The following is a 53,622-nucleotide window of genomic DNA, read 5'->3' on the forward strand; positions in this document are numbered from 1 at the left end:
GATCTCGAGCGGCTCCACCACGAGACCGGTTTGCCCGTTATAGTCGTCGTCAGGAAGAGGCCCGATCTGGCGGCGATGGAGACGGCGCTCAGAAAGCATTTTCCAGACTGGAGGGAGCGGCTGGAAATACTCCGGCGGGCACCACCGCTCTTTGAGCTCATTCCGGAAAAGCTCTACGTTCAGGCCCTGGGGATACCACCTGAGACGGCGGCCGAGGTCGTGAAAACGACGACGAGAACCGGCCTGATACCCGAACCCCTGAGGCTGGCCCACATGATAGCGTCGGCCGTCATGACGGGGGAGAGCACGAAGGAGTAGGTTTATAAGGCCGTAAAAAGAGGAAACAACGACCGATGATGGCAACAGGGTAGCTACCGAGCGATGAGGAAGCCGTTCCAGTCTGAGGTCAATCGCACGGAACGAGGAGGACAGGGATCTTTGAATCCCTCATGACCCTCTCGGCGGTACTTCCAAGGATCAGGTCCTTGAGGAAGCTCCTGCCCTTCTTGCCTATCACGATGACGCTTGCGTTTTTGGCGAGGGCGGTTCCTATTATGGCCTGGCTTGCGGTTCCCACCATCACCTCAAGCTCAAACCCGGCTTTTATCCCCCTTGCCGTCTTCTCAAGGTTCTTCTTGGCTATCTCGATGTTGTGCTCGAGTTCCTCTATTCTCCCGTAGTCCACTGAGTGGAGGAGTATCCCGGACTCTATCAGCTCCTCGAACTTTTTCACTGTCTCCACGATCCGGATTGAACATTTCGAGAAGTCCAGGGCAACGAGGGGCCTTTTGAATATTCCCGAGCACGATGGGAACGCTGGCAGGATCTCATCATCCTTCTTCTCGTATTTCAGGAGCAGAACGGGCTTCTTTGAGGCCCTGGCCAGGTTTGAGGCCGTGCTTCCAAGGAACATCCTCCTCCAGATGTTTTCTCCGGTGGTCGGGGTCACTATGAGGTCTATTTCCTTACCGCTGGCATATTCGGCTATCTCAAGAGAGGGTATTCCAATCGAGACGTACGTCACCACCTTCGTTTCCGGGAACCTGTCCCTGATCTCTTCCTTCAGCTTCTCCAGCTTTTCCTCGTAGATCTCCTGCAGTGAAAACGCCTCAACGTCGAGGATCGTGATGTCAAGAACGTGGATTACGTGGAGCTCTTTAACTCCGGGCTTCACTATCTCCGGCAGGCACTCCCTGAGGGCTTTGAGAGAAACATCCGAAAAGTCCGTTGGATAGAGGACTTTCTCGAACATAACCTCACCCGGTATTATGTTGTACCTCAATGCTTATTACCGTTGCCCGATGACAGGAAAGCGTTATAACGTTCAGGTTCAAGTTTGAACGGTGATGGCCGTGGTCAAGAAGGTTCACCTTTTCGACTGGCATAAGGAGCACGCCAAGAAGGTTGAAGAGTTCGCCGGCTGGGAGATGCCAATCTGGTACTCCAGCATAAAGGAGGAGCATTTAGCCGTTAGAAACGGCGTCGGCATCTTCGACGTCTCCCACATGGGCGAGTTCATCTTCCGCGGTAAGGACGCGCTGGAGTTCCTCCAGTACGTAACGACGAACGACATAAGCAAGCCCCCCGCGATAAGCGGAACCTATACTCTGGTTCTCAACGAGCGTGGAGCTGTTAAGGACGAGACCCTCGTCTTCAACATGGGGAACGACACCTACATGATGGTCTGCGATTCAGATGCCTTCGAGAAGCTCGAGGCGTGGTTCAACGCCATAAAGCGCGGAATCGAGAAGTTCGGTGAGCTCGACCTCGAGATTGAGAACAAGACCTACGACATGGCCATGTTCTCCGTTCAGGGCCCGAAGGCGAGGGACCTCGCGAAGGACCTCTTCGGGATAGACATCAACGACCTCTGGTGGTTCCAGGCCAAGGAGGTCGAGCTCGACGGAATCAAGATGCTCCTCTCGAGGAGCGGCTACACCGGCGAGAACGGCTGGGAGGTCTACTTCGAGGACGCCAATCCATACCACCCGAACCCGGAGAAGAGGGGCAAGCCCGAAAAAGCTTTGCACGTCTGGGAGAGAATCCTCGAGGCCGGCGAGAAGTACGGCATAAAGCCAGCAGGACTCGGAGCCCGCGACACCCTCCGTCTCGAGGCCGGCTACACGCTCTACGGCAACGAGACGAAGGAGTTACAGCTCCTCAGCACCGATATAGACGAGGTAACACCCCTCCAGGCCAACCTCGACTTCGCGATATTCTGGGACAAGGAGTTCATAGGCAAAGAGGCACTCCTCAAGCAGAAGGAGAGGGGTCTCGGCAGGAAGCTCGTCCACTTCAAGATGGTCGACAAGGGAATCCCGAGGGAAGGTTACAAGGTCCTAGCCAACGGAGAGGTCATCGGGGAGGTCACCAGCGGAACGCTCTCACCGCTCCTCGGCATAGGCATAGGCATCGCCTTCGTCAAGGAAGAATACGCCAAGCCGGGCGTTGAGCTGGAGATAGAGATAAGGGGCAAGCCCAAGAAGGCCGTGACGGTCACTCCACCCTTCTACGACCCCAAGAAGTACGGCGCCTTCAGGGAGGAGTGAGGTTCTCTTCCCTCTTCCCTTTTCCCCAAAACCCTTTTAGGTAATGGTACCGTTACCTGGTCCTGGGGGCATTACCTATGCTGTTTGACCCGAGGCCCAAGAAGAGGAGGGAAGAGCTCTTTGACAGGGAGAAAGAGATTGAGGAGCTTTTGAACACGAGGGAACCCCTAACGCTCCTTCTCGGCATACGAAGAGTCGGGAAGAGCTCTCTGCTTAGGGTAACACTGAACGAAGTCGAAAACGGCGTTTACATCGACGCGAGGAAGATGTACTTTGACTCCGGCGGCTGGATAACATCAGAATCTCTCATCAGGGAGTTTGAGAGGGCTCTGAACTCTCTCAGGGGTTCGGTGAGGGGGAAGGTTTTTGAGACCCTCGGGCACGTTAGGGGTGTCTCCATCTCCGGCCTCAAGCTTGAGCTGAGCAGGGATGCCCGCCTCTCGGAGGTTTTGGAGGCCCTGAACGACGTCGGGGCGGTAATCGGGGTGGACGAGGCCCAGTACCTGCGCTTCTACGGCTCCCGTGGTGGGCGTGAGTTCCTGGCGCTCTTGGCCTACGCTTACGACAACCTCGACAACCTGCGCTTCGTTCTTAGCGGTTCTGAAGTAGGCCTGCTCCACGACTTCGTGGGGATAGACGATTACGAAAGTCCCCTCTACGGCAGGTCCCACGGTGAGGTTGTTCTCAGACCGTTTCCGAGGGAGCTCTCCGTAGAGTTCCTCCGGAGGGGGTTCACTGAGGTTGGAGTAGACGCCTCAGATGAACTCATTGAACGGGCCGTTGAGTTCCTCGATGGAGTTCCCGGCTGGCTTGTGGAGTTTGGAAGAAAATACTCCGAGACAAAGGACTTTGAGGGCTCGCTGGAGTACGTGTTCCGCCAGGCGAGAGGGTTCCTTAAAGGAGAGCTCAGGGAGCTTGAGCGGAGGAGTCCCCGCTACATTTTGATTCTTGAGGCCATAGCCAGGGGACAGGACCGGTGGGAGCTCATAAGGGACTACCTGGCCCTCAGGGGACACAACGTCCCGAAGTCCCGCTTGGCCGAACTCATAAGGAACCTTGAAAAGATGAGCTGGATTGAGGCGGACTTCAGCTCCGGCAGAAAAAGGTACAGAATAATCGACCCGGTAATCGAGCGCGTTTTAGCTGAGCGATAATCTTTTTATCCTTCCCTTACTTTTTGATCTCATGTCCAAAAAACACGCCATCGGTGCCGTTCTCCTCTGGTCAACGGTTGCAAGTGCTTTCAAGCTCTCACTCCTCTACATGAGCCCGCTCCAGCTCCTCTTCTGGGCCTTTCTGACGTCGCTCGTTCTCTACGGTGCCCTCTACTTCCGGAGCTTCAGGCCCTCCAGAGAAAACCTACGCTCCGCTTACCTTGGCCTCGTACTCTTCCTCTACTACACCGTCCTCTTCTCTGCCTACGACCTCCTTCCTGCCCAGGAGGCGCAGGCGCTCAACTACACCTGGCCCCTGGCGCTCGTTTTGCTTTCCGTCCCCCTGCTTAAGAGAAAACTCGCCCTGAAAACATTATTTGGCCTCTTTCTTGGCTTTCTCGGTGCCCTCATTGTTGCAACCCGGGGCAGGCTTTTATCCCTCGGCTTCTCGAATCCAGTCGGGGACGCCCTCGGCCTCGGAAGCGCCCTAATCTGGGCCGCCTACTGGCTCCTGAACGTTCGGGACGGCAGGAGGCTTGAGGAGAAGATGTTCTGGAACTTCCTCTTCGGCTTCACCTACGTTTCAATCGCCGTCGTCGCCACAGGTAACTTCGCCGTTCCTCCCGTAGAAGGCCTCGCGGGGGCAATCTACGTCGGCCTGTTCGAGATGGGCGTTACCTACCTTCTCTGGTACCGCGCGGTTGAGAGCGACGTTGCCTTCGCCTCGAACCTGGCTTACTTAGTGCCGTTTCTGAGCCTGCTCTTCATCGCCCTCATCCTCGGTGAGAGAATAGAACCGACAACCGTTCTTGGCTTGGTTCTAATAGTGGGGGGAATCCTCCTTGGAAGGGAGCAGTAGGCGCTTAACTGGCTTTATCTTTCCCTATCAGTCGGGACGTTTGAACGAGGTGAGAACGGTCTGGATCTTTCAACGGCCTTTGAGAAAGCTTGGCCAGGGAAACTTTTTGCCAAAAGTTTCATCAAAGTTTGTGATTCTTTCATCAGGGGCTTCTTTTTGGATGTTTGCACTTTTAATGGACTCTTGTAAGTTGTGAATTCCTATCTTTTGTGAAGCTTTCTCACTTGGGTTTACCTTTTCTCGCGCTCCGGAGGAGCGCCTCTTAGAGAAAACCCCTCTCAATAGCTCTCTTAAAGAGAATTCTGCAGAGAAGATGGCCGTTTGAAAATGCAAACTCCTTAGAATTGCCCCTTAGTAGAATCACGAACCTTGGTCAAACTCTGCGGGACTGTCGTCCCTCGCGTCGAGCAAAGCCCGACGTCGCACAGGCGAACAAACTTTAAGAAAGCCTGACCAAAGAAAGCTTTTCTCCTCCAAAGGAGCAAAAAGCAGTCGTGCACTAACTAAAGAGCGGACTCAGTGAGGGTTTAACCTCAAACTAAGCCCTCTCATATCGGCGCCCGAAGGACGCCTTCTCAAGTGAAACACTCGCAAGCAAGCTTTTGGGAAAAAGCTTGACCAAAAGTGTCAAACCTTCACAAGGGGCAAGGATAGAGTGCATGCCTTTCCAAGTGATCCGTTGGTTTTTGGGTTTGTTTTAATAAGGGCTCTTGGGAAAGGGGTTTAAACTTGAAACGCGCCCGAAGGGCGCTAATGGGAAAACACGCTCGAAAACGGCGAGTTTGAGAGCAAACCCACCGAAAATGAACCCGTCTAAAAGCATGCTTCCCTTTGATGAAACTTTTCACCAGAAAAGTTTCTCCGCCAGCGCTTTCGTCAGAAAGGGCTGTTGTGGTGCGGTGGCCGGGATTTGAACCCGGGTTACCGGCTTGGGAGGCCGGTGTCCTAGACCAGGCTAGACTACCACCGCACTGAGAGAAGTGGTGGGGCGAGGGGGATTTGAACCCCCGACACCCGGATCTTCAGTCCGGCGCTCTCCCAGGCTGAGCTACCGCCCCACGCTCAAAGATAAGGGCAAAAAAGAGATTTATAAATCTTGCGGTGTTTCTCTCATCGTATTCACGGGTTGTATCCATAAACCTTTTAAGTACCTAACATCGTAAGTTCCACAAAACTAGAGAGAATGCAAGGCCAACTGTTTATATGCGTGGTAGTAGGTGAGGCCCATGGCGGCAAGCTGGAAAAATGGTGCTGTTCTTGTCATTTTGATGTTGATTTTCATGTCTATCACATTATCTTGGGTAGGAAGCGTCTCTGCTCAGTATAGTACCCCAAGACGTTCGGGAGTGTCCCCACTGTATAACGTTAGTGTCACTCTCCTCCACTGGAATGGAACCGGGTATTTGCCAGTTATAAAACCCGGCACTGGGGATTTAATCATTGCGAGCGTTGGTTATAAAGCCGTGGTGACGAATGTAACCTTTCTTAAAGATTCCCCCTTTTCCTGCACAATAAACGTCACCTACCGGGTAACGACAGCTTTCGGTATTGACGTTCCCATCAATAAGACTCTCTCCCGGGTCTTTGAAGTGGATAAGAAGACTAACTCAATAATCCTCAACGGGACCGCGGTATTCTTTCCTTTTTACGTGTGCAATAAGACTCTCAAGTATACGTATCATTTCAACGAGAGCATTACTGCCAAAAAATTTGCTGACGAGATAGTATGGCGGAACGTCAGCGTTGATGAGTCCATTATGAACCTAACGTTCGGACCGATCTACTCACTGAAAGGAAAAGACGTTCCAGGTTACCTCTGCTCAAAGGTTGACGTTGAGGCCAGAAAGTGCGTCGGCTTCGAGCCCTATCCGTCTCCGGTTTTGGACGTCAACTTTGTGGGCAACTATCCCATCGGCGTTTATGGAACGTACCCGAGTGACCCTTTGGGTATCATTCATGGGCCCGTCGAGATCACCGTGGGCCTTATAAAATCCGGAAGCAACGCTAGGCTTCTCAATGCAAAGCCGGTGAATACCTCAGGTAAAGAGGATTCGAGTGCACTTCCTTACATTGGCGGTATCCTCATCGCTGCCGTCGTGGGGATGGGCCTTTGGAGGGGCAGGCGATGAAATGGCTGGGAAGGAGGTTGACTTCAGACCTGGGGGTCATTCTTCTCATGATTCTCTCACCCGCCCTCGTCTACTACGGGATGTGGAGAACGATCAGCTCTTCTTGGCCCCTGGACATTAGCTCAAATGAGAGACTCGTTCCCTGTGGCAACACAAACATTCCGGAAAACGTCATTTCCAGCGCTAATGCATTCTTCACCAAGCTCTCCAGCCTGCAGGAGGGAGCTTTTTCCAGTGCTCTTCACTGGGGGCTCTTCGCAGTGTTCTTCCTTTCCGGAGCTTTCGTTGTGTACTCCTTTGGTAGGGCGATCTCCACCGGTGATATTATCAATATAATTCCACTCCTTGGGTCCAAGGGAGGGCCTTTATTGAGTATTTCAAGATTTTCTTGCTCTACGCCCTTTTCCTCTCCAGCACTTTGGCCTTCTCTTCTGCGTTATTATTTGATACGTATGCCCTTCCTGCTGAGCCTAAAGTTGTGATCTCAGTGTTCGTTGCATTTTTTGGATCCTCCTTGTGGGGGATTTCTTTCTCTATGCTGACTCTTTCTGCACTTAGGGAGCATGCGTCAGCGCTCCTTTCCCTAATCGGGGTAGTTTTACTAGCGTCTTCAGGTGGCAATATCGAAACTGTGCTGATGCCTTATGACCAGGTGTTTCTCTGGATTTTCTCGGGCTTCAGGGCAACTCCCAGTAAGTACGCCGTTTTGGGAGTCCTTCTCTCTGCGTTGGGTCTTTTAGCTGCTTACCTAGTATTTGAAAGGAGGGATATTGGATGAAAATTACGATTTTCAGAATCATCATGTTTTCGTACCTGCTTCTTTCCCTAGTCGTGTTGGTTACATACAGTCAGGCTATGAAACCGTATAAGGTGACATGGGAGGGCCAGCACATCAGTATTAGAGGCGCGTGTAGGGCAATAAAGAAGCCTGTGCCTCTGCACACTCTGGGGACTTACAAAGTGGATGCACCAAATGGTTCAGTAATAATAACCCGTGAAGGGATCTCAACAAATCCTGAGGAACTTAACCTCAAGCTTAGGGGGATCTACTTTTACTACATCGGTCCCTTGAACCAGAGCGTAGTGCTTAGGCTCACCCCACAGCCGAGAACTGATCGGTTGGCTTTGTACCTAGGTTTGACCCTTGTGGGGGGTGTAAGCGTTGCACTCGCTTTTAGAATGCTCGGGTTTGAGTAAAACATACGGACGTGGAAGAAGTGCCGTGAAGGCCCTTGATAACGTTAGCTTTACACTTACAGAGGGCATCTCCTACATTCTTGGGCCCAACGGGAGCGGAAAGAGCACGCTGATAAAGATACTCGCCGGACTGATACGGCAGGATTCAGGGGATGTAAAAATCAAAGGTGTGCCCCTCGGGGAATACCCCTCTAAACAGGTGGGTTTTGCGTTTGAAAGACCGGTGATCCATCCGCGACTTGTTGTTGGCGAGCACATAAGGGACGTTGCAACATATCGCGGAGAGGACAACAGTGATGATCTAATTCAAATCTTTGGGCTTGATGAAGTTAAAAATAAGAGATTCGGGGAACTGTCTATGGGGTACAAACGGCGTTTCCTCGTTGCCTTGGCCTTTGCAGGATTTCCGGACGTTGTTTTTCTTGATGAACCCTTCAGCAACGTTGACATTGTGGCAAAGATGGAGATAATGGACGGGATAAAAACCCTGAGGAAGAAACACAATATCAGCGTGGTCATAGTCTCCCACGTCTTCGATAACATTCCTGAGATAGACTCCTTGGTGGTTCTCTACGGGGGCAGGGTGATTGCGAATCCAATTGGAAAAGAGATACGGCTTCTCAGGAAGATCAGGTTTGTCTTTTCAGATGAAGTCGTTGAAAACAATATTAAAAGGGCCGTTGAGCTTATACGTGCTGGAAAAGATCCTAAGGTGGTTGAGTGCATAGGGGTGGAGGAGGGAATAATGGAACTCCTGAAGAAGAAATCTAACGAGACCTAAATCTTCGGCTCCACCGCGTAAACGGTCCTGTCCTCTCCTATGCCCTCAATGAGACCGCGGTGTCTTCTGACACAGCTCTCGCACTGGCCGCAGTGTATCGGTTTGCCGTCCTCGGTGAAGCCCTTCGGCATGTAGCAGGAGTTGGAGTACTCGTACTTGGCGTTCAGCTCCTTAAGGAGCCTCGCTATGCCCCTCTTGTCGAGGTCTATGAGTGGAGCGACGACCTTCACCTCGGCCATTGTTCCGTACTTCAGCATCTCGTTCATCTTCTCGACGAACTCGGGCGTGTTGTCCGGGAAGGTTGCTCCTTCTTCCGCGTTGAAGCCGACTATTATATCCCCACCTCCGAGTGCATCGAGGAGAGAAGCGGCAACCGCTATCAAAACCACGTTACGAGCGGGAACCCAGACGCTTTTGGCCGTCTCCTTCGCCCTCTCGAAGTCCTCAAGCTCCTGAGCGGTTACCTTCGGCGTCTCTCCACCGACGAGCGTCGTTCCGCGAAGCTTTGAGAACTCCTCAAGGAAGTCAAGGCGAACTATCTTCAGCGGAACGTTCAGCTCCTTCGAGAAGAACTCCGCAACTCTGTTCGTAACGCGCTCCTCGTTGCTCCCGTAGTTGATGACGAGCATTATGACCTCGTCGTAGTTCTTCTTCGCCCAGTAGAGGCAGGCCGTTGAGTCGAGTCCACCGGAAAACAGCACCACCGCGCGCTTCATTCCAACACCTCCGGGATGGTTTTAATCCCAACTTTCCGTGCACGGTTTCTAAGCTTTTTGTCGTAGCTCGCGAGGGTTCCGACTTCCTTGGCTATCGCGAGGATTACGGAGTCGTTGTAGTGCTTGAGACCGAGGTTTCCGAAGAGCTCGAAGGCCGAGAGTAGATACCCCCTGTCGTCCGCGAGGGCAACCCTTTCGTTAAGGAGGATTTTGGAGAGCGTTCTTTCGGCTTCCTGTGGAGAGGCCCCTGCAACGGCGAGATTCCAAACGAATTCGTACACCACGATTGTCGGCAAGACGATTCTGTCCAGAGAATTTATAATGTCCCTCGCCTCTTCGTATCTCTCGGAGCTCCTGTTAACGGAGTAAAGGAGCACGTTCGTGTCAACTACCGCTACCCCTCCCATCTGGACGCCTCCTTGAGCATCTTTTCGGTGTTCTCCTCAATTTCCTCGGGCGTGAAATCTCTGCCGAGGTCAATGCTCGGCCACTCCACCTCGGCTTTTCTTATGACTATCTCGTCTCCCCTCAGCTCGACGGTGAGGTATTCGCCCTGCTTTATGCCCAAAGCTTTTCTAATCTCTGCCGGAATCGTTATCTGGTAGTTCCGGGTTACCTTCGTTACAGGCATAGTAGTTCACCGTAGTATAGTAGGTTTTTCTCCTATAAAGCTCTTCTGGCCAGAAGGAGTATGGGACAAAACAGGATAAAACCTCACTCAAGGGCGAGGCCAACTATCTCATCCACGCTCGAAAAGCCCTCGCCCTCGAGGTAGGCTTCGATGCCCTCTTTGATTTCCCTGAAGACCTTCCAGCCCCTGAGCGAGACCGCCGTTCCAATCTGAAGCGCTGAGGCCCCGGCCAGGAGAAACTCAACGGCGTCCTGCCACGTTGTTATTCCGCCGATGCCTATCACCGGAACCTCAAGGGCTTTCGCGAGGTCGTAAACCGCTCTGAGCGCGACGGGCTTAACACCGGGTCCGGAGTAACCGCCGACGCGGTTGCTGAGGATTGGTTTCCTTGCGTAGATGTCAATGGCAACGGCCTTGAGGGTGTTTATCGCCGAGACGGCATCTGCACCGGCCTTCTCAGCCGCCAAGCCGAGCTTCGTGATGTCATCTATGTTCGGCGTCAGCTTCGCAATAACCGGCTTATCGGTGGCGTCCTTGACGGCTTTCACAACCTCGTAGACGTTCTCCGGCTTCTGGCCGATTTCCATGCCGTAGCCTTTGGCGTGGGGACAGCTGAGGTTCAGCTCGAAGGCATCAGCAACGTCACTCAGCTTTTGGGCTAAGAAGGCGAACTCCTCAGGCGTTCCCCCGAAAATCGAGACTATCAGCGGGAAGTCAAAGGTGTAGCCCTCAACCATCTCAAGGAAGCCCTTCCATCCGGGGTTCGGCAGGCCCATCGCGTTTATCAAGCCGCAGGGAAGCTCGACGATTGTGGGGTTGTCGTAGCCCTTCCTCGGCTCGATTCCGATTGATTTTGTAACGACTCCTCCAGCACCTTCCTCGTGCGCTCGAATCCACTGCTCCGGAACCTTGTCGTTGATTCCCGATGCGAGAATGAGCGGGTTCTCGAACCTCAGTCCAAAAAGCTCGACCTCAAGGCTCGCCATCTTGACACCTCAAAGTCAAAAAGAGGGAGGAACTTTAAGCCTTTTGGATTAGTTTGAGCATCTCCTCGCCGTAGTGGAAGACCCCCGGGAAGCCGCCGGTGTGGATGAAGAGCACGGTTTCGCTGAGTTCTCCCCTCTCGGCCAGCTTCATGAGGCCGTAGAAGGCCTTTCCGGTGTAGACCGGGTCGAGGATTATCCCCTCGCTCGTGCCGACGAACCTTATGAGCTCCGCAACTTCCTTCACTATCTTTCCATATGCTCCGAAGCCGTAGTCGTGGATTTCCGGCTCAGGGACTTCAACGGTAACTCCGATTAGCTCCGACGCCTCAAGGGCGAGTTTCTTCACGCGCTCTCCCAGGCCTTCAACGAAGCCGCCGACGTCCATGCCGACGACCTTCCATGGAGCTCTCACGAGGGCCGAGCCGAGGAGCAGGCCTGCCAGGGTTCCCCCACTGCCGACGGCGTCAACGACCGAGTCGAACTCAACGCCAAGCCTTTTCATCTGTGTGTGGATTTCTCCAACGGCCCTCACGTAGCCGAGCGTTCCAACGGGAGAGGCCCCGCCTGCGGGAATGAGGTAGGGTTTCTTTCCCTCTTTCTTCAGCTCTTCGGCAACCTCCTTGGCAATCGGCCACAGCTCGCTCGTCTTCTCGACGCTGTAAACTCTCGTCTCGATTCCCATGAGCTTGTCGAGGAGGTAATTGCCCTTGAGCTCTTTCTTTCCCCTTAGAACGAGAACGGCATCTAATCCGAGGCTCTTGGCAGCGAGAGCGGTAACGAACGCGTGGTTGGAGTGGACGGCACCGGTTGTTATGACCGTGTCGCAACCTTTGGCTATCGCGTCGCCGAGCAGGAACTCGAGCTTTCTGACCTTGTTTCCGCCGATTCCGAAGCCGGTCAAGTCGTCGCGCTTGACGTAGACGTCAACGCCGAGCCTTTCGCTGACCTTCGGGAGGTACTGAATCGGGGTCTCCCACTTTATCAGCTCAACCCTCGGGAACCTCGCGAGAAGCGAACCTATCTTTGGGTGCATCGGAACCACCGTTGAGATTTGGGTAGAAACGTTCAAAAGTTTAGCGGCGGCGGGCGCGCCCGGGGGTGGGAACCCTCCACCGCGCCCCTCCACCGGGGCTCCCTCACCCCCGCTACCCCGGGAGCGCCGAACGTCCCGCCTACCGCTGCTCCCTTCCGGGCCTGGCGGGGTTCGGCGGGCAAAGGGCGTTAGCCCGGCCCTCCAGCCGGACCTCGCCCACCGCCGGCCCCCCGGGACGAGGGCTCATCGTTACACCCCGGCTTCGGGGCGCGGTTTTGGGAACCGCCCCCCGGGCTTCGGCCCCGGCATATCGGCGGTTTCCGGTTACAGGGGACGCCGAACCCCCCGGCCTAGCCCGCCGCCAACGTTAGTTTCAAGGCTGGATATATAAAGGTTTGGTAGGCGTGGATACCGAAAACCTCTTATTTTGAGAGGTTGTGGTAATGGGGGTGGTATTATGAAAAGGATGTTGCCCTTCATAATTGCACTTATTCTCTCATCGCTGGCTGTTCCGGTGGTTAATGCCGAGAGCAACCCCTGGTGGGCGAAGAGCTACGGCGGTAAGTACGGGGATTTTGCCAGTGCAGCTGCCGTTGCTCCAAACGGAGACATTATCATTGCTGGGGGCACTGACAGCTTCGGTGCTGGCTCTGCTGATGTTTGGGTTCTTAGACTTGATCGTGAGGGCGATGTGAAGTGGAGTAAGACCTATGGTGGATTGGGTAATGATTATGCCACCGCCCTCGTCGTTGCCCCAAACGGAGACATCGTTATCGCCGGGAATACCAAAAGCTTTGGTGCTGGAAGTTATGACGTTTGGGTTCTTCGGCTTGATGCCAATGGTAATGTGAAGTGGAGTAAGACTTACGGTGCCTCTGGGTGGGATGAGGCCAAAGCCGTTGCCATTGCACCAAACGGAGACATAATCGTGGCTGGTTACATGGACGGCGACGTATGGGTTCTTCGTTTGGACGAGAATGGAAACGTAAAATGGCAAAAAACCTATGGGGGGAGTGATGAGGAAGAGGCCTACGCGATCGCTCCGACTCGAGACGGAGGTATCGTTGTAGTGGGCTATACCTACAGCTTTGGCGCGGGTGCTCCCTTTTATTCTAACGTCTGGGTCCTCCGCTTGGATGAAAACGGTGATGTAAAGTGGCAGAAAACCTATGGCGGGTTTAAAGACGATAGGGCTTCTACAGTTGCGGTAACTAAGAACGGAGACATCGTTGTGGCGGGATACACCGAAAGTTTTGGTTCCGGAGGGGAGGATGTTTGGGTCCTTCTGCTCGATAGAGATGGGAACGTTAAGTGGCAGAAGACTTACGGTGGGAATGGCAATGAGGAGGCTCACGGGGCTGTGATTGAGGGGAGTGGGGATATCATCATTGTAGGTGGTACTGAAAGCTTTGGTTCTGGCAGTTATGACGTTTGGGTTCTCCGGCTTGGTACCGACGGTAATGTAGAATGGCAGAAGACTTACGGGGGGTCCAGCAGTGATTGGGCCCATGCAGTTGCTATCGCACCCGAGGGAGACGTTGCGGTCGTGGGCTGGACTATGAGCTTTGGCGCCGGTCGTGGGGACGCTTGGGTTCTCAGTCTTACTCCCGGAGGGGCCGGCTTTTCGTGGTTTAAGTCGAGTTTCTGGTTCTCCAGTGAAAGTTCAAACGCTCGAGTAATGGACACCGATGCTCAAATCGAAACTTCTAGTGCTCTGGAAAGTATCCCAAGCATTGAGGTCAAACAATCCAAAGCTGAAGTTTTAAGCGAAGGGCCAGTGGTGGAAACACAGTATCCCTCCAATGAAAGGGTTCTGGCAATTTTAGTATTCGGCATTGGCGGTGTAATGGTGGTGACTCTTTACAGGGCTCGCAAGAGAAAGAGACCCCACCCAGAGGACTAAAACATCTTGAGTTTACAGAGAGGATCGATAAAGCTCCCCAGCTGAGCTGCTCCATACTAGCGGGGGAAAAGTATGAAATTTTGGTTTTTTGTTTTTACCCAACTCACCTCAAGGTGGTTGGCAATCTCTGATATGTAGGGTTGCTAAACCCGAATGGGAACCGTCAGAGTTCCGGAACTGTGAGAAGTGAGTCACGTGCATTCCCGAATAAGACCCGAACTTTCTCTCTGTACCTCTCGTCTTGAAAACCAAAGGTTGCCCACCATCGGATTGAAAAATTTTCATAAGCCTGAGAGAGCATTCGCTCACAGGTGACGCTTAATGCGCCTCAATGAACATCCTGTTCTCAGGTTTGAACGTGGTAGGGAGGTTACAATATACTTCGAAGGAAAACCAATCAAAGCCTACGAGGGCGAGACGATAGCGACAGCTTTGCACGCCGCGGGAATCAGGGTCCTCAACTACTCACCGAACGAAAAGCGCCCGAGGGGCCTCTTCTGCGCCATCGGCAAGTGTTCCTCCTGTCTGATGGTCGTCAACGGGATTCCAAACGTCAGGACGTGCATAACCCTCGTCGAGGACGGCATGAGGATAGAGCGCCAGCACGGAAGGTCCAAGCTCCCCACGAAGGCCAAGCCACCGGAATTCAAAGATGCGAAGGTCGTTAGGGCGGACATCATAGTAATAGGCGGCGGCCCCGCTGGGCTGATGGCGGCAATCCACGCATCGAGAGCCGGGGCCAAGGTCGTTCTCATAGACGAGAACCACATGCTCGGCGGCCAGCTCGTCAAGCAGACACACAAGTTCTTCGGAAAGCGCGAGCAGTTCGCGGGAGTCAGGGGAGTGGAAATCGCGAGAATCCTCGAGGAGGAGCTGAGGAAGAGCGAGAACGTCGAAGTCTTCATCGAAACCTCTGCCGTCGGCATCTTCCAGGAGGGCGAAGAGAAGCTCGTCCTGGCGGTCAGAAAGGAGCGCGAGCTGATAGAGTTCAGGGGAAGGGCAGTTATCGTCGCCACCGGCGCGATGGAGAGGATGATTCCCTTCGAGAACAACGACTTGCCCGGGGTTTACGGCGCTGGTGCAATCCAGACGCTCATGAACACCTACGGCGTCAAGCCCGGAGACAGGGTTCTCATCGTTGGGGCCGGAAACGTGGGGCTTATCCTCGCCTACCAGCTCATCCAGGCCGGCGTCGAGGTGAAGGCGATAGTAGAGGCCATGCCCAAAGTCGGCGGCTACTTTGTCCACGCGGCGAAGGTCAGAAGGCTTGGAGTTCCGATACTCACGAGGCACACAATCCTCCGCGCCGAAGGAAGGGAAAAGGTCGAAAGAGCCGTTGTGGCCCAGCTCGACGAGAACTGGAGGCCGATTCCGGGAACCGAGAAGACCTTCGAGGTCGACGTCATAGCGCTCTCAGTTGGTCTGAGGCCCAGCATTGAACTGCTCCACCAGGCCGGCTGTCAGATAAAGTACGTCCGCGAGCTGGGAGGCCACGTGGCGGTTCGCGACGAATGGATGGAAACGACCGTTCGGGGAATCTTCGTTGCGGGAGATTCGGCCGGGATTGAGGAGGCAACCACCGCGATGCTCGAGGGCAAGATAGCGGGAATAGGGGCAGCGCTGAGGCTCGGAATAGCGGACGAGAGCTGGATTGGGGAGATAGAGAAGGCCCAGCGCGACCTCGACGAGTTCCGCTCCGGGCCCTTCGGCAGGCACGTGGTGGAGGGAATTAGGAAAATACTCGCGGAGGCGAGAGCATGAACGAGATTCCCGCTTACCTTCAGAGGGGATACATAACCCCCGAGGAGCTGTTCTCGATAATCCCGAAGCCGAGCGAGGATAGGCTCAGGAAGAGGCCTGTCGCAGTTCCCGAGTGCCCGCAGGAGATACCCTGCGCCCCGTGCAGGGAGATATGCCCGACGGGCGCGATAAACATGCCCACCCCGAACGACCTGCCGATTGTCGACTACGACAAGTGCATCGGTTGCTCCCTCTGCGTCCAAATCTGTCCAGGTCTGGCGTTCTTCATGGTGCACTACGTCGGCGACAAAGCGCGCATAACGATGCCCCACGAGCTTCTTCCGGTTCCCGAGAAGGGAGAGGAGGTCGTTCTTCTCAACAGGGTCGGCGAGCCGGTCGGTAAGGGGAAGGTAATCACCGTCGTCCCGAGGGAGAAGAGCAAAGGAGACACGCCGATAATCGTCGTCGAGGTGCCGATTGAGCTGGCATGGGATGTTCGGGCGGTTAGGGTTGAACGGAGGGGATGACATGACCGGAAAGAAAATCGTCTGCCGCTGTAACGACATAACGGTTGAAGACGTCGAGAGACTCATAGATTCAGGCGTCACGGACATCGAGGAGATTAAGAGGCTCCTCCGCGTCGGCATGGGGCCGTGCCAGGGGAGGACGTGCATTCCAATCGTAATCTCAATCCTCGCGAGGAAGACCGGGAAGAGGCCCGAGGAGATACCGCTTCCGAAGGCGAGGGTCCCGATTCGGCCGGTCCGCGTAGAGGTCATCGTGGGTGGTGCCGATGAGTAGAATCGCGGTAATCGGAGGCGGAATAATCGGGGTCGCCACGGCCTACGAGCTGGCCAGGCTCGGTGAGGAGGTTATTCTCTTTGAGAAGAACTACTTCGGCTCAGGCTCCACCTTCCGCTGTGCCACTGGAATACGCGCCCAGTTCACGGATGAAGCCAATATCAAGCTCATGAAGCACTCGGTCGAGCGCTGGGAGAAACTTGAGGAGGAGCTTGGGGCGGATATAGGCTTCAACCAGACCGGCTACCTGTTCTTAGCGACGAGCGAAGAAGAAGTTGAGGCGTTCAAGGCCAACATAAAATTGCAAAACCGCTTCGGCGTCCCGACGAGGCTCATCGACATGGATGAGGCGAAGGAGGTAGTGCCCATCCTCAACACCGAGCCGTTTTTGGCGGGAGCGTGGAACCCGAAGGACGCCAAGGCGAACCCCTTCAAGACGCTCTTCGCCTATCTGCAGAAAGCGAGGGAGCTTGGCGTTGACGCGCGCGAGCACACTGAAGTAGTTGGACTTGAGCGCGAGGGAGACACTATAACCGCTGTAAAGTTCAGGAGCAACGGGAAAGTTAAGAGCGTTAAGGTTGACGCTGTTCTAAATGCCTCCAACGCCTGGGCGCCCCTAATCAACGAAATGGCCGGCTTAAAGCGCGACCTCGTCCCGATTAAGGCCTACAAGCACCAGCTCGTCAAAACGGAACCGCTTGAGAGGGGACAGGCCGAGCCTTTGGTGTGCCCGCCAGCTTGGGAAGACGCCTACATAATCCAGGACGGCGAGGACGGCGGAATCATCTGCGGTGCGGGGATAGAGCACGAGGCAAAGAGCTTGGAAGACGTTGAGCCGACCTACGACTTCCTGCGCGGGGTCCTCCGCTACGCCGTGAGAATCGCCCCTCCGCTCCGCTACGCCCACGTTGTGAGGCAGTGGGCCGGCTTCTACGCCAAAACTCCCGACAGCAACCCTGCAATCGGGAAGCTTTTGGACAACTTCTACATTGCGGCGGGCTTCTCTGGACACGGCTTCATGATGGCGCCGGCCGTTGCCCAGGCCATGGCCGAGCTAATCTCGAAGGGCCGTTCTAAGGTTCCCTTGGACTGGGAGTGGTACGACCCGTATCGCTTCGAGCGCGGTGAGCTGAGAAGCTCGGCGTTCCAGATTGGGTGAGCCTTTCTCCCGGCTTTCCCTTTTAACATCCCTCCGTCAAGAAAAAGGTTATAAATCGAGCCGATTAGCACCGTGAGGGTCGTCATGAGAATCGTCTTCGACATAGGTGGCTCTGTTCTCGTTCCCGAAGACCCGGACGTCGAGTTCATCAAGGCGATAGCGTACGAGCTCATCAAGATAAGCGAGGACCACGAGGTGGCGGTTGTTGTCGGCGGTGGAAAGGTAGCGCGCAAATACATCAAGGCCGCGAAGACCTTCACGCCCAACGAGACCTTCAAGGACTACATAGGAATCCACATCACGAGGGCGAACGCGATGCTCCTCATAGCGGCGCTCGGCGAGAAGGCCTATCCCTTCGTCATTCAGGACTTCCGTAAGGCGTGGGAGGTCATACAGCTCAAGAAGATACCGATAATGGGCGGAACTCATCCGGGCCACACGACCGATGCCGTCTCGGCCCTCCTCGCGGAGTACCTCCAGGCCGACCTTCTTGTCGTCGTAACCAACGTGGACGGCGTCTACGACTCCGACCCGAGGAAGAACCCGAACGCGAAGAAGCTCGACAGGATAACCCCTGAACAGCTCGTCGAGATTGCGATGGAGGCCGAGAGTAAAGCCGGCGGAAGCGGTGTCGTCGATGCTTTGGCGGCAAAGTTCATCCAGCGCGGGCGGATAAGGACCTACATCGTCGGCAAGAAGGACGCCTATCACCTCTTCGACGTCGTGAGAGGAAAGCACAGCGGGACTGTAGTGGAGCCTTGAAGTCTTTCTTTTGATTTTGGTTGTTGACTAATTTCATCGAACCAAAAAGCTTTTATTGTTAAGTCGAGTAACATGCAATCATGTGCAAGATGGCGCACTTTGGGAACTGCGACCCTGAAACTGCCGACCAAGAGTACTGCATTTTTCACAAGCCGAACAAGAGTGAGGAGGAAGCAGTTGAGTTCTACCGGAAGTTTTTGGAGAGGTTTAAACCAAGAGTTGAGGAGATTGAGGTTAATGGGAAGAAAGTGAAAAGGCTGGTTTTTGAAAAGTCAATAGATGCGAGGGGGTTTGTATTTCCAAAAACTACTGAAGTTGAATATAAAGATCCCAAAGGGAACGTCACATGGAAAGGTGAGTTCCCCTTTAGATATGCACTTTTTAAAGAAAATGTCAGTTTTGAAGAAGCTGTCTTTGAGGGAGATGCTGTATTTTACGAAACTGTTTTCGACAAGAATTTAACATTTGATAGAGCACAATTCAATGGAAAAGATGGGACATTCATTTCGGACTTTCTTCTTAAGGATCCAGGTGATCCATTAGGAAATTTAATGTTAGCTCTGTATTTTGAAAGAATCGATGAGATAGCATATGGTGCAAACTTCAATGGTGCAAAGTTTAATGGGCACGTATTATTTAAGAAAACAGTATTCAATACTTCTGCTCTTTTTGATTTTGCTGAGTTTAAAGAGAAAGTATTGTTTGAAGATGTTTTGTTTAATAGAATCACTTCGTTTAATGGAGTGAAGTTTAGTGGAAACTATTCTTTAGCAATTCCAGTTGGTACTGATGGAACACCTTATGAAATGATTTGGAAGATAAGTCCAGTTGTATTTAAGAATGTGATATTTAAAAGAAAGGTATATTTTGGAGAGACTCAGTTTAAGGGTGTAGTGTTTCAGAATACGCAATTCAAAGGAAAAACAGTGTTTATTGGCGCTAACTTTGTAGGCAAATATGCATTATTCTTAAAGACAGAATTTTCAAAGCCTGTTTGGTTTAAAAATGCTATATTTAAAATCCAGATAGGAACCTCTGAACTTTCTAAAGTAGGATTTGAGCTTGTTCATGGACGAGTCATATTCCGAGAAGCTATTTTTAGGGGGGGTGCCCTGTTTAATGGGGTTACATTTACTGCTGAGTCTGAATTTATAGAAACAGAATTTAGAGGGGACACTAATTTCATGCATTGTACTTTTGAACGCTCTATTAATGTGTTAAAATCTAAATTTCTAGGAAAAGAAACTAGCTTTGTAAAATCAATATTTCGAGATAATGCATCCTTTGACTTTTCGAAGTTTAGAGAGGTTTTCTTCAACTTTGCTGTGTTTGAGAAGGAAGCGAGTTTCAAAAACGTAAAGTTCTATAATGAAACTCAATTTAAAGAAGTTGAGTTCAAAAAAGCAGTCGAATTTCAAGGGGCAGAATTTAAAAGCAAAACTACGTTTGAAGGTTCTGTCTTTGAGAGATTATCTGTTTTTGTTGATGAAAACTTAACTTTAGAGGAGCCGGCACCTAAGTTTCACGATGAGCTAAGCTTTGCTAACTGCGACTTCAGACAGGGAGCGGATTTTTTAGGAAACCTAAAAAACGAAACAAATCTCTCCAAACTCTGGGAGTTCTTCAGTTCACGTTTCTCAAATCTCCAATCAATTATAGAAGCCCTTCGTGTTCAGCGTCTAAGTTTTGAAAAAGAAGGCAAACGCGACGAAGCCGATAGAATGTTCGTCCTTGAAATGCGCGCTAAGAGAAAACTTAGAATGACACAAGCAAAAGAAAATTTTGCTAATGCTAAGGGCCTTAAGAATAAGACAAAAGCTATTCTAAACTATCTTGGGACCTGGATTAATGTACAAGTGGAAAAGATACTTGCGGATGGCGTTAGTGAATATGGCACAAACTGGAAGAAGACTCTACTAGCAAGTGCTAACGTTATTATATGGTCTGCGATTCTGTATAACATTCTAACAAATTGGCTTTCTCTGGGCAAAATATTGGAAAGTACAGGTAAACCCGTAACAGATATCCTAAATCAACTTTACTACTCCCTCGTGACCTTCACGACCCTCGGATACGGGGACATGCACCCGACGGGCTGGCTCAAGGCTTTGAGCGCCCTTGAAGCCCTGACCGGCGCCGTCTTCATGGCCCTCATCGTCGCGGTGATAGCGAGAAAGTGGATGCGCTGACGGGAAACCTTGACGTTTGTCTCCTCCCCAGCGCATTCTTTTTGAAAAGGCAACGCCATTTCCAAAGCCAACTTTTTATACCTCCGCGCCCTTCTCAAGCTGGTGGTGCTCATGAAAATCGTCGTTATCGGTTCTGGAACAGCTGGAAGCAACTTCGCCCTCTTCATGAGGAAGCTCGACAGGAAGGCGGAGATAGTTGTCATCGGGAAGGAAGGCACGATGCAGTACTCGCCATGCGCTCTACCCCACGTCATCAGCGGGACGATAGAGAAGCCCGAAGACGTCATCGTCTTCCCGAACGAGTTCTACGAAAAGCAGAAGATAAAGCTCATGCTCAACACCGAGGCGAAGGCGATAGACCGCGAGAGGAAGGTCGTAATCACCGACAAGGGCGAGGTCCCCTACGACAAGCTCGTTCTGGCAGTTGGTTCCAAAGCTTTCGTCCCGCCGATTAAAGGCGTCGGGAACGAGGGCGTCTTCACCCTCAAGAGCCTCGACGACGTGAGGAGGATTAAAGCCTACATCGCCGAGAGGAAGCCGAAGAAAGCGGTAGTCATCGGCGCGGGTCTAATTGGCCTTGAGGGAGCTGAAGCTTTTGCGAAGCTCGGAATGGAGGTTCTCGTCGTTGAGCTAATGGACCGGCTAATGCCGACGATGCTCGACAAAGACACCGCGAAGCTCGTTCAGAAGGAGATGGAAGCGAACGGCGTCTCCTTCCGCTTCGGCGTTGGGGTTAGCGAGATAATCGGCAGTCCCGTTGAGGCGGTTAGGATAGGCGACGAGAAGGTTCCGGCCAAGCTGGTTCTCGTCGCGACCGGCGTCAGGGCCAACACAGACCTCGCAAAGGAGGCGGGGCTTGAGGTTAACAGGGGAATAGTGGTCAACGAGCACCTCCAGACAAGCGACCCGGACATCTACGCGATAGGCGACTGCGCCGAGGTGATAGATGCGGTAACCGGCGAGAGAACGCTCAGCCAGCTCGGAACTTCAGCGGTCAGGATGGCAAAAGTGGCGGCGGAGCACATAGCGGGAAAGGACGTCTCTTTCAGGCCTGTCTTCAACACGGCCATAACCGAGCTCTTCGGCCTCGAGATAGGCACCTTTGGAATAACGGAGGAGAGGGCAAAGAAAGAAGGGATTGAAGTTGCCGTCGGCAAGTTCAAGGGCTCCACGAGGCCCGAGTACTACCCCGGCGGAAAGCCGATAACGGTCAAGGTTCTCTTCCGGAAGTCCGACAGAAAGCTCATAGGGGCACAGATAGTCGGCGGCGAGCGCGTCTGGGGCAGAATAATGACGCTCTCGGCCTTGGCTCAGAAGGGAGCGGCGGTAGAAGATATCGTTTACCTTGAGACCGCCTACGCCCCGCCGATAAGCCCGACGATAGACCCGATAAGCGTCGCGGCGGAGATGGCGCTGAGGAAGCTCAGGTGAGGTGTTGATCCTTTCCACTCTTTTCAGCCCCTTCCGATTACTTCATGTCTTGGCGTTAATTTTTTAACGTTCGGTTTCATGTGCAATCCGGCGTTACAGGGGGGTGATTCCATGAGAAAAGTCCCGATTATAATCGCGTTCCTCCTCGTGGTCTTGATCAGCGGCTGCCTGAGCGGGCAAACCGCTACGTCAACTCACACGTCAACTGATAATTCAACGTCTTCGACTGGGAACTCAACTTCGCTCTCCCAAACCCCGAGTATAACCTCCACACGGGAGCACTCCCCGAAGAGGTTCTCCCTCGATGACCTGCGGAGGATCGTTGAGGGCATTCACCGAGGGACGATAGAGGAGAACGAGAGCTTTATACTGGAACTGGAGGCCATCTCCAATGGTTCCCCTTCGCTCAGGCGCAACATGACGGTGTTGAGAAGGAGAAGCCTCTACGTGGATTTTGACGGGAGAGTTTTCGACATGAATTTGACAACAACTGTGCTCCCTCAGGGGCTTTCCTCGTTCGTTCGGTTTATATTCTACAACGACACTTTCTACGTGCTCATGGGAAACCAGTGGGTCGGGATACCCGCCAACGTATCAAACGCCACTCTGAGAGCTGCTATAAGGTCGATGTGGGACGAGAACGAGCTCGCCCTCATCAAGAAGTACATAGAGTACGCCCCGATCAACATGAGCTTCGAAAACGACAGTCAGGTTCTCTACTACACGCTCAACTTCAGCGATCTTAAGGACTTCATCTCACAGCTTGCCGACAACGACTCGGTGAACTTCTCCCTTGAGATACGCGATGCGACCTCAAGGTTCAGTTTATGAACGGTACTCCCGTTGGCGGTTCTACTGCCTTTACCATCGTCGCGGAGGTTCCCGTGACGGACTACACCGGCCAGTCCTACGTCCTCCGTGAAGTCGGTAGGTCGTATTCAACGTTCGTTATCAGGGACATAAACGTCAAGAAAACAGTTAAGGCACCAAACGTTCTGGGGAGTGAATACACGTAAAACTTTTTTCTCTGTTTCCATATTCTCACCGCCATGAGCAGGAGGAGAGTCAGCAGGTTAATGGCATACATTCTTCGCCACTCGCCGGAGGAGTTCGGACTAAAGCCAGATGAGGAGGGCTTCGTCCCGCTGGACGAGCTCGTTAAAGCCCTCCAAACGGTTTATCCCGGCGTTACAGAGGAGTTCGTGAGGGAGATAGTCGCGAGGGACTCCAAGGGGCGCTACGAGATTAGAGACGGCAAAATCCGCGCCCGCTACGGCCACAGCTTCAAGGTTAAGCTCGACCACGAGGAGGACACGGAGTCGAGGTTCCTTTACCACGGCACGCCGAGGAGGAACCTCGGGAGAATTATGCGCGAGGGGCTCAGGCCGATGGGGAGGCAGTTCGTCCACCTCAGCACGAGCAGGGAGGAGGCGATAGAAACGGGCAGAAGGCACGGGAGGAACGTCGTTCTGCTCATCATAGATGCGGAATGCCTGAGGAGAAAAGGCCTGAGGGTTTACAAGGCCGGAAGGAACGTGAGAATCGTCGAGCGCGTTCCGCCCGAGTGCATCACCCTGGCAGTCTGAGAGCCAATAAAAAGGCTAGCCCGAGTGGAATCAGCGTGCTCATGAAGTTCAGCTGGAAGCTTATCCCCGAGAGGTAGCCCCCAATCAAAGGCCCGACGACCCAGCCAAGGCTCATCATGGCGTTGAGCAGGCCCATTCCCTGAGCCCTCTCGCTCACCCTGACGTTCTGCGCCACGTAGGCGGAGGTCGAGTTTATTGTCAGAACCCACTTGACGCCCGAGAGGAAGGCTATTCCAAAGACGAGCCAGACGTTTCTAACGACGGCGTAGAGCAGGAAAGCCAAACCGTAACCCGCTATCGCTATCAGGTAAAACCTCTTCGCGCCGTGCCTGTCTATCAGCTTCCCGAGGAAGTAGCCGGTTAACGCCGCGGCGAGGCTCTCGATGCCGAAGATAACTCCAACGCTCCACTCGCCGAAGGTCTCCTTGAAGTAAACGGAGGAAACGCTGTAGAACTGCCCGCTGGCGACCATGACGAGGAAGACCGTGACGTAGAAGAGCCCGAGGTACCCGCGCATGAGCTTTCTGAAGGCCGAGCCCTTAACCGTTGCCCGCCAGCTTTCTCTACCCTCCTGCACGAGAATCATGCCTAGGATAGAACGTCGTCCGCTGGAGCGTTCGCGGATCAGGAGGACTATTCCAGCCGAGGCGAAGAGGAGAAGGCCCGAGATCAGGAAAAGTCTCCTCACGCCAAAAGATTTGACTATCGCGGAGCCGAGGAAGTTGCCGACCATGAAGCCGGCGTTCTCAATGGAGTTGAAGAGGCCGAATATCGAGCCGGCCCTCGTCGAGAGCTCTGAAATTAGTGCGGAGTGAGCTGGCATCATGGCTGAGCCAAAAATTCCCTGGAGAGTTCTGAGGATTAAAACGCCTGTTGCAGAGCCCACGAATGCCATCATCGCGTAGAAAAGCCCAAACGAGACTAAGCCGAAGGATATGAAGCCCTTCCTGTTGCCCGTTGAATCGGAGAGCCAGCCAAATGGGTACTGAAAGACCGTCGAGGTCAGGTTGAAGGCGACGCTTAGCAGTCCAACCATGAACATGCTCGCGCCGAGGAGGCGCATGTAGACGCCGAGGTAAGGAAAGGCCATTCCAAAGGCAACGTTGGCAAGGAACATGGAGACGGCTAGTATAGCGATGTTTCTGCGTTTGGTCTTTGTTACCGTGATCTTGGCCCTCTTCTCGCTGAGGCCCTGCGTTATTCTGGTCGTTTTCCTCATGGCACAGTGGTCTCAACGTTTAGATTTAAATCTTTTTAGTCGATTTAGTTTGATTATCGAACTTACTACTGGTATTTGTGGCTAAAAACCAAACCTGCCTTTTTGTATTACGTTCTATGCCTGCACACAACTTGGGTGAAAATTTTTCGTTTTCGCGATACTGCAAAACGGCACTTTGTGTTATCTTTTTTGTCTGTATTATCCCCATATTTGGGGGAGGTTATCCTCAATTTTGGGGAGATTCTAATTCAGCACGAAAACATTTATAATGTCTTGAGTGTCCATTGTGGTACTGGAATGACGGGATATGGTCCCGGACCCTTAGGATTAGACAAAGGTGATCGAAAGATGAAGAAGGTTGTTATGTTGTTTGCCCTGGTGCTCGTCGGACTCATGATGGGTACCACAGCAGCGGCGCCCGCCCCGGCAGTCACCACTGGCTATTACGGTGACAAGGACTACGGTCTCCTGACTCCATCGCTCTTCAAGAAGATCCAGCATATGGGAATCAATCAGGAGATAGAGACGATAATAATGTTCGACAGCCAGGCCGACAAGGAGAGGGCGGTTAGGGCCCTGAAGAATCTCGGCGTTGAAATAAAGTACAACTACCACATCATCCCGGCATTGGCCGTTAAGATGAAGACCAAGGATCTTCTCCTCATATCCGGCCTCGCAAGGAGTGGTTTCTTTGGAAGCGTCCACGTTTCGGGAATCCAGTTCATTCAGGATGACTACAAGGTTAAGGTTGCCGTTGAGACCGAGGGCCTCGACGAGTCCGCCGCCCAGGTTATGGCCACCAACATGTGGAACCTCGGCTACGATGGCTCTGGAATAACAATCGCCATTATCGATACCGGTATCGACGCCTCCCACCCGGACCTTCAGGGTAAAGTCATCGGCTGGAAGGACCTCGTGAACGGCAAGACCACCCCCTACGATGACCAGGGTCACGGAACCCACGTCGCTTCGATAGCCGCTGGAACCGGCGCAGCCAGCAACGGCAAGTACAAGGGCATGGCCCCTGGAGCCAAGCTCGTTGGAATCAAGGTCCTCGGCGCTGACGGTTCCGGAAGCATATCTACTATAATTGAGGGTGTTGACTGGGCCGTCCAGAACAAGGACAAGTACGGAATAAGGGTCATCAACCTCTCACTCGGCTCAAGCCAGAGCTCCGACGGTACCGACTCACTCAGCCAGGCCGTTAACAACGCCTGGGACGCCGGAATAGTCGTCTGTGTCGCCGCTGGAAACAGCGGACCGGACAAGTACACGATCGGCTCCCCTGCCGCGGCCAGCAAGGTCATAACCGTCGGTGCCGTTGACAAGTACGACACGATAACTGACTTCTCCAGCAGGGGCCCGACCGCCGACGGCAGGCTCAAGCCAGAGGTCGTCGCTCCGGGTAACTGGATTATAGCTGCACGCGCCAGCGGAACCCAGCTCACCGACGTCACCATAGGCGACTACTACGTTGCCGCCCCGGGAACGAGCATGGCCACCCCGCACGTTGCGGGAATCTCCGCCCTCATCCTCCAGGCCCACCCGAACTGGACACCGGACCAGGTTAAGAAGGCCCTCATCGAGACCGCTGACATAGTCAAGCCCGATGAAATAGCCGACATCGCCTACGGTGCCGGTAGGGTCAACGCCTACAAGGCTGCCCACTACGACAGCTACGCCAAGCTCACCTTCACCGGCTACGTTGCCGACAAGGGAACCGAGACCCACGAGTTCACGATCAGCGGTGCCTCCTTCGTAACCGCGACCCTCTACTGGGACAACGCCAAGAGCGACCTCGACCTCTACCTCTACGACCCGAACGGCAACCAGGTGGACTACTCCTACACCGCCTACTACGGCTTCGAAAAGGTCGGCTACTACAACCCGAGCGCTGGAACCTGGACGGTAAAGGTCGTCAGCTACAGCGGCTCGGCCAACTACCAGGTTGACGTCGTCAGCGACGGCAGCCTTGGCCAGCCGAGCAGCGGTGGCGACAACGGAGGAACCGAGCCGGCTCCGCAGCCAGAGCCGCAGCCCCAGCCGACCGTTGACGAGAAGACCTTCACCGGAAGCGTCAGCTACCACAACTACAACGTCCACCAGATGACCGTCAACAGCGGCGCCACCAAGATAACCGGCGACCTCAGCGGAAGCAGCTACGACGACCTCGACCTCTACCTCTACGACAACAACCAGAACCTCGTGGACCGCTCCGAGAACTACGGCTCGAGCGAGCACGTCGAGTACAGCAACCCCGCCCCGGGAACCTGGTACTTCGTCGTCTACGCCTACGACACCTACTACTGGTCGGCCAGCTACCAGCTCGACGTTAAGGTCTACTACGGCTGACAAACTTTTTATTCCCTTTTCCTCTTCTTCCTGAGGTGATCGTGATGAAATACAAGGTTCTAGCGGTTACTCTGGCACTTCTGTTACTCCTCCCGTTGCCCTTAACTTCCGCATCGACCGTGGAGAAGCCCTACGTCTACGTTCCAACCGTTCCGGAGACCTCGCTGGCGGTCATCGCGCTGTACCATGCCGGCGATTACGCTCCTGTACTTGAAGGCTGCGAGTGGTTGATGGCGATAAAAACGCCCTTCGATTCGTGGGGCAGGGTTTACGGGGCGGAGCACGAGGCAAAGTTCACGGGTCTGGCTTTAATGGCCCTTATAAGAGGTGAAAGCATCGCCCGGGGGAGGTACACCGAGACGATAAACGGCGCGGCGTACTGGCTCATATTCAAACAGAAGCCCGACGGTTCGTGGGAGGACTACCTCGGCACTGCCATAGCGGTTGCAGCCCTTGAGGAGTTCATCAACAGTAAGTACGTCGATCCCAACATGCCCAGGCTGAGGGATCAGGCCAAAAAGGCCGTCGAGAGGGGAAGGGCCTGGCTGTCCCTTCACAGGCCGAAAACCGATGCAGAATTCGCCTTCGGTGCGATTGCACTCAGGAATCGCGATCTGGCCGAGGAGATGAACGAGACCGCCTTCAAGTACTTTGCACTCTCCTACCTTGGATCCCACCCGGAGGTGCCCTCCAACTATTCACCGAAGGGCCCCCTTGAAACCGCGCTGTTACTCTACGCAACGGGAGATGAAAAGTACCTGAAAGAACTCCTGAGTATGGAGCACTTCGGTTTCTGGGGAACGCTCCGCTACAATCCGGTTGAGCTCCTTGAGGCCTCTTACGTCAGCGGATTTGGAAATCTGAAGGAGATAGCCTGCCCGTATCTGGAGCAGATTCAGCCCCAGCTGCGGTTTGACTGGGAGAGGGTCGTCTACGCCAAGTACTTCCTCTCCTGCGGCATGGAGGTTGAGCTCCCCAATGAGAGTGCTTACCCCTCACTGAAGGCCTGGCAGATAGCGGAGATAGCGAGGATAAAGGCGATCCTGGGGAGGCCTTATACCCGGGAAGTGAACTACCTGCTGAACCACAGAAACGGCACTGGATGGGGTGACTTCTACAACACCGAGTACGTGGTTTGGGTGCTCCACAGCCTCAACGTTACCCTGAACTACTCACCAATACTGGATTCCCTGGAGAAAGGGCTGACGAACACCTCCCCCACATACTACTACGCATACGCCCTCATCGTCTTCAAGGAGTTCGGACGGGAGAATGCCCTCAACAGAACCCTTGAGATCCTCAGGGAACGCGAGAGCCCTGAGGGCGGCTGGGGATACTCCCCTGGAGCCCCGGCGGGAATAAAGTCCACCTCGACCGTTCTGTGGGGGCTTGAGAGTGCCGGTCTCTTCAATACGGATCTCTACAGAAAGGGGTGGCACTTCCTCAAGAGGGTTCTCTACGCTAAGATCCCGGTGCCCGAGAAGAGCGACGGTATTCTAAGGGTCGAGAACGCGACCCTGCTCAGGATCAGGAACGGCGAATACGTTGGAAACGCGAGTTCAACCGTGGAGACGGACTCGCTCGATGGCGTTGTGTACATATACACGCCGAAGAACCCCCTCATTGTGAGGGCCGTTCCGCTGGCAGGTTTCAGGGCCGAGAACCCATGGCGGAGCGAAAAAAGACAGTATATAGCCCTGATCAGCATCGTCCTGATCTTGGGTTTGGCTTTTTACGGCATCGTGCTCTTCGAAAACAGGAGGAGAAGGGGGAAGAGGTGACCCCTTTATTTTTCATGTTGTGGAAGCTTCCTCGTCGTTGTAAAGCTCGTCGCCAACTGTTATTTCGTCCTCAAAGCCCCTCGAGCCATCAAGCGTCTGGATCCTGAACATGTAGCTCTTGTACCAGTTGTAAGAGGGCTTGACCTTGACCGGGAGAAGCCTCCAAGCCCTGGTTTCTTCCACGTAGCCCCAGTTGACGTACTCGTTGAAGTTCCTGATGATGTCGGTTATGACGACGTTGAACTCGTTGAGGAGCAAGCGCTGAATCTCGCGCCACTTGTCGAGCGAGCTTTCCCTTCTCGTTATGCCGAAGTAGCCGGCGCAGCCTGGTCCCTTGAGGGTCGCGATTCCCCTGCCGACGAAGGCCCTTATGGCCTCGACCGTCTCGGGTGGGTCGGTGATGAATGTGTCGAACTTGTGGAGCGCGTAGTCAGGCAGGGGCTTCCTGAGGTCGAAGGTGAATATCTCGATGTTCTCGTAGCCGATTTCATCCGCGACCTTCTCGATGAACTTTATCAGCCTCTCGTCGATGTCGAGAACGGCTATCCTCTTGGGTAGACCGCTGAGCATGAGTGCCACGCTGGTTAGATCGTCGTCGCCCAGAACGAAGACCTCCTTGTTCTCCAGGTCGCCCCTCGTGTGCATCAGGGCTATCCTTGCCACGGTTGTCTCGGGGGTAACGTAGGCCTGATCGAACTGGTGAACCGGTTCGGGCCTGTCCCTGACCATCTCCTTGAACTCCGCGAGGAGGTCACCGAATGCGTCAAGCTCAACCGTCCTGCCGGCGCAGTGCGAGCAGGTGTAATCGGCCCTCGCCCCGATCCCGTACTTCTCCACCAGTTGCTTCCCGCTCTCCGTGAGGATAACCTCACCGTCCTTGAAGGTCACGTAGCCGAGCTCGTGAAGGGCTGTAACGACTGCAATGACAAGCGGAAGCGGTTCTTCGCTGAGATCAACAACCCTCCAGACGTCCCCACTCGCCTGAATGGCAGACAGAACGTTCTCTATGGTTCTCTCGTAGACGGGGATGCTCGTCTTGGCCTTAACCCTCTCAATTATCTCCTTCATCTTGAACCCCTCCAGAAGGATTTTTGTTCGTGAACGAGTCTATCGGGCCTCTTTTAAGGTTTTCCCGAGAACTTTTAAACTCCCCTTCCTGAGCGTTATTATGCTCGCCCCGATCGAAGACGAGGTAAAGCGCTACCGTCTCCGCTACAACCTTGAGGCCCTCGAGCGCGTGAGGGGAGCGATAGGCGAGAGCGCGTATTCACGCTTGAAGGAGCTAATCCTCTTTCGCCTCGAAGGAAGGGAGTTTGAACGAAGACCAACGGGCGTTAAAGTGGCGGTGGCCTTTTCAGCAGGCTCCGACAGCACCGCAACGCTGAAAATCCTGCGCTGGGCGGGCTTTGACGTCGTCCCAATAACCGCAAAACTGCCTCAGATGGGCGAAAAAACCCTCCAGAAGGTTCGCTCAGAGAAGGCTTTACTCGTCGATGTGCCGGGATACGAGGAGACAATGAGGGAACTCATCGAAAAGGGCGCGCCGATATGCGGCCGCTGTCACTCAATGGTCATGGAAGCCGTTGAGAGAAAGGCGAGGGGACTCGGTATTGGGATCCTCTCAACCGGCGATATGCTCAGCTCGGGCCTGATTTCGATTTACGAGAAGGACGGCATCGTTATCCTCAACTTTCCCGCCTTTCTCGCCCTTGACAAGGGAGAGATCATCGAGATAATCGGCGGAGAATACAGGTTAAGCTTCGGCTGTCCCCTCCTGTGGGAGCTCTTCAGGCGAGCCCCTTCAACGAAGCGTTTGGCCCTTCAGAGAGTTCTCAGGGAGACGCGCGCGAGGGCGTTGAGTCCGGAAATGGCCGTCGAGCTGATGGGGGACGTTCTCCTCCGTTAGTTCCCAACTTTGACCCAAAAGGTTTAAATGTGTAGTTCTTAAGTTGGAGCGGTGGTGAGCATGGTTACGAAGGAAGAGGTTGAAAAGGTCGTAAAATCCGTCGTTGATGAGAAGTTCATTCGCTCAATCGAGGTTGACGAAAAGGGGAACGTAACAGTTACACTTGCCAAAGACACGCCCGATATAGACAACGTCCTCATAAAGCTCCACTCAGAGCTCGGAAAGCTCGACGGGGTCGGCCTTATAACCATCAACCGCGAGAGGGAAGTTAAGGAGGCTGGAGACGTCAAGATAACCGAGGAGATGATACTCGAGAAGCTCAAGGAGGTCATAGACCCCGAGATTGGCATCGACGTCGTCAACCTCGGCCTCATCTACGATCTGAAGGTCAACCCCGACAACACTGTTTACGTCAAGATGACGATGACAACACCGGGCTGTCCTCTCACCATGTGGATTCTCAGGGCCGTTGAGGACAAAATCCTCGAGATTCCGGGCGTTAAGGACGCGGAAATCGAACTAACCTTTGACCCGCCGTGGACGCCGGACAGAATCAGCCCCGAGTACAAAAAGAGGCTTGGTCTTTACTGACCAATCACCACCTCACATGTTCATTGAGGTGCTTTGTTCATCCCTTTTCTACGTATCTTTGCCCCCCTCTGCCCGTTTCCCCGACGAAAACTTTATATTGGCCGGAGTTCACTTAAATGCGGTGATGTCCCATGGCGTGGAAGGTTACCGTCGATGTCGACACCTGCATTGGTGATGCCATCTGTGCTAGCCTCTGCCCGGACGTCTTCGAGATGGGAGACGACGGAAAGGCTCACCCGATCGTTGATGTTACCGACCTCGAGTGCGCCCAGGAGGCCGCTGAGGCCTGCCCTGTTGGTGCCATCATCCTCGAGGAGGCCTGAAGGCCTCTCTTTCCTATTCCCTGTTGGGCTTTTCTGCGGGATTGTTGGACAATAAGAAGTTAAAGAAAAGTTCAAAAGAAAAGTTCATTCAAGGCTCAGCTTGAACCTCTCGGCCTGCTCAAGGACATACTCCCTTATCTCCCTTGCCTTCGGGAGCTCGGCCACGATCTCGCCGTTCTCGATGAGGGGCTGTAGGAGCGGCTCTACTTTAGCTCCGCAGACTGGACAGCGTTCGAGCTTTTTCTCTGCCGGAACTCGGTGGTAGTGGCCGTTCTCACAGCGGTATATCTGCTTCCTTCCGCTCAGCTTCCCGCGCTTCGTTATCGGCTTCCCCTCAACCTCAACGATGTCGAGGGAAAAGTCTACCGGCTTTGCGCTCGCTATCGCAGAACCGACGCCGAAGGCGTCTGCAACGTCAACGATTTCCCTTATGCTCTCCTCGTCTAGCCCACCGCTCACGAAAATCTTCACCCAGTCGTAGCCCCTTAAGTTAAGCTCCCAGCGGACCTCCTCGATTATCTTCCTGAAGTTGCCCCTCCTCGAGCCCGGTGTGTCGAGCCTTACCGCTGTCAGCCTCTCACCCAGAGCCTCGGCCGCCATCAGCGCCTCGAACTTCTCGTCGCAGAGCGTATCAACGAGAGCCGTCCTCGGGACTTCGGGCTCGACGACCTCGTCAAAGTACTTCCAGGCCTTCACCTGGTCACCGACTGTGAGTATTAACGCGTGGGGCATGGTTCCAACGGGCTTCTCCCCGATCATCTCAGCCCCAAGAACACCGCTCACACCGTCGCAACCACCTATGAAGGCCGCTCTGTCAATCATTGGCGCTATGGCCGGGTGCATGTGCCTTATTCCAAATGAGTAGACCGGCTTGAAGTTCGCGGCAATCTTTATCCTCAAGGCGGCCGTCGCTATCCCGCTTGCCTGGCTGAGCATTCCGAGTAGAGCTGTTTCATAGACTCCGAACTCCTCGTAGTAGCCTTCAATCTGGAGAACCGGCTCATAGGGGTGGAATATCGTTCCTTCTCTCATCGCGTAGACGTTCACCGGTAAACCTTCGAGGAGCTTTGCTACCTCTTCGATTCCCGCGAGAACGCCCCACTTCCATCCCCTTGGAAGGGAAGTCGTCGTGACGTCGGCGAAAACCTTCCTGTGGATTCCCTTCTCGGTCAGTATCTTCTTCGTTCGAATGAAGTAGACGTCCGTCGTCTTTCCAGCCTTTATATCCTCTTCGTGAGCGATGTAAAAGCTCCTCATCGGTCTCACCTGCTTAAAACTTCCCGTGTGTTGATTTAAGGATTTCCTCGGAACCCCTATATATCCCGGCTTCCAAGTGATTGAGATGAGGGCCTGCATCGTCTACGGAACAAAACGCGGGGCAACGGCAAAGGTTGCAAAGCTCATAGGGGAAACGCTTCGAGGTCTCGGGGCCGAGGTTATTGTAAAGCCCGTTCAAGAGTTTTCCATCGAGGACTGCGACCTTGTGGTAGTCGGCACGCCGATTTACTACGAGCGTCCCCTGCCAGAGGTCATGCGATTCCTTGATGAAAACGAAGGTCTGGAAGGTAAAAAGGTTGCAGTGTTTATCCTGTGCATCGTCAGCAGGTTCGGAAAATTGGGAAGGGCTTACACCGAGAGGCAGTACGTGAGGAAGGTCCTCGAGCACTTACGCACGGAGCCAGTATCGGTGAAAGTCTTTGAGGGCTGGATTCTGTCGGAGAGGGAGGTTACACTGAGGAAGGCCCGGCTATGGGCTAAAGAGCTCTGGTCGCTGATGTCTAAACGCTAAAGGGCACCTCGGCTTTCTCGCCCCTCTCGATTTTGTGGAGTTCCCTCCTGTAGGCTTCCAGCGGCCTGTCCTCGACCTTCAGGAAGCCGGCGAAGGTCTTCGGTCTCTTCTCAAGCTCGTCGAAGAAGCGCGGGTAGTTTTTATCCCTGACGATGTGGTGGTCGAGGATTATTTGGGCGTTCGTTTCGCGGATTATCTCGTTGAGGTTCTTAATCCCCGTTTCCCAGCTCCCCTCGGCGCGCTTTCCGAGGTAAGTCGGCGGTCCGCCCGTTATGAGGACGTCGGGGTTCTTCTCGATTATCCACTCGACGGCCTTCCTGTTGAGGAGCTGTATGTCGCTGGCGTGGATTAGCCTGGTTCCGTCGTCGATGAGAACCATGACCACGAAGCCAAGCCTTGAGCCCTCGCTGCCGTGCGGAACCGCCGGCGAGAACTCCAGCGTAACGCCGCCGAGGTCGAAGCTCCTTCCGTCGGCGAACTCAACTCTCTTCGCCATCGGCTCCGCCTTCTTGAGAAAGGCCCAGGCGCGCTTCCTCTGGCTGAAATTGATGTTTTCAGTGGGGTGTTTTATGAAAAGTTGCTTCCCCTCGTAGATTTCCCTCGCAAAGGCTTCGCTGGAGCTCTCGTAGAGGCCCTCAAAGAAAGGGGTATGGTGGTCGTAGTGGTAGTGGGAAATCGTCACGATATCGGCCTTCCTCGCGTAGCCCTGTATCTTCCGCCTCATTTTTTGAAGGGTCTCAAGCTCGATTTTCGCTGGCGGAAGGCCGTAGCGCTTCGGACCGAGGGCGACACCGGGGTCGATGAGAATTCTTACCCCTCCAGCTTCCACGAACGTCGCCAAACTCCTGACACCGAGGCTTTCAGAGGCGAGCGGAATGAGCCGCATGGTTATCACCCAAGCCAATTCCCAAGTCATCTGGGGTGAGCATTTTAATGTTCTTTTCCCTGCACAGCTTTATGGCTTTGCTCGCTTAGAACCTCCTTTACTAATTCTAGAACATCGTTCCATACGGTACTAAATTCTGGAAGTTCCCTCAACTGATGACCCAGACTGCTCTCCCAGGCCCTTTCATAGTAGGGCTTTCTACCTTGAAGGGCATGTATATCAGGTTCAACCCCCTTAGCCTCAAACTTGGGACGGAGTATCTGTGTCACACTTCTCAGGTCAGCAACGCTTTTTAGAAACCATATATCATACAAATCCCTCGGCCTCGTTCTCTGGAACAGAGACCTGATTTTCTCAGCCAGTATTTCCTCCAAGCTATAGGTCCTAACGCTTACCACAGAAAACCTTGGGCTGTCTGAATACCCATGCAGAATCGGCCTTTCTTGGAGGGGTAGCAATATCTTCTCGTACTTTTCGAGGGTTATGTCCATCTTAATCTTCGGAGGATTTCCGGTTCTGCTGAGCAGTCTAAACGGAATCCGAACTTCAAACCCAAGAAGCTCTCCCGGAAAAAGCTTCACTCCGTATCTTGGCCTCAGTTCAAAATCAAGGAACTGAACGAGCCCCTCATTGGCCGCTTCAACGGCTTCGGCTATTTTAGCTTGGACATCCCCTATATCCGGCTCCTCTAAAAGCAGGGTGTAGTCAAGGTCCTCGGAAAACCGGTAGTCTGAAAAATAAGCTTTTTTCAGGCAGGTACCTCCCTTGAAGGCCAATATCCTCCAAAACTTTGATTTCCAGAGTCCGTAGAGCATCCAGCTTATAGCATAGTCTTTTTCAACAGTGGAACCCGGAACCCCAAGCTCAGAACTTAGGGCCTTTATCTCCTCCTCAATCATTCTACCTCCTCCCAATAATCCTCCGGAACATTAATCCTCAGGCCCCACCGATAGCTGAAGCGGCCTCCAGAGGGCATTGAGGGGTCGAGGAATGCGAAGCTCTTCTTGTCATTTTCAGAAAGCTGGATTTCATTCTCAATCCCGAGCCCCAGCTTCTCACTTAAAAATCCCAAACGCTTCAGAATGGCCTTGCTCTTCATCCGTTCAGCATATTCCAGCAACTTTTCATAATCCAGCCTCGCGTTCTTGAGGGCCTTAACGACCTCGATTACTCCCCCGCAGTACTTAGGCTTGTCTAGACAGTCCACTATCGTCTTTTCTGGATCTGTTATCCGAACCTCCCTGCGTCCAAGCGTATGGTTCTAATTCCAAAAAACTTCTCAGGTCGGACTACAACTACCCTGAACCTCTTGCCATCAAGTATCAAGAGCTCCTTGTAACCCCTCTTTACTGGAGTTTGGATGAAAACCGTTCTTGGAATCTGCTCTGTTAACCCGTAGTAGTTGAGGGCGGACCAGTACGCAACTGCCCCGTTAGGCACCAACAACTGGCCTAAAAGGAACTCGTGAGGCGAAGAGGCCCTTCCAGGTTCTAAGGAGAGGGTGTAGATGCCCTTGGCGATTCTCCGAAGAAATCCCTCTCTGAGGAGAATGTTAAGGTAGTAGTTTAGCTGTCTTGTAGTTATGCCAAGCTTCTCTTGGGCCTCCTTCTTGGTGAAGACATCCCCCAGTTCAGAGAGCCTTCTTAGGACCTCTGTGGTATTCATATTTTCTCACCATAATCACAATATAACTGGATGAAAATGAGAATTTTTGAATATAAAGGTTTTGGAGATATCTTTATGGAGAAGGCAAGGTTCATAGCGGGCAAGCCGGGCATTGTTGAGTTTGCCCCAATGCCCCTTATCATCTACTACTTAACCGCTCTCCTCGCGATGACTTTCCTCTACAGAGCTTTTGAAATTCCCTACAGGAACCACATGGCCACAGCCTTAGCAGCAGGAACAGGATTGAGGGCAATTCCACCGCCATAACACCCATAGTCCAGATACCCTTCCTTGTGGGTTACTTTAAGTCATGGCAGAGAATAGCAAAACTCTAGAACTGCAAGGTTCTGAGGGAGGAAACAGAGGGGCTACCCGCCGTTTCCCGATATTTTTTTAAGGTGACAGGTTTGCCCCAAAAGATTTAAATTAAATTCATTTGAGAAATTCTTGATAAAAATGCTCTGCCTGAGGAACGTTGAATATGCAAGAGGAGGCAGAAAAATCCTTCGTTCGATAAACATGGCCTTCAGGGAGGGGATCAGTTACTCAATACTCGGCCCGAACGGGGCGGGAAAATCAACGATAGCCCGCATTCTGATGGGAGAGCTTAAACCCACATCGGGAGAAGTTCTCCTTGACAGTAAGGACATTACAGAGCTGGGCGTTACCGAGAGAGCAAAACTAGGGATAAGTATGGCATGGCAGGAGCCCGCCCGCTATGAGGGGATAACCGTGAGGGACTACTTAACACTCGGGGGGAAGCTGAGCGTTGACGAGGACGAGATCAGAGAAGTCCTCGAGTTCGTTGGCCTCCCCTACGAGCTCTACGCCGGCAGGTTAATCGACAAGAACCTGAGCGGCGGAGAGAGAAAGAGGGTTGAGCTCGCCTCACTTCTTCTCCTCAGGCCAAGGTATGCCATACTGGACGAGCCTGATTCCGGCCTCGACATAACGGCGGGTGAGGTGATAGAGGCCCTCCTTAAACGGTTCAGGAAGGTTGGGACAACCGTTATCCTCATAACCCACCACGAGGAGATTGCCGTCAAGACTGATTTTGCCTACTTCATCTGTGCTGGAAGGATTGTCAGGAGGGGCTTCTCACGTGAGGTCGTCGACTACTACCGGAAGACCTGTGGGAGGTGTATCTTCGGGGGGGTTGAGTATGGTAATAAAGATAGACCATGTTAAAGAGTACGAGGCCCTAGTTAAGGTCTATCAGGAAGAGGGCCTTGACATCTCACTCTTTGGAAACAGGATAGCGGCAATAATAATCAGCGGGGACAGAATAATCGGCCTCAACAACGTCCCTGGAGTTGAGATAAGGGGCGAGGAGATTGAGAACGGCGTTAGGGCGGAAGTTATAATCGAGGACAACGTTGAGCTTCCCTTCCCCATCCACCTCTGCACAGGCTACTTGAAACGGGAGGGTTACCAGAGGGTAATCTTTGATATAACCGTCGGCAGGAACTCAAAGGTGAAGTTTACATCCCACTGCATCTTCCCTTACGCTAAAGACTTCAGGCACGATGCTCTAACTAAGATAGAAATAGGGAGGGACTCTACCGTAGTCTATGACGACGAGCACGTACACGGCGAGGGTGTGAGAATGGTGGGCAAGACTGAGGTTGATGTTGGCAAAAACAGCAGGTACACAGGCAGGTTTTCCCTTGTCAAATACCGGGTGGGGGAACTGAAACTCGAGATGAGTGCAAGGCTTGATGATAACGCCGTTGCGGAGCTTATATCAAAGGTGAAGGCGGTAAAAGACGACTTCGTTGAGATGAGGGAGGTAATTTGCCTCGAAGGCGCTCATTCGAGGGGAACCCTGAAGAGTACGGTCATAGCCTTCGATAATTCAAAAGTCAACGTCGTTAACGAGGCTTATGGTCTCGGAGACTACGCGAGGGCTCATGTTGAGTGCCATGAGATCGTTAAGGGAAACGCCGATGTTCAGACTGTTCCTCTGCTGAGAGTACAGAATGACAAGGCAGAACTTACGCACGAGGCTTCGATAGGAAGGATAAACGAGGCCCAGCTTGTCCAGCTCATGGCTAAGGGTTTAACCGAGGAAGAAGCAACGGAGCTGATTATAAAAGGCCTGCTAGGAGAATAATCTTCTTTTGGGAATTGAGGTGCTGTCTCTGATTCTCATCCCGTTACTTGTTTTTCTCACGTTCTATTCTCTCTTTCCAATGGGGGTCAACTTCCAGTGCTTGTTTTATGAAAGCATCAACGACGTCCTTTATCCTCCCATGTGCTCCCGTAACAACGGTTATCCCCAGCTGGTTAAAGAAAGCAATTGCTTTCTGCCCCATTCCGTATGCGAGCACGATTTCTCCTTCATGCTCCTTAATAAATTTCGGCAGATCACCTGGACCGTGCTCCTCGAAGGGAACCTCAACGACCTCAACGCCCCTAATTTCATTCCCCTCCACATCCACGAAGACGAAGTATCTGGCCCTTCCAAAATGCTCGCTAACGAAACTCTCTAAACCTCTATTCTCTTCAGCGGGAATCGCCAGTCTCATTGGACTCACCATACTTATGAAGAAATCTTCACATATAAGTCTTGTGCAGGTATTTTCACAACACACGAAATTGTCTCATGAGGAATCTTTTTAACCATTGAGAATTTTTTCATATGGGTGCGTGGCATGAACGCAATCGAGGCGAAGGGCCTCACCAAGTACTACGGCTCGTTCCTCGCCGTCGATAACGTGAGCTTTAACGTGAAAACCGGCGAGATTTTTGGCTTTCTCGGCCCGAACGGTGCCGGAAAGACGACAACGATAAGAATGCTGACTGGAGTATTAACTCCCAATTCAGGAGAGATATGCGTTCTGGGCTACGATATGCTTGATGAGCGTGAGAGGATAAAAGCGAGGGAGAGAACAGGTATAGTCCCGGAAATGGCGAATCCCTACGTTGACCTAACCGCGATGCAGAACCTCCGCCTGATGGGCGAGCTCTACGGAATGAGAAAGGAAGAGATAGAAAAGCGTTCTATTGAACTCCTCAAGCTCTTCGGCCTCTATGAAAAGAGGAACATAAAAGTTCGGGGCTTCTCAAAGGGCATGAGGCAGAGGTTAATACTGGCCATGGCGATGATAAGCGACCCTGAGCTTTTGATTCTAGACGAGCCGACGAGCGGGCTCGACCCAATAAGCGCGCGAATGATAAAGGAAGTCATCCGCGAGGAAAAGAGAAACGGAAAGACGATATTCCTGACGACCCACAACATGGCCGATGCAAACGAGCTGTGTGAGAGAGTGGGCATAATAAGGAAGGGAAGACTCGTGGCCGTTGACACCCCTGAGAAGCTTAAACAACTGGTGAAGGGCCACGTCTCCGTTGAGGTGAGCTTTGAGCCGATGAACTTCGACCCTTCGGAGATAGCTTCGGCCATCCGAGTTGAAGTGATGGGTGACAAGGCGAGGGTTTTCACCGAAGATCCGGATGCAACGGTTAGGGAACTGGTCCACTACGCCGAGAGGAAGGGACTAAGAATCGTGAGTCTGAGGACGTTGTCTCCCTCACTAGAGGATGTCTTCCTAGCTCTGGTCGGTGGTGAAAATGATTGAGACTCTAAAGCGCTCATTTGCAATAGCCAAAAAGGACATGCTGATATTCTATATCAAGGGACCAGTCGTGATAATGGGCCTGATCTTCCCCTTCTTCCTCTTTTTAGCATTTCTCATTGGCAGAAATCTCTCGGGAGTCCAGCTTTTTGTTGGTTTGACGGCGATGACTGCCTTCTTTACCTCAACGGCAGTTGGTCCCACGATAATTCCCTGGGAGTGCAGGGGAAGGACCTTTGAGAGGCTCATAACTGCTCCGGTCTCCCTAACTACAGTTCTCCTAGGCGACCTCCAGGCTTCCTTCTACTTCGGGCTGGCGATAACCCTCACGATCTCGATTCCCGCTGGTATTTACCTCTCAGTCCACCCCGGCTTCCTCACGTTTTTGGCCGCGACGCTCCTTGCAATTGGCTGTTTCTCGGCGATGACGATTCTGATGTCCTCCTACCCACCCACGGACGTCCCAGCGGACATTATGATGATATCCTCGCTCGTCAAGTTCTCACTGCTCTTCATCAGCGGCATCTTTGTGCCCCTCGAAAAGCTCCCACCCTACGCGCGCTGGGTTTCCTACGCTTCACCGCTCACCTACTACGTTGATGCTCTCAGGCATTCCCTCGGGAAGGGTTACCTTCCGCTTCCGCTGGACTTTGCTATGCTGGCCCTCTTTGGCTTCGCCTTCTTCCTCACGGGGGTGGGGATTCACAAAAGAGTCCTTGAGAGGAGGTTTACGTAAGGGCCTTCCGTTAAAGTTAAGGTTCCCATTGTGAACTTTGATGCGGTGAATGAAATGCCCCTTGAGGTTGAAAACGTGGTCGCTTCCATCGATTTACACGGTAAAATAGACGTCGAGAGGGTGGCAAGTGAATTGGACCCCGTGCACTACGACCCTTCTGTATTCCCAGGGGCCATTTACAAGATGGGATCCTTTGGGGTAACGTTTTTGATATTCTACTCCGGAAAGCTCGTCTGCACGGGGGCAAAGAGCGTTGAAACAATCAAAAGGGCCACTGAGGAGCTCAAACAGACGCTGGAATCCATGGGCATGAAGTTCAGGGGAAAGCCCGAGATACGTGTTCAGAACATCGTGGCTGCCGGCGATGCGGGTTTTAGGACGCTCGACCTTGACACTGTTGCACTAACACTTCCGAACGTTGAATATGAACCTGAAATCTTCCCCGGTGTGGTCTACAGGGTTAAAAACTCTAGGATAACGATTCTCATCTTTAACAGCGGGAAGATAGTCGTATCAGGGGCAAAAACGGAGGAGGACATTCAGAGGGCCGTTAACGAGCTAATCTCGGAATTTAAAAAATATGGTTTGGTAGGTGGGGAATGAGTATCATAATATCCTCTTTTTGTGTTTAAGTTCTCAAAAGTGAAATGAAACGCGATGAAACGCGAAGGGTTAGTGTCTCCTAGACTAACTCCTTAAATTAATTTAAAGTTTGGCCTCGCCTTCTTCCTCGCGGGGGTGGGGATTCACAAAAGAGTCCTTGAGAGGAGGTTCACCTCACATTCTCGTCCTTTCGGACTAGACCTTACAAGAAAAATTGAAAAAACGAGAATTAGAATCTATTAAGATATTTTAATTTTCCCTGCTAAGGTTAATGCCTCGTGGATGTATTGTTTGTAGTTCACTGCTTGGACTACCGCCGGGTTAATATAGTGGCTGACAATGTAGGGGGCAACAAGGCCAATAACAATACACGCCAAGGCCAAGACTAGGCACACACCACTCATACTCCAGCACTCCCTAACCTCGATGTTCTCCCTGGGCTCTCCGAGCCAGACCTCGTAGAACACTCTAATGTAAGCCACCAAAGCCGTCACCGAACTCACAACCAGCACCAAAGCCAGCACTGGATTTTCATCCAAAAACGCATTGAACAAGAGCAGCTTGCTGAAAAACACATTGAACGGCGGCACACCCACCAGACTCAGCGAAGCCACCGCCAAACTGAAAGTCGCCACCGGCATCCTCCTCCCAAGGCCAGCCAAATCCTCAATATTCCTCGAGCCAGCAGCGTGAATAAACACTCCAGCCGCGAGGAAAAGCAACGCCTTAGCAACCGCGTGGTTCATCATGTGGAAGAGTGCGGCGCTTAACGCCAACTCACTCCCAACACCAACCGCCATCACCAGATAACCCATGTGCATTACTGTCGAGTAAGCAATCAGCCTCTTCACATCCCTCTGCACGAGCATCATTAGGGCTCCAAAGAGCGCCGAAACTGCTCCAAGGAACATTAGAATAACACTAAGCGAGTGGACAACACCAGACAGGCCAGAACTTAGAGTCCCACCGTAGACGGTGTACAAAAACCTGGCCAAAGCATAAACGCCCACATTAACCACCAGCCCAGAGAGCACAGCCGAAATTGGACTCGGCGCCGCCGGGTGGGCCTCCGGAAGCCAGAAGTGGTTCGGAAACACAGCAGCTTTTATGAGGAACGCCCAGGTTGCCAGGGCCAAGGCGATCCCAGAGGCAATAACCACGTCTCCCCAGGGCTTCCCAACCACCGGGAAGTCCATTCCATGGAGTAGGGCACTCAGGTTGGCGAAGTTCAGCGTTCCAAAAGCGTAGTAGAGGACTCCAAGGGCCAGGAAGTACATTGTCGTTCCAACTGCTCCAATCAGCGCGTACTTCAAGCCCGCAACCACCGAATCTCCCCTGTCACGGTAAAACATGACCAGAGCATACGCTGCGATGCTGGTAACTTCTATCATAACGAAGAGGTTGAAGGCGTCACCGGTCAGGAGAACGCCGAGTAAACCCGCCTCAAGGCCGAGGTAGAGCGTGTAGTACCATTCCAGCCCGCTCTCGCCCTCGAGGTGACGGTAGCTGTAGACTGCGATGAGGAACATCAATGCCGCGGTCACGAGGGTTATTAACGCACTCATCCGGTCGACTTCATAAATTATGCCAACCGGAGCCGCCCAGCCGCCAAACGTGTAAATCAACGGTTCTTTTGAAGAGTAAGCCAGCTGGAAGAGTTTAAAAGCGCTCACAGCTGTTAAACCCGTTCCGGCTAGAGCGTAAGCCAGCACAATCCTCCTGTTCCCCTTAATGAGGATTGATGTCAGTGGTAACGCGAAGGCGAAGAGGATTGGGATTACGGGAGTCAAACCAACGACGTTCATCATCACCACCTCACTCGAATATTCTCTCCGCGTACTTCTCAAACTCCTCGCAGATTTCTTTCTTGGCCTTTTCAGGCTCTTCAGTAGTCACGTTGATCCAGTTCACGTAAAGGTAATCCTCATCAACGTCAACAACTACAGTTCCGGGAGTGTTCGTTATCGAGTTGGCGACCAAAGCCCTCGCGTACTCGCTCTTTACCTTCAACGGGACTTTCACGATTCCAGGCTCGACTTTTCCCGTGATTATTCTCCCAATAACGTCCAGGTGGGCTTTAACTTCAGCCACGAGGAAGTACCAGAGGAAGTAAATCAGCCCCCATGCCCACCTGGCCGGGTTGAGGGCTTTGACATCGTTTTTTACCAGAAAGCGGCCAACCAAGAGGCCTACAATTACTCCAACTATTACTCCAGTGACCAAGTCGTAGGGTGTAACTGAACCCGTGAAGATGATGTACGTCACAAAGGCCAATATCGCCGTTGGAATCACGCCCTTCATGCTTCATCCCTCCTCAATAAGCTGGGGAGGAGTTTGCCGACTTCCCTCACATCCAGCGTCCCGTAAATCCTGTAAATCTGGATTATCGCGAAGGCTATGAGAATGTTAACCGCCATTCCAATGACTACTGCCGTTAAAACCAACGCCTGCGGGAGCGGGTCAACGGCCGTCCTAACGAACTCTCCGAGGGCCGTTTTGGAGAGCTGGGGCAGAATTGGGGGCTTTACGGGGTAGATTACCCTATAACCGAGGAGAACCACGAGGACGTTGGCCGTATCACCGAAGATAGTTAACGCTATGAGTTTTTTCACGAGGTTGGGCTTTGCCACAATCCCGTAAACGCTTATGATCAGCGTTGCGAGGAGGGAAGTTATTGTAATGCTCCAGAGGAGGGTGCTCATCTCCTCACCCCCAGGAATTTTCTGAACTTTTCCTCTGGAATGCTCAGGAGGAGGAAGACTGCCGTGAAGCCTGCCCCAACGGCGAGGTATTCAAAGAAGTTGTAGAACACCAGAGAACCCCCCAGGGGTACTCCGAGGGCTTTTGCCGGGAAGATGGGCTGGTTCTGCATGAGGTAGCCTCCCGTGAGGAGTGGGACTAAAGCAGTGAGTACAACTCCGAGCAGTCCGATTGAACGGATTATTATGGCCCTCGTCTTGTCGAGACCGTTCTTTTCAAGCGCGTACTTGGTGCAGACTGCTATTATCAGCAACGGAGCAACTGCCAGTGCGGAGCCACCCTGAAAGCCGCCGCCGGGTGTTAATTGCCCGTGGAGTGCTATTGAAGCGGAAACAGCCAGAATCATTGCGACTATGAGTTTTGTCACTGTTCCCACCGGTTCTGGGAGTTCTGGTTTTGGCTCGCCTTGTTTTGCTTCTTCGCTTTGTTCTTTGCTCAGCCTGAAGAGGGTTAGGCTTCCTATTATTGCCAGGAAGAAGACGGCCGTCTCGAATAGTGTATCAACTCCACGGTAGTCCCAGATGATTGAAGTTACTGCCTCTGGGCTTTTTGCGGAGTATTCTCCGAAGTAGCTGTTCTGGAGGTAGAATTCTCCGAGGGGGTGGAGGTTCTTTTGTGGGGTCAGGTTTTGGGCAATGTAACAAGCAACCCCAAGGACGGTGATTAGGGTGATGATTAGGCCGATTAAGCGCTTCATTCACACCACCTCGTACCTTTCGGTTTTTCCGATGATGAAGATGAGGAGCGCCGAGTATATTCCCACCGCTATTGCCACGTAGGCGAGGACAATGTCCGGCGCCATGAGGAGGTAGAAGATTATGGCGTAGGCTATGGCCTGGACTGCTGAGTAGGCCACTGCCCTGAGGAGGTCTTTTTCTGTTATTGCTAAGTATGAGAATGCCAGACCTATCAAGGCCGTGATTGCGAGGATTGATAGGTGCAGCTCGATCATTCTCTCGCCTCCTTTAGGTGGTCAACCTTGGGTTTCCACTCCACAATCCCGCTCCTGTGGGCGGCGTAGGCCAGTGCCGTTGCTCCTGCCGGAGCCGCGAGGAGGACTATTATCCCCGTGATGAGGCTGGCTCCGGCTATCGCGTATTTGTGTGGGATGTTTGTGCCGAGTGCTAATAAGGCAACGCCGAAGAGCGGCACTACTGCCCCGCCTATTGTCCCGACGGTTGCCGCGTGCAGGCGGACGTAGAAGTTTGGAAACTTGAGCAGCCCGATTGCTCCAAGGAGGTCGCAGATTCCGCCGATGGTTATCAGGATTGCGCCGAGGATGAAGGTTATGCTCATGCTCCCACCTCCTTCTTCGTGAGGTGGTTTGCGATGTAAACGTCTAAGAGGTAGGCCCAGAGTGCCAGGGTTATAGCCCCGCTGATGAGGTAGATGCTTCTGAAGTATACCGCGAGGATCGCCATGAATGCTGCTATGTCAAAGCTCATGCAGTCAACCGCTAGAATCATGTCTGGGACGGTTGGACCTTTGATGGCCCTTATTGTGTAGAGGATGAACGCCGCTATGTACAGGGGGAAGATGATTTCCATGAGCGTGACGAGATTACCCGCGGACACCTCAGACCCTCCTGACCTCAAGCTTTGGAAGGAAGTGTCTCGTCTTTTCGGCTTCCATGAGAAGACTCGCCAGCCGAATCTTTTCCTCAGCAACACTTTCCTCTGGCTCAATGTAGACCTGTTTCCTCTGCTTCTTTTCGAGCATCCCTCTGGCGACGGCAACTCCGTAGATTATGGCCTCCGGTTTCGGCGGGCAGCCGGGGATGAAAACGGTAGCGGGCGGTTCGATGTTGTACTCTTCCTTCAGGATTTTGTAGAGCTCTTTAATTCCCCCAATGACGGAATACGTGTCGTACCAGATGCCTCCCCCGCAGGCGCAGGCTCCAATAGCGAGAACCACTTTGGGGTCGGGAACGGCTGTGAGGGCATCTATGACTTTGGGAAGGCACTCCCTCGTGATGGGCCCGGTGAACGCTATGGCATCGGCGTGTCTAGGACTTCCAACGAGCTTTATCCCGAGCCTTTCGACGTCATTTCTTGGGGCAAACATGTTGAGAACTTCTATGTCACAGCCGTTGCACGAGCCTGAGTTGAGGTGGAAGACCCAGAGGCTTTTCTTTATCATCGTTTACACCCCCAGAGCCTCCATTCTGAGGTCTTCTCCATCCGGCACTCGGGGCACAGAAGGAGCGACTTCCTCTCCCAGGGAGGAACGTTCTCCGCCACCTGTATCAGGTGCCTGTAGGTATCGAACGGTTTCCCGCACTTGCCGCAACGGATAAGTTTGAGCTCGACCACCTGATGGAGGTCGTCCTGATCGGGGGTTGCCAGCTCAAACTCCTTCGTCAGCTTTATCGCCCCCACCGGACAGACATCCTGACAGCGGGCGCAGAATATACACCTCCCGAGGAAAAGGTGCACGACCCTCACTCCTCTCTCAACGTCATCGTAGACCTGGATTGCTTGGGGCGGGCAGGCGTTGGCACAGGCGCCGCAACCGATGCACTTCTCTCCATCTATCACGGGCTTTCCCCTGTAGTCCTCCGGCACCTCAATCGGCGCAAAGGGATACTTCTCCGTGACCTTGCCTATGGAGAGGGCTTTAGAAATGAGTTTAAGCCTTCCCATTGCCCACCCTCCTGATTCCTTCTTCCAGAGAACCTCTCCACAGGACTCTACCGTTTTCCGAGTCTATTATGGAGACGTGGTCTGTGCATGAGAAGCACGGGTCTATTGAGGCTATGATTATGGGAGCGTCCGCGATGTCATTGCCCCTGAGCATGACGGGAACCGCGGGCAGGTTGTTGTAGGTTGAGGCCCTCGGATGCCAGCGGTAGACCTTGTTCTCCCCCCATGTTATTACAACGTGCACGTCCTCTCCCCTGGGAGCCTCGGTGACGCCAAGGCCGAGCTTGAAGCCGGGTATCTCGTAGTCCTCGTTTATGAGCTCTCCTTCCGGCATGTTGTCCAGTGCCTGTCTTATCATGCTGAAGCTCTGGAAAGTTTCGTCGTATCTCACGAGGAACCTTGAGAGAACGTCTTCACCTTTGTAAACGGGAACCTCAAAGTCAAGGTCACCGTATGCCGCGTATGGATGGTCCCTCCTGACGTCCGTGTCTATCCCCGAGGCCCTGGCAACCGGTCCGACAACACCTATTTCCCTGCCTTTCTTTTTCGGAAGAACACCGACGTTCTCCATCCTTTCTTTGAGCTCCCCCATCTTGACAACGTTGTCGAGGATTTCTCTGCTGTCCTTTTCTGCGAGGTCGAGGAGTTCCAGAACCTTTCTCTTTTTCTCCTCTGGGATATCCCTCCGAACACCACCGATAAGGTTTATTCCGTAGGTTTTCCTGTTGCCCGTTATCAGCTCCGCTATGTCCATGATGTACTCCCTGGCCCTCCAGAGGTGCATGAAACCGCTGTCGAATCCAAGGAGATGACAGGCAACTCCAAACCAGAGGAGGTGGCTGTGTAACCTCTCTACCTCAAGCATTATTGTTCTGATGTACCTTGCGCGCTCTGGAACGTAAATGTTGGTTGCATCTTCCACGGCTTGACAGTAAGCAGTCGAGTGCGTGCAGCCGCAGATGCCGCATATTCTCTCGGCCAAGAACGGTACTTGGTTGAGGGTCATCCTGCTTTCTGCGAGTTTTTCCATGCCCCTGTGAATATGGAATCCCCTGTATTTTGCATCAACGATTTTGTCCCCTTTTACGTAGAGCTCAAAGTACTCCGGCTCGTGGAGAGTTGGGTGATAAGGCCCGAGAGGCACTTCGATGATATCGGGCCTTGGTTTCTTCCTTCCCTCCTTTGGTTTGGCTGGAGGGAGCTTCTTGTTGTACGGAAAGTCTTTTCTCAGAGGATACACCCCTTCAGGCCAATCTTCAGGCAGGATGAGTCTTTCCGGTTCTGGATGGCCCTCAAAAATGATTCCCAACATATCCATAGCTTCTCTCTCTGACCAGCTGGCTCCCTCTATCACAGGAGTTATCGATGGCAGTGTGAGCTCGTTGGTGGGAGTTGTCAGCTTGAGAATTACGTGCCTCCTCTCGGCCTCGCAGTTGAAGACGTGATACATCGCGAACCTCATGTTGACCGGCCTCTCATCAACCCCCATTCCACACGAGTAGTAACAGCCGGCGTTGAATAGGCCCTTAGCTATTTCCCTGACCCTCTCAGGACTTACCTCCGCGACCGTTACCCTGTCATCGTGCCGCAGTATCTTGCATCCTTTCAGTACCTCAACCACCATTTTTACCACCCCATTACAGCTAACAACCAGCATAAGGCACCGAGAATTGAAAACCTCTTGAGAAACCTCACTGCGTCCTTCGTCCTGAATCTCCCGCAGGAGGCCTCTATTGTGGAGTAGATCACTGATAGAACGATCAGGCCTATCACGTAATAAGTGGCCCTGATAGCTGAAGTTCCCCTGAGGAAAAAGTTCAGAAAGACCGTGAACAGGAGAAGTCTCTTTGTATATATTGAGAGCTTTAGGAGTGCAAGCTGCCTTCCACTGTACTCGATTAGGGGCCCCTCCACGATTTCAGGCTCTGCCTCAGCGACATCAAACGGAACCCTTGCCCCGGCCACATACACGAGCACAACGAAGAGCAGTGCGCCGATAAGGGCGGAAGCTTTGAACGGGAGGGGGAAGAGGTTTGAGAGCGTGAAGCTTTTGGCTGAAACCGCCAAAGCCGCTATAATAAAGGCCAGTGAAAACTCCTCGGCCATGAAGAGGGATATCTCTCTGTGGGATCCTATTTGGGCGTAGGGGTCTCCACTTGAGAAGCCCCCCAGGGTCACGGCAACGGTACCGAGTGTCATCAGGTAGAGGAATGCTATGATGTCCCCCCAGAACCTCATTGAGTCTGGCAGAATAGCTGGAACGAAGAAGAAAGCTGTGAGTATCGAGGCGAGTGCTATGGGAGGCCCAAGACGGAAGAGCCATCTCATTGACTCGGATGGGGTTGTCGAGGGCCTTCTGAAGAGCTTTATTAGATCAAACCATGTCTGAAGGATGGGCGGTCCCTGACGGGTTTGAAGTTTGGCCTTGATTTTTCTTTCGAGACCATCTAAAAGCGGGGCAAAGATGACTGCAAATATTACGTTTACAATGCATCCTGCGAGAGTCATAGTGACACACCCCCAAGTATCAGAACCATTACCAGGAGAGTTATGGCGGAGGTTACCATCATCAGGTCGGCTTGATATGACCGCACCTCGTACAGAACCGCGAGTTTTCTTGTGGCTTTCCAGATCGAGCTCACCACTCTCCCCGCCCATCCGCCTAGGGAGTAGACTTCCTTAAACTCCTCCTCAAAGGAAGCGTAGTAGGAACTCGCCGGGAGGCGCATGGCGAGTGACTTTCTCGTTCCGGTTGTCCAGACCGGCAGGGCAATCTTGGAGTATGTTACAGCCAGTAGTGCCATTCCAAGAGACAGGAGGACAATGAAAATCGCCAGCGGTTCAATGTTTCCGGTGTTGGGGACAACGACCCCGGGGAACGTTTTCAGCGCCGGAGCTTTAACGCCCAGGAACGTTAGAGCTTTTGATATAAGACTGAGCGGTAGTTTGGGATAGATTCCGAAGACGAAACAGATGAACGCTAGTATTCCCTGCGGAATCCACATCGTTGGAGGCACTTCTTTAACCTCAATGCTCTCCAAGGGAGGCCTTGTGAATATCGTCGTGAAGTATTTGACGAATGAAGCGGTGGTTACCGAGCTTATGAACAGCGCGAAGGCCCCGAAGAGGGAGAGAACCGTTGATGTTGGAAGTGTTGAGACGTATATCATCCATTTGCTTACGAAACCGTTCAGCGGCGGCATTCCCGCTATTGAAAGTGCTCCAATGAGGGCTGTGAGGGCTGTTATCGGCATGAACTTTGCCAGTCCTCCGAGGTAGTCCAGATCCCTGCTCCCGGTTCTATAAACAACCGAACCCGCCGTGAGGAAGAGGAGGCCTTTGAAAGCTGCGTGGTTTATTGCATGGTACAACGATGCGGCCAGTGCAACCGCCCCAAGGAGTGTGTCTCCAGTCGAGAGGAGGTATATTCCCGCCCCAAGAGCTAAGATTACATAGCCTATCTGCCCAACGCTGTGATACGCTAAAAGTCTCTTCGAGTCGGTCTGTTTGAGGGCGTACATTGTCCCGAAGAAAAGGGTCAGCGTGCCCATCAGGGCTATTCCCAGCCCGAGGTACTTATCGAGGGGCAGGAACTTGAGAAACACGACGAACATCATATAAACTGGGAGTTTTATCATGACTCCGCTGAGCAGGGCTGAGACGTTGCTTGGGGCCTCGGGGTGAGCGTCTGGAAGCCACGAGTGGAAGGGCACCATGGCGGCTTTAACTCCGAGTCCCACCAGCATGCCCGTTGCTATGGCGTAGGTTTCCACCGGGTGGTGGAGGAGATAAGACGGCAGAACCTGAGATATCCCAGAGTAGTCCGCCGTACCGGCCGTTTTGATTATCATGACGATTATCGCCAGTAGCATGAAGTCTGCCCCTGCCTTGGTCATGCAGAAGTACTTGAAAGCGGCCCTAACCGCCTTTTCGTTTCTTTCAAACGCCACCAGGAACTGGGAGAAGAGGGTCATCAGTTCCCAGAAGATTATAAACCAGAGGAGGTTCTGGGTCAGGAGAGTCAGCATCATAAACAGCAGGAAGAGGGGATAGCTGACGTTGTAGAGCCTCGTGTCCTTTTTGTACATCCCCATATAGCTAATGCCGTAAAGGGAAGCCGAAAACGAGAGGACGCCGAGGATCAGCAGGAAAAAAGCTGACAGAGGGGTTATTTTGAGAGTCAATGACCCCAAGGACCCTATCATGCCGCTTTCCCGTTCAAATAAGTTGAGTGCAACTGAGGGTGGGTTGTTTGTAAACCCGAGGATTCCAAGGTAGCATATCCCAAGGGATGCTAATGCTGAGATCAGATTCACAACCTTTGTCATTATCCTTCCGCCGGAGAGCAATCCGATTAATGCCGCAAAAACTAAGAGGAGAACAATAGGGGCAAGGTACGTCATTGGCTCACCTCCCTCAGGAATATTCTGTGAGAGACGAAGTCGATGCTTTCTACCTTGCATCCATGAAGGGTTTTCCTGTTGCCCATGATGTCCATGATTTCTATTCTCCCGTCGTCCTTAACATCCATCAGAACAACATCCGTCATTATCACCTCGGCCCCGTTTCCGTTGAGGAGTATAACCCTTGACTGGCACATCGGGCTCACCTCAGTTTTAGGTATATAACGTGGTGCATGAAGTCAATGCTATCTATCTCATAGTCCTCGAACACCATTTCCTCCCCGTGGAGGTTTCTTAGAACTGGCTTCCCATCCTTGAAGTACAGGAGAATGACATCTACCATAACCACCTCTTCTCTTTCCCCCTCGACTACTACCGCCTTTGCCTCGCACATTTTCATCACCCGACCTTCGATCTTCGTTTCAGGCTCAGTATTCTTTTTGCCGGGGACATTGCATCTCTGTACACAGTGGAATCCTTCGGGATGGAATCCACTCCAAGTCCGGAGTTATCGGCTTTCACCACATTTTCGTCGAAGCTTATCGTGCAGTAGGGGATTGCATCATCGGAGAAGACCTTCCCGTAAAGCCGGGATGCTTCCATAGTGTTCCGAACTTTGTTTATGACGAGCAGGAGCTTTGAAATCTTAAGCTCCCGACCCATCCTCAGGAGTTTTTTTGCTATCATGAGGGATTTGAGCGTAGGCTCAGCAACGCATATCATTATATCGAACTTCTCGGCAAGTCCCCTTCCAAACACCTCGGCACCGGCCTCACTATCGACTATCACGATATCCCTCTCTTTGAGGAGGACATGGGTTAGAAAAGCCCGTGCGAGCGCTATCGATGGGCACATACAGCCCTCCTTTGGCTGGTCAATACTTCCCACAACGACCAGACTGAGGTTTGGCCTTATTCTTATTCCGTACTTATCAACGAGGTCGTCCACCTTTGGGGTGAGCGAGAAAATAACTCCCCATCCGGAGCCAGGTCTCGCTCCCGTTCTCTCCTCAGCGAGTTCTTCATTCCTTGAAAGCGGCACTATCTCAAGGGCTTTCTCATAGGGAATCCCGAGGCTCTGGGCCAGGTTCGGAACCGAGTCGGTATCTAAGCATAAAACGCTGTAGCCCTCATCCGCGAGTATGTGGGCCAGCAACGCTGAGACCGTGGTCTTTCCGACTCCCCCTTTTCCAGCGACGAGAATCTTCACGGCTGTCACCTCCATTAAGAAAAATTGGACAAAAATAAATCAAAGGGGCCATCCAAGCTTCTTCCTCTTTTCGAGGATGACGTTGTATATTGTTTCAGCGGCCTTCACTGGATCTGGCTCCACGTAGAACTTTCCTCCGATAATGTCCTCAACGTCCTCCGTCAGAATCTTGGCCACTTTCTGGCTTCCCATTACAGGTGGGACAACGCCAAGGTGAGTGAACACACCGCTGGCCACGAAGTATGTTCCTATTGAGACTGCCTTTTCACTCATCCACTCAGGAGCTGAACCCGCGGCCGGGAGGTCCGAGATGTCAACCCCCAAGGCATCTGCCAGCGCTCCGAGGGCTATCAGTATCCTCGAACAGTCAACGCAGCTGCCCATGTGGAGGCACGGCGGAATGTTCAGTGCCTCACATATCTTCTTCAGGCCAGGGCCGGCAAGGTCGACCGCCTTCGGAGACATCAGGCCTTCCATGGCCGCCGCTATCGACCAGCATCCGGTTCCTACAACGAGCACGTCCCTCTTTATGAGCTCCTTCGCAAGGGTAACGTGGCTGTAATTGTGTTTGACCTTCGGGTTGTTACAGCCGACTATTCCGACGATGCCCTTTATGGTTCCATCCCTCAGGGCGTTGATGAGAGGTTCAAGCGTTCCGCCGAGGGCTTCAACTATGGCCTCGACGCTAAAGCCGGCTATGGCCTCCATCTTGTGCTTGGGGATGTGTACCCTGTCCCTCGGTCTGTTCGGGTAGTTTTCAATCGCTATTCTGACAATCTCCTTCGCTATTTCGTCAGCCTTCTCGGCGTTAAATTCTATGTGAACGGCCCCCGGAATGTGGCCCTTCGGTTCAGTCGTTATGACCTTGGTGTGGTAGCACTGGGCAACGTCAACTATCGCTGGCATTATACACTGGTAGTCGACTATTATGGCCTCAACCGCACCGGTTATTATCGCCAGTTCCTGCATCAGGAAGCTTCCCGCTATTGGAACTCCGAGTCTCATGAGAACCTCGTTTCCTGTACAGCACATTCCGACGACGTTGACGCCTTTGGCCCCGTACTTCTTGGCGAACTTCTGCATCTCCTCGCTCATGGCTATCTCTGCGATTTTTGTTGAGAGTATCGGGTTGTGTCCGTGGACTACTATGTTGACGTAATCTTCCTTGAGGACACCGAGGTTTGCCTCGGCCTTCAACGGCTTCGGCGTCCCAAAGAGTATGTCGCTCAGGTAAGTGGCCATCATTGAGCCGCTCCATCCATCGGCGAGGGAGGTCCGTATACCATGGAGGAGCAGCGAGACCGGGTCGGCATCGACACCGATGTGCGTCCGGTGCATGCACTCACAGACTTCCCTGTCTATGGCCCTTGGGAGAACACCGGCCTTCTCCCAGACCTTGATCCTCTTTTTCGGAGCGAGGGCAAGCATCCTGAGAGGCTCGTCTCCCGGTTTTCCAAACTCCCATTCAAGTACTTCGGCGAGCTCTCTCGCTATCTCGTGTTCGTCCTTGCCCTCCGTGCTGATTCCCAGAGTCTCGGCAAGTGACTTGAGCTTCTCAACGTCGGTCAGCTTG

At 53.0% G+C, this 53,622-nt stretch carries 62 protein-coding genes, 2 tRNA genes and 1 other RNA gene (2 of these 65 running past the window's edge); 32 read left to right on the plus strand and 33 right to left on the minus strand.

Annotation, left to right across the window (positions count from 1 at the left end; translation table 11 throughout):
• A protein-coding gene (locus tag TAM4_RS09695) for a DUF99 family protein (protein ID WP_014123050.1) crosses the window boundary here: on the plus strand, positions 1-318 show its 3' portion. 270 nt of this gene lie to the left of the window's left edge; only the last 318 of its 588 coding nucleotides appear in the window; the start codon falls outside the window, past its left edge; its stop codon occupies positions 316-318.
• 88 nt (positions 319-406) lie between these two features.
• On the opposite strand, the gene TAM4_RS09700 is transcribed toward TAM4_RS09695, so the two are convergent.
• A complete protein-coding gene (locus tag TAM4_RS09700) occupies positions 407-1,252 on the minus strand; it encodes a universal stress protein (RefSeq protein ID WP_048150607.1) in 846 nt (281 codons plus the stop codon).
• Positions 1,253-1,352: 100 nt separating this feature from the next.
• Here TAM4_RS09700 and gcvT point away from each other — a divergent pair, with 100 nt between their 5' ends.
• The 3 genes from gcvT (at position 1,353) to TAM4_RS09715 (ending at position 4,562) form a co-directional block, all read left to right on the plus strand.
• Positions 1,353-2,549, plus strand: coding sequence for a glycine cleavage system aminomethyltransferase GcvT (gene gcvT, locus TAM4_RS09705; RefSeq protein WP_014123052.1), 1,197 nt, complete (start codon positions 1,353-1,355; stop codon positions 2,547-2,549).
• Positions 2,550-2,626: 77 nt separating this feature from the next.
• Positions 2,627-3,703: an ATP-binding protein gene (locus TAM4_RS09710; protein WP_014123053.1), complete on the plus strand. Its 1,077-nt coding sequence runs from the start codon at positions 2,627-2,629 to the stop codon at positions 3,701-3,703.
• A 31-nt stretch (positions 3,704-3,734) separates the two neighbouring features.
• On the plus strand, positions 3,735-4,562 hold the full coding sequence (locus TAM4_RS09715) for a DMT family transporter (RefSeq protein WP_014123054.1): 828 nt from the start codon (positions 3,735-3,737) through the stop codon (positions 4,560-4,562).
• 892 nt (positions 4,563-5,454) lie between these two features.
• Here TAM4_RS09715 and TAM4_RS09720 read toward each other — a convergent pair.
• Both TAM4_RS09720 and TAM4_RS09725 read right to left on the minus strand, forming a co-directional pair.
• Positions 5,455-5,532: transfer RNA gene (locus TAM4_RS09720), tRNA-Gly, on the minus strand.
• Positions 5,533-5,543: 11 nt separating this feature from the next.
• Positions 5,544-5,620, minus strand: a tRNA-Phe gene (locus TAM4_RS09725).
• Positions 5,621-5,788: 168 nt separating this feature from the next.
• Between TAM4_RS09725 and TAM4_RS09730 the strand changes: the two genes are divergently transcribed.
• Genes TAM4_RS09730 through TAM4_RS09750 form a run of 5 tightly spaced genes read left to right on the plus strand, consistent with a single transcriptional unit; the run spans position 5,789 to position 8,669 of the window.
• Positions 5,789-6,691 (plus strand): hypothetical protein, encoded by a 903-nt coding sequence (locus TAM4_RS09730; protein WP_014123055.1) that lies wholly within the window; start codon positions 5,789-5,791, stop codon positions 6,689-6,691.
• Complete coding sequence (locus TAM4_RS09735) at positions 6,688-7,173, plus strand: hypothetical protein (protein ID WP_148258694.1); 486 nt, start codon at positions 6,688-6,690, stop codon at positions 7,171-7,173. Before TAM4_RS09730 ends, TAM4_RS09735 begins: the two co-directional genes overlap by 4 nt.
• A 5-nt stretch (positions 7,174-7,178) precedes the next feature.
• On the plus strand, positions 7,179-7,469 hold the full coding sequence (locus tag TAM4_RS09740) for a hypothetical protein (protein ID WP_148258695.1): 291 nt from the start codon (positions 7,179-7,181) through the stop codon (positions 7,467-7,469).
• Positions 7,466-7,888 carry a hypothetical protein gene (locus TAM4_RS09745; RefSeq protein ID WP_048150616.1) on the plus strand — a complete coding sequence of 141 codons (423 nt, stop codon included), beginning with the start codon at positions 7,466-7,468 and terminating at the stop codon, positions 7,886-7,888. The genes TAM4_RS09740 and TAM4_RS09745 overlap by 4 nt, the downstream gene beginning before the upstream one ends.
• 25 nt (positions 7,889-7,913) lie before the next feature.
• Positions 7,914-8,669 carry an ATP-binding cassette domain-containing protein gene (locus TAM4_RS09750; protein ID WP_237702088.1) on the plus strand — a complete coding sequence of 252 codons (756 nt, stop codon included), beginning with the start codon at positions 7,914-7,916 and terminating at the stop codon, positions 8,667-8,669.
• Here TAM4_RS09750 and queC read toward each other — a convergent pair.
• The 6 genes from queC to ffs all read right to left on the minus strand — a co-directional run bounded on the left by queC (position 8,666) and on the right by ffs (position 12,396).
• Complete coding sequence (gene queC, locus TAM4_RS09755; RefSeq protein WP_014123057.1) at positions 8,666-9,385, minus strand: 7-cyano-7-deazaguanine synthase QueC; 720 nt, start codon at positions 9,383-9,385, stop codon at positions 8,666-8,668. The genes TAM4_RS09750 and queC overlap by 4 nt on opposite strands.
• The gene (locus tag TAM4_RS09760) at positions 9,382-9,792 is read right to left on the minus strand and encodes a PIN domain-containing protein (protein ID WP_014123058.1); all 411 of its coding nucleotides are present in this window, start codon (positions 9,790-9,792) and stop codon (positions 9,382-9,384) included. The genes queC and TAM4_RS09760 overlap by 4 nt, the downstream gene beginning before the upstream one ends.
• A complete protein-coding gene (locus TAM4_RS09765) occupies positions 9,780-10,016 on the minus strand; it encodes an AbrB/MazE/SpoVT family DNA-binding domain-containing protein (RefSeq protein ID WP_014123059.1) in 237 nt (78 codons plus the stop codon). Before TAM4_RS09765 ends, TAM4_RS09760 begins: the two co-directional genes overlap by 13 nt.
• Positions 10,017-10,099: 83 nt before the next feature.
• Positions 10,100-11,002: a dihydroorotate dehydrogenase gene (locus tag TAM4_RS09770; RefSeq protein ID WP_014123060.1), complete on the minus strand. Its 903-nt coding sequence runs from the start codon at positions 11,000-11,002 to the stop codon at positions 10,100-10,102.
• A 34-nt stretch (positions 11,003-11,036) separates the two neighbouring features.
• Positions 11,037-12,035: a pyridoxal-phosphate dependent enzyme gene (locus tag TAM4_RS09775; protein WP_014123061.1), complete on the minus strand. Its 999-nt coding sequence runs from the start codon at positions 12,033-12,035 to the stop codon at positions 11,037-11,039.
• Positions 12,036-12,082: 47 nt separating this feature from the next.
• Positions 12,083-12,396, minus strand: an RNA gene (gene ffs, locus TAM4_RS11635) — signal recognition particle sRNA.
• A gap of 96 nt (positions 12,397-12,492) precedes the next feature.
• Between ffs and TAM4_RS09780 the strand changes: the two genes are divergently transcribed.
• The 11 genes from TAM4_RS09780 to TAM4_RS09825 all read left to right on the plus strand — a co-directional run bounded on the left by TAM4_RS09780 (position 12,493) and on the right by TAM4_RS09825 (position 23,606).
• Complete coding sequence (locus tag TAM4_RS09780) at positions 12,493-13,938, plus strand: hypothetical protein (protein ID WP_014123062.1); 1,446 nt, start codon at positions 12,493-12,495, stop codon at positions 13,936-13,938.
• A 321-nt stretch (positions 13,939-14,259) separates the two neighbouring features.
• Positions 14,260-15,699, plus strand: coding sequence for an FAD-dependent oxidoreductase (locus TAM4_RS09785; protein ID WP_014123063.1), 1,440 nt, complete (start codon positions 14,260-14,262; stop codon positions 15,697-15,699).
• Positions 15,696-16,205: a 4Fe-4S dicluster domain-containing protein gene (locus tag TAM4_RS09790; protein WP_014123064.1), complete on the plus strand. Its 510-nt coding sequence runs from the start codon at positions 15,696-15,698 to the stop codon at positions 16,203-16,205. Before TAM4_RS09785 ends, TAM4_RS09790 begins: the two co-directional genes overlap by 4 nt.
• A 1-nt stretch (position 16,206) precedes the next feature.
• On the plus strand, positions 16,207-16,479 hold the full coding sequence (locus TAM4_RS09795) for a (2Fe-2S)-binding protein (protein WP_014123065.1): 273 nt from the start codon (positions 16,207-16,209) through the stop codon (positions 16,477-16,479).
• Complete coding sequence (locus tag TAM4_RS09800) at positions 16,472-17,638, plus strand: FAD-binding oxidoreductase (protein WP_014123066.1); 1,167 nt, start codon at positions 16,472-16,474, stop codon at positions 17,636-17,638. Before TAM4_RS09795 ends, TAM4_RS09800 begins: the two co-directional genes overlap by 8 nt.
• 84 nt (positions 17,639-17,722) lie before the next feature.
• Positions 17,723-18,400 (plus strand): UMP kinase, encoded by a 678-nt coding sequence (gene pyrH, locus TAM4_RS09805; protein ID WP_048150627.1) that lies wholly within the window; start codon positions 17,723-17,725, stop codon positions 18,398-18,400.
• Between the two features lie 80 nt (positions 18,401-18,480).
• Positions 18,481-20,589 carry a potassium channel family protein gene (locus TAM4_RS09810; protein ID WP_014123068.1) on the plus strand — a complete coding sequence of 703 codons (2,109 nt, stop codon included), beginning with the start codon at positions 18,481-18,483 and terminating at the stop codon, positions 20,587-20,589.
• A gap of 111 nt (positions 20,590-20,700) precedes the next feature.
• Positions 20,701-22,020 carry an NAD(P)/FAD-dependent oxidoreductase gene (locus TAM4_RS09815; protein ID WP_014123069.1) on the plus strand — a complete coding sequence of 440 codons (1,320 nt, stop codon included), beginning with the start codon at positions 20,701-20,703 and terminating at the stop codon, positions 22,018-22,020.
• Between the two features lie 111 nt (positions 22,021-22,131).
• A complete protein-coding gene (locus tag TAM4_RS09820; protein WP_048150631.1) occupies positions 22,132-22,851 on the plus strand; it encodes a hypothetical protein in 720 nt (239 codons plus the stop codon).
• Positions 22,848-23,036 carry a hypothetical protein gene (locus TAM4_RS11700; RefSeq protein ID WP_148258696.1) on the plus strand — a complete coding sequence of 63 codons (189 nt, stop codon included), beginning with the start codon at positions 22,848-22,850 and terminating at the stop codon, positions 23,034-23,036. The genes TAM4_RS09820 and TAM4_RS11700 overlap by 4 nt, the downstream gene beginning before the upstream one ends.
• A gap of 33 nt (positions 23,037-23,069) precedes the next feature.
• On the plus strand, positions 23,070-23,606 hold the full coding sequence (locus tag TAM4_RS09825) for an RNA 2'-phosphotransferase (RefSeq protein WP_048150633.1): 537 nt from the start codon (positions 23,070-23,072) through the stop codon (positions 23,604-23,606).
• Here the strand turns inward: TAM4_RS09825 and TAM4_RS09830 are convergent.
• Positions 23,590-24,825 (minus strand): MFS transporter, encoded by a 1,236-nt coding sequence (locus TAM4_RS09830; protein ID WP_014123073.1) that lies wholly within the window; start codon positions 24,823-24,825, stop codon positions 23,590-23,592. The two genes, TAM4_RS09825 and TAM4_RS09830, sit on opposite strands and share 17 nt — an antisense overlap.
• Before the next feature lie 348 nt (positions 24,826-25,173).
• Between TAM4_RS09830 and TAM4_RS09835 the strand changes: the two genes are divergently transcribed.
• On the plus strand, positions 25,174-27,177 hold the full coding sequence (locus tag TAM4_RS09835; RefSeq protein ID WP_048150637.1) for a S8 family serine peptidase: 2,004 nt from the start codon (positions 25,174-25,176) through the stop codon (positions 27,175-27,177).
• 44 nt (positions 27,178-27,221) lie between these two features.
• Positions 27,222-28,958, plus strand: coding sequence for a hypothetical protein (locus TAM4_RS09840; protein WP_014123075.1), 1,737 nt, complete (start codon positions 27,222-27,224; stop codon positions 28,956-28,958).
• 12 nt (positions 28,959-28,970) lie between these two features.
• Here the strand turns inward: TAM4_RS09840 and bpsA are convergent, their stop codons facing one another.
• Positions 28,971-30,026 carry a N(4)-bis(aminopropyl)spermidine synthase gene (gene bpsA / locus TAM4_RS09845; RefSeq protein WP_014123076.1) on the minus strand — a complete coding sequence of 352 codons (1,056 nt, stop codon included), beginning with the start codon at positions 30,024-30,026 and terminating at the stop codon, positions 28,971-28,973.
• Between the two features lie 100 nt (positions 30,027-30,126).
• Here bpsA and TAM4_RS09850 point away from each other — a divergent pair, with 100 nt between their 5' ends.
• The 3 genes from TAM4_RS09850 (at position 30,127) to TAM4_RS09860 (ending at position 31,778) form a co-directional block, all read left to right on the plus strand.
• Entirely contained in the window at positions 30,127-30,864 is a 738-nt protein-coding gene (locus tag TAM4_RS09850) for an N-type ATP pyrophosphatase (RefSeq protein ID WP_014123077.1), read from the plus strand.
• A gap of 60 nt (positions 30,865-30,924) precedes the next feature.
• Positions 30,925-31,455, plus strand: a complete 531-nt coding sequence (locus tag TAM4_RS09855; RefSeq protein WP_014123078.1) for a metal-sulfur cluster assembly factor — start codon at positions 30,925-30,927, stop codon at positions 31,453-31,455.
• A 131-nt stretch (positions 31,456-31,586) separates the two neighbouring features.
• Entirely contained in the window at positions 31,587-31,778 is a 192-nt protein-coding gene (locus TAM4_RS09860) for a ferredoxin (RefSeq protein WP_014123079.1), read from the plus strand.
• Positions 31,779-31,862: 84 nt separating this feature from the next.
• Here the strand turns inward: TAM4_RS09860 and TAM4_RS09865 are convergent, their stop codons facing one another.
• Positions 31,863-33,035 (minus strand): nicotinate phosphoribosyltransferase, encoded by a 1,173-nt coding sequence (locus TAM4_RS09865; protein WP_014123080.1) that lies wholly within the window; start codon positions 33,033-33,035, stop codon positions 31,863-31,865.
• A gap of 85 nt (positions 33,036-33,120) precedes the next feature.
• On the opposite strand from TAM4_RS09865, the gene TAM4_RS11550 reads away from it, so the two are divergent.
• Positions 33,121-33,567 (plus strand): flavodoxin domain-containing protein, encoded by a 447-nt coding sequence (locus TAM4_RS11550; protein ID WP_014123081.1) that lies wholly within the window; start codon positions 33,121-33,123, stop codon positions 33,565-33,567.
• Here TAM4_RS11550 and TAM4_RS09875 read toward each other — a convergent pair.
• Genes TAM4_RS09875 through TAM4_RS11920 form a run of 4 tightly spaced genes read right to left on the minus strand, consistent with a single transcriptional unit; the run spans position 33,557 to position 36,118 of the window.
• Positions 33,557-34,453 carry an MBL fold metallo-hydrolase gene (locus TAM4_RS09875; protein ID WP_014123082.1) on the minus strand — a complete coding sequence of 299 codons (897 nt, stop codon included), beginning with the start codon at positions 34,451-34,453 and terminating at the stop codon, positions 33,557-33,559. The genes TAM4_RS11550 and TAM4_RS09875 overlap by 11 nt on opposite strands.
• A gap of 44 nt (positions 34,454-34,497) precedes the next feature.
• Entirely contained in the window at positions 34,498-35,352 is an 855-nt protein-coding gene (locus TAM4_RS09880) for a nucleotidyl transferase AbiEii/AbiGii toxin family protein (RefSeq protein ID WP_014123083.1), read from the minus strand.
• Positions 35,349-35,660, minus strand: a complete 312-nt coding sequence (locus tag TAM4_RS11915; RefSeq protein WP_237702089.1) for a hypothetical protein — start codon at positions 35,658-35,660, stop codon at positions 35,349-35,351. Before TAM4_RS11915 ends, TAM4_RS09880 begins: the two co-directional genes overlap by 4 nt.
• 20 nt (positions 35,661-35,680) lie before the next feature.
• On the minus strand, positions 35,681-36,118 hold the full coding sequence (locus TAM4_RS11920) for a type IV toxin-antitoxin system AbiEi family antitoxin domain-containing protein (protein WP_014123084.1): 438 nt from the start codon (positions 36,116-36,118) through the stop codon (positions 35,681-35,683).
• 30 nt (positions 36,119-36,148) lie between these two features.
• On the opposite strand from TAM4_RS11920, the gene TAM4_RS09890 reads away from it, so the two are divergent.
• From TAM4_RS09890 to TAM4_RS09900, 3 genes are all read left to right on the plus strand, one after another.
• Positions 36,149-36,385, plus strand: coding sequence for a hypothetical protein (locus TAM4_RS09890; protein ID WP_148258698.1), 237 nt, complete (start codon positions 36,149-36,151; stop codon positions 36,383-36,385).
• 189 nt (positions 36,386-36,574) lie between these two features.
• Positions 36,575-37,306 (plus strand): ATP-binding cassette domain-containing protein, encoded by a 732-nt coding sequence (locus TAM4_RS09895; protein WP_014123086.1) that lies wholly within the window; start codon positions 36,575-36,577, stop codon positions 37,304-37,306.
• Positions 37,281-38,231, plus strand: a complete 951-nt coding sequence (locus tag TAM4_RS09900) for a SufD family Fe-S cluster assembly protein (RefSeq protein ID WP_014123087.1) — start codon at positions 37,281-37,283, stop codon at positions 38,229-38,231. The genes TAM4_RS09895 and TAM4_RS09900 overlap by 26 nt, the downstream gene beginning before the upstream one ends.
• A 43-nt stretch (positions 38,232-38,274) precedes the next feature.
• Here TAM4_RS09900 and TAM4_RS09905 read toward each other — a convergent pair whose 3' ends face one another.
• Positions 38,275-38,646: a NifB/NifX family molybdenum-iron cluster-binding protein gene (locus TAM4_RS09905; protein ID WP_014123088.1), complete on the minus strand. Its 372-nt coding sequence runs from the start codon at positions 38,644-38,646 to the stop codon at positions 38,275-38,277.
• 126 nt (positions 38,647-38,772) lie between these two features.
• On the opposite strand from TAM4_RS09905, the gene TAM4_RS09910 reads away from it, so the two are divergent.
• From TAM4_RS09910 to TAM4_RS09920, 3 genes are read left to right on the plus strand one after another with little or no spacing between them, the layout of a single operon-like run.
• Positions 38,773-39,699, plus strand: coding sequence for a daunorubicin resistance protein DrrA family ABC transporter ATP-binding protein (locus TAM4_RS09910; RefSeq protein ID WP_014123089.1), 927 nt, complete (start codon positions 38,773-38,775; stop codon positions 39,697-39,699).
• On the plus strand, positions 39,692-40,432 hold the full coding sequence (locus tag TAM4_RS09915) for an ABC transporter permease (RefSeq protein ID WP_014123090.1): 741 nt from the start codon (positions 39,692-39,694) through the stop codon (positions 40,430-40,432). The genes TAM4_RS09910 and TAM4_RS09915 overlap by 8 nt, the downstream gene beginning before the upstream one ends.
• Positions 40,433-40,486: 54 nt before the next feature.
• On the plus strand, positions 40,487-41,035 hold the full coding sequence (locus TAM4_RS09920; RefSeq protein WP_014123091.1) for a TATA-box-binding protein: 549 nt from the start codon (positions 40,487-40,489) through the stop codon (positions 41,033-41,035).
• Positions 41,036-41,274: 239 nt separating this feature from the next.
• Here the strand turns inward: TAM4_RS09920 and TAM4_RS09925 are convergent, their stop codons facing one another.
• The 16 genes in view from TAM4_RS09925 to cooS are tightly spaced (at most 39 nt apart) and all read right to left on the minus strand, a layout consistent with a single transcriptional unit that may run on beyond the window.
• Positions 41,275-42,840, minus strand: a complete 1,566-nt coding sequence (locus tag TAM4_RS09925) for a proton-conducting transporter membrane subunit (protein ID WP_014123092.1) — start codon at positions 42,838-42,840, stop codon at positions 41,275-41,277.
• 10 nt (positions 42,841-42,850) lie between these two features.
• Entirely contained in the window at positions 42,851-43,336 is a 486-nt protein-coding gene (locus TAM4_RS09930) for a Na+/H+ antiporter subunit E (RefSeq protein WP_014123093.1), read from the minus strand.
• The gene (locus TAM4_RS09935) at positions 43,333-43,737 is read right to left on the minus strand and encodes a Na+/H+ antiporter subunit C (protein ID WP_014123094.1); all 405 of its coding nucleotides are present in this window, start codon (positions 43,735-43,737) and stop codon (positions 43,333-43,335) included. Before TAM4_RS09935 ends, TAM4_RS09930 begins: the two co-directional genes overlap by 4 nt.
• On the minus strand, positions 43,734-44,492 hold the full coding sequence (locus TAM4_RS09940) for an MnhB domain-containing protein (RefSeq protein ID WP_014123095.1): 759 nt from the start codon (positions 44,490-44,492) through the stop codon (positions 43,734-43,736). Before TAM4_RS09940 ends, TAM4_RS09935 begins: the two co-directional genes overlap by 4 nt.
• Positions 44,493-44,747 carry a hydrogenase subunit MbhD domain-containing protein gene (locus TAM4_RS09945; protein ID WP_014123096.1) on the minus strand — a complete coding sequence of 85 codons (255 nt, stop codon included), beginning with the start codon at positions 44,745-44,747 and terminating at the stop codon, positions 44,493-44,495.
• Positions 44,744-45,091 (minus strand): monovalent cation/H(+) antiporter subunit G, encoded by a 348-nt coding sequence (mnhG, locus tag TAM4_RS09950; protein WP_014123097.1) that lies wholly within the window; start codon positions 45,089-45,091, stop codon positions 44,744-44,746. Before mnhG ends, TAM4_RS09945 begins: the two co-directional genes overlap by 4 nt.
• On the minus strand, positions 45,088-45,342 hold the full coding sequence (locus TAM4_RS09955) for a monovalent cation/H+ antiporter complex subunit F (protein ID WP_048151070.1): 255 nt from the start codon (positions 45,340-45,342) through the stop codon (positions 45,088-45,090). Before TAM4_RS09955 ends, mnhG begins: the two co-directional genes overlap by 4 nt.
• 28 nt (positions 45,343-45,370) lie before the next feature.
• Complete coding sequence (locus TAM4_RS09960) at positions 45,371-45,934, minus strand: NADH-quinone oxidoreductase subunit B family protein (RefSeq protein WP_014123099.1); 564 nt, start codon at positions 45,932-45,934, stop codon at positions 45,371-45,373.
• Complete coding sequence (locus TAM4_RS09965; protein WP_014123100.1) at positions 45,931-46,437, minus strand: 4Fe-4S binding protein; 507 nt, start codon at positions 46,435-46,437, stop codon at positions 45,931-45,933. The genes TAM4_RS09960 and TAM4_RS09965 overlap by 4 nt, the downstream gene beginning before the upstream one ends.
• Entirely contained in the window at positions 46,424-48,061 is a 1,638-nt protein-coding gene (locus TAM4_RS09970; RefSeq protein WP_014123101.1) for an NADH-quinone oxidoreductase subunit C, read from the minus strand. Before TAM4_RS09970 ends, TAM4_RS09965 begins: the two co-directional genes overlap by 14 nt.
• A gap of 2 nt (positions 48,062-48,063) precedes the next feature.
• The gene (locus TAM4_RS09975) at positions 48,064-48,945 is read right to left on the minus strand and encodes a respiratory chain complex I subunit 1 family protein (RefSeq protein WP_014123102.1); all 882 of its coding nucleotides are present in this window, start codon (positions 48,943-48,945) and stop codon (positions 48,064-48,066) included.
• A complete protein-coding gene (locus TAM4_RS09980) occupies positions 48,942-50,840 on the minus strand; it encodes a proton-conducting transporter membrane subunit (RefSeq protein WP_014123103.1) in 1,899 nt (632 codons plus the stop codon). The genes TAM4_RS09975 and TAM4_RS09980 overlap by 4 nt, the downstream gene beginning before the upstream one ends.
• The gene (locus TAM4_RS09985; RefSeq protein ID WP_014123104.1) at positions 50,837-51,037 is read right to left on the minus strand and encodes a CooT family nickel-binding protein; all 201 of its coding nucleotides are present in this window, start codon (positions 51,035-51,037) and stop codon (positions 50,837-50,839) included. The genes TAM4_RS09980 and TAM4_RS09985 overlap by 4 nt, the downstream gene beginning before the upstream one ends.
• A gap of 5 nt (positions 51,038-51,042) precedes the next feature.
• Positions 51,043-51,240 carry a CooT family nickel-binding protein gene (locus tag TAM4_RS09990; RefSeq protein WP_237702090.1) on the minus strand — a complete coding sequence of 66 codons (198 nt, stop codon included), beginning with the start codon at positions 51,238-51,240 and terminating at the stop codon, positions 51,043-51,045.
• Positions 51,240-52,049, minus strand: a complete 810-nt coding sequence (locus TAM4_RS09995; protein ID WP_014123106.1) for a P-loop NTPase — start codon at positions 52,047-52,049, stop codon at positions 51,240-51,242. The genes TAM4_RS09990 and TAM4_RS09995 overlap by 1 nt, the downstream gene beginning before the upstream one ends.
• Before the next feature lie 39 nt (positions 52,050-52,088).
• Positions 52,089-53,622, minus strand: the 3' portion of a protein-coding gene (gene cooS, locus TAM4_RS10000; RefSeq protein WP_014123107.1) for an anaerobic carbon-monoxide dehydrogenase catalytic subunit. The gene runs 365 nt beyond the window's last position; 1,534 of the gene's 1,899 nt are visible here — the last part of the coding sequence; its start codon lies beyond the right edge, outside the window; the stop codon is at positions 52,089-52,091.

This window comes from Thermococcus sp. AM4, assembly GCF_000151205.2.
Taxonomy (GTDB): Archaea; Methanobacteriota_B; Thermococci; order Thermococcales; family Thermococcaceae; genus Thermococcus.

What these genes read in the sequence shown, in the direction of transcription:
- TAM4_RS09795 (WP_014123065.1), top strand. Translation starts at nt 16,207, where the DNA reads ATGACCGGAAAGAAAATCGTCTGCCGCTGTAACGACATAACGGTTGAA.
- TAM4_RS09745 (WP_048150616.1), top strand. Translation starts at nt 7,466, where the DNA reads ATGAAAATTACGATTTTCAGAATCATCATGTTTTCGTACCTGCTTCTT.
- TAM4_RS09775 (WP_014123061.1), bottom strand. Translation starts at nt 12,035, where the DNA reads ATGCACCCAAAGATAGGTTCGCTTCTCGCGAGGTTCCCGAGGGTTGAG.
- TAM4_RS09955 (WP_048151070.1), bottom strand. Translation starts at nt 45,342, where the DNA reads ATGGAAATCATCTTCCCCCTGTACATAGCGGCGTTCATCCTCTACACA.
- TAM4_RS09815 (WP_014123069.1), top strand. Translation starts at nt 20,701, where the DNA reads ATGAAAATCGTCGTTATCGGTTCTGGAACAGCTGGAAGCAACTTCGCC.
- TAM4_RS09730 (WP_014123055.1), top strand. Translation starts at nt 5,789, where the DNA reads ATGGCGGCAAGCTGGAAAAATGGTGCTGTTCTTGTCATTTTGATGTTG.
- TAM4_RS09935 (WP_014123094.1), bottom strand. Translation starts at nt 43,737, where the DNA reads ATGAGCACCCTCCTCTGGAGCATTACAATAACTTCCCTCCTCGCAACG.
- TAM4_RS09875 (WP_014123082.1), bottom strand. Translation starts at nt 34,453, where the DNA reads ATGCGGCTCATTCCGCTCGCCTCTGAAAGCCTCGGTGTCAGGAGTTTG.
- TAM4_RS09925 (WP_014123092.1), bottom strand. Translation starts at nt 42,840, where the DNA reads ATGAACGTCGTTGGTTTGACTCCCGTAATCCCAATCCTCTTCGCCTTC.
- TAM4_RS09890 (WP_148258698.1), top strand. Translation starts at nt 36,149, where the DNA reads ATGAAAATGAGAATTTTTGAATATAAAGGTTTTGGAGATATCTTTATG.
- TAM4_RS09970 (WP_014123101.1), bottom strand. Translation starts at nt 48,061, where the DNA reads ATGGTGGTTGAGGTACTGAAAGGATGCAAGATACTGCGGCACGATGAC.
- TAM4_RS09910 (WP_014123089.1), top strand. Translation starts at nt 38,773, where the DNA reads ATGAACGCAATCGAGGCGAAGGGCCTCACCAAGTACTACGGCTCGTTC.
- TAM4_RS09700 (WP_048150607.1), bottom strand. Translation starts at nt 1,252, where the DNA reads ATGTTCGAGAAAGTCCTCTATCCAACGGACTTTTCGGATGTTTCTCTC.
- TAM4_RS09945 (WP_014123096.1), bottom strand. Translation starts at nt 44,747, where the DNA reads ATGATCGAGCTGCACCTATCAATCCTCGCAATCACGGCCTTGATAGGT.
- TAM4_RS09800 (WP_014123066.1), top strand. Translation starts at nt 16,472, where the DNA reads ATGAGTAGAATCGCGGTAATCGGAGGCGGAATAATCGGGGTCGCCACG.
- TAM4_RS11550 (WP_014123081.1), top strand. Translation starts at nt 33,121, where the DNA reads ATGAGGGCCTGCATCGTCTACGGAACAAAACGCGGGGCAACGGCAAAG.
- TAM4_RS09710 (WP_014123053.1), top strand. Translation starts at nt 2,627, where the DNA reads ATGCTGTTTGACCCGAGGCCCAAGAAGAGGAGGGAAGAGCTCTTTGAC.
- TAM4_RS09975 (WP_014123102.1), bottom strand. Translation starts at nt 48,945, where the DNA reads ATGACTCTCGCAGGATGCATTGTAAACGTAATATTTGCAGTCATCTTT.
- TAM4_RS09940 (WP_014123095.1), bottom strand. Translation starts at nt 44,492, where the DNA reads ATGAAGCGCTTAATCGGCCTAATCATCACCCTAATCACCGTCCTTGGG.
- mnhG (WP_014123097.1), bottom strand. Translation starts at nt 45,091, where the DNA reads ATGAGCATAACCTTCATCCTCGGCGCAATCCTGATAACCATCGGCGGA.
- TAM4_RS09760 (WP_014123058.1), bottom strand. Translation starts at nt 9,792, where the DNA reads ATGGGAGGGGTAGCGGTAGTTGACACGAACGTGCTCCTTTACTCCGTT.
- TAM4_RS09770 (WP_014123060.1), bottom strand. Translation starts at nt 11,002, where the DNA reads ATGGCGAGCCTTGAGGTCGAGCTTTTTGGACTGAGGTTCGAGAACCCG.
- TAM4_RS09930 (WP_014123093.1), bottom strand. Translation starts at nt 43,336, where the DNA reads ATGAAGGGCGTGATTCCAACGGCGATATTGGCCTTTGTGACGTACATC.
- TAM4_RS09865 (WP_014123080.1), bottom strand. Translation starts at nt 33,035, where the DNA reads ATGAGGAGCTTTTACATCGCTCACGAAGAGGATATAAAGGCTGGAAAG.
- TAM4_RS09790 (WP_014123064.1), top strand. Translation starts at nt 15,696, where the DNA reads ATGAACGAGATTCCCGCTTACCTTCAGAGGGGATACATAACCCCCGAG.
- TAM4_RS09785 (WP_014123063.1), top strand. Translation starts at nt 14,260, where the DNA reads ATGCGCCTCAATGAACATCCTGTTCTCAGGTTTGAACGTGGTAGGGAG.
- TAM4_RS09980 (WP_014123103.1), bottom strand. Translation starts at nt 50,840, where the DNA reads ATGACGTACCTTGCCCCTATTGTTCTCCTCTTAGTTTTTGCGGCATTA.
- TAM4_RS09765 (WP_014123059.1), bottom strand. Translation starts at nt 10,016, where the DNA reads ATGCCTGTAACGAAGGTAACCCGGAACTACCAGATAACGATTCCGGCA.
- TAM4_RS09735 (WP_148258694.1), top strand. Translation starts at nt 6,688, where the DNA reads ATGAAATGGCTGGGAAGGAGGTTGACTTCAGACCTGGGGGTCATTCTT.
- TAM4_RS11920 (WP_014123084.1), bottom strand. Translation starts at nt 36,118, where the DNA reads ATGAATACCACAGAGGTCCTAAGAAGGCTCTCTGAACTGGGGGATGTC.
- TAM4_RS09780 (WP_014123062.1), top strand. Translation starts at nt 12,493, where the DNA reads ATGAAAAGGATGTTGCCCTTCATAATTGCACTTATTCTCTCATCGCTG.
- TAM4_RS09965 (WP_014123100.1), bottom strand. Translation starts at nt 46,437, where the DNA reads ATGGGAAGGCTTAAACTCATTTCTAAAGCCCTCTCCATAGGCAAGGTC.
- TAM4_RS09985 (WP_014123104.1), bottom strand. Translation starts at nt 51,037, where the DNA reads ATGTGCCAGTCAAGGGTTATACTCCTCAACGGAAACGGGGCCGAGGTG.
- TAM4_RS09850 (WP_014123077.1), top strand. Translation starts at nt 30,127, where the DNA reads ATGCTCGCCCCGATCGAAGACGAGGTAAAGCGCTACCGTCTCCGCTAC.
- TAM4_RS09840 (WP_014123075.1), top strand. Translation starts at nt 27,222, where the DNA reads ATGAAATACAAGGTTCTAGCGGTTACTCTGGCACTTCTGTTACTCCTC.
- TAM4_RS09860 (WP_014123079.1), top strand. Translation starts at nt 31,587, where the DNA reads ATGGCGTGGAAGGTTACCGTCGATGTCGACACCTGCATTGGTGATGCC.
- TAM4_RS09920 (WP_014123091.1), top strand. Translation starts at nt 40,487, where the DNA reads ATGCCCCTTGAGGTTGAAAACGTGGTCGCTTCCATCGATTTACACGGT.
- TAM4_RS09990 (WP_237702090.1), bottom strand. Translation starts at nt 51,240, where the DNA reads ATGAAAATGTGCGAGGCAAAGGCGGTAGTAGTCGAGGGGGAAAGAGAA.
- TAM4_RS09835 (WP_048150637.1), top strand. Translation starts at nt 25,174, where the DNA reads ATGAAGAAGGTTGTTATGTTGTTTGCCCTGGTGCTCGTCGGACTCATG.
- TAM4_RS09900 (WP_014123087.1), top strand. Translation starts at nt 37,281, where the DNA reads ATGGTAATAAAGATAGACCATGTTAAAGAGTACGAGGCCCTAGTTAAG.
- pyrH (WP_048150627.1), top strand. Translation starts at nt 17,723, where the DNA reads ATGAGAATCGTCTTCGACATAGGTGGCTCTGTTCTCGTTCCCGAAGAC.
- TAM4_RS09915 (WP_014123090.1), top strand. Translation starts at nt 39,692, where the DNA reads ATGATTGAGACTCTAAAGCGCTCATTTGCAATAGCCAAAAAGGACATG.
- TAM4_RS09825 (WP_048150633.1), top strand. Translation starts at nt 23,070, where the DNA reads ATGAGCAGGAGGAGAGTCAGCAGGTTAATGGCATACATTCTTCGCCAC.
- TAM4_RS09960 (WP_014123099.1), bottom strand. Translation starts at nt 45,934, where the DNA reads ATGATAAAGAAAAGCCTCTGGGTCTTCCACCTCAACTCAGGCTCGTGC.
- TAM4_RS09905 (WP_014123088.1), bottom strand. Translation starts at nt 38,646, where the DNA reads ATGAGACTGGCGATTCCCGCTGAAGAGAATAGAGGTTTAGAGAGTTTC.
- TAM4_RS09715 (WP_014123054.1), top strand. Translation starts at nt 3,735, where the DNA reads ATGTCCAAAAAACACGCCATCGGTGCCGTTCTCCTCTGGTCAACGGTT.
- TAM4_RS09820 (WP_048150631.1), top strand. Translation starts at nt 22,132, where the DNA reads ATGAGAAAAGTCCCGATTATAATCGCGTTCCTCCTCGTGGTCTTGATC.
- TAM4_RS09880 (WP_014123083.1), bottom strand. Translation starts at nt 35,352, where the DNA reads ATGATTGAGGAGGAGATAAAGGCCCTAAGTTCTGAGCTTGGGGTTCCG.
- TAM4_RS09855 (WP_014123078.1), top strand. Translation starts at nt 30,925, where the DNA reads ATGGTTACGAAGGAAGAGGTTGAAAAGGTCGTAAAATCCGTCGTTGAT.
- queC (WP_014123057.1), bottom strand. Translation starts at nt 9,385, where the DNA reads ATGAAGCGCGCGGTGGTGCTGTTTTCCGGTGGACTCGACTCAACGGCC.
- bpsA (WP_014123076.1), bottom strand. Translation starts at nt 30,026, where the DNA reads ATGAAGGAGATAATTGAGAGGGTTAAGGCCAAGACGAGCATCCCCGTC.
- TAM4_RS09810 (WP_014123068.1), top strand. Translation starts at nt 18,481, where the DNA reads ATGTGCAAGATGGCGCACTTTGGGAACTGCGACCCTGAAACTGCCGAC.
- TAM4_RS09830 (WP_014123073.1), bottom strand. Translation starts at nt 24,825, where the DNA reads ATGAGGAAAACGACCAGAATAACGCAGGGCCTCAGCGAGAAGAGGGCC.
- TAM4_RS09895 (WP_014123086.1), top strand. Translation starts at nt 36,575, where the DNA reads ATGCTCTGCCTGAGGAACGTTGAATATGCAAGAGGAGGCAGAAAAATC.
- TAM4_RS11700 (WP_148258696.1), top strand. Translation starts at nt 22,848, where the DNA reads ATGAACGGTACTCCCGTTGGCGGTTCTACTGCCTTTACCATCGTCGCG.